The sequence below is a fragment of the Devosia sp. MC1541 genome (assembly GCF_012847305.1).
Lineage (GTDB): Bacteria > Pseudomonadota > Alphaproteobacteria > Rhizobiales > Devosiaceae > Devosia.
In genome coordinates this window covers 57,672-105,221 of record NZ_JABBDZ010000013.1, presented here as the reverse complement: position 1 = coordinate 105,221, position 47,550 = coordinate 57,672, and the positions used below count along the sequence as shown (strand labels likewise).

Sequence of the window (47,550 nt, the reverse complement as noted above, 5' to 3'; positions counted from 1 at the left end):
AATCTGACCAATCTGTTTAGCAGTGCCATCTCCTATGGCGCTGACGGCGCTGGCTCCACCACCTATGCCCTCAGCCTCACCGGCTCCAATGTCGCCAGTGGCCTCTACGCCCATGGCACCAATGGCGCTCAGGGAGAGCAGATCGTTCTCAATCAAACGGGCAATGTCATCACCGGCTCAGCTGGTGGACAAAACTACTTCACCATCACGCTCAATGCCGATGGCACACTCAAGCTCGATCAGATCAAGGCCATCTGGCACGGCGACAAAACCAATCCAGATGACACGCAGACCCTCAACGCTGTGGCCAATGCCCTCAAGCTCGTTGCCACCGTCACCGACGCCGATGGTGATACCGCGTCCCACAGCCTCGATCTGAGCAAGGGCACTTTTGCCTTCAAGGATGACGGTCCAACCGCCAAAGACGACACCGGCACTCTTGAGATCGTCTATGACAAGCTTGGCGTGGGCGCGATTAATGCCGCATGGAAAATCACTGGCGGCGGTCAAAATCTCGTTTATACGGACCAGGATGGAGACGGGCTCAGTGACCACGTCACCTGGGGCGACAGCAGTGGTCGCTCGGGCTATGGTTTTGTTGATGCCCCAGCGGCAGACCTCCAAAATCTGCTCACAAACCAGACTTTCTATCTGGGCGAGTTCACGCACAGGAACTTGCCTGTCACGTCTGGTACAGCCATCACTCAGGCTCAGCTGACAGTGAATTTCCAAGTCATCATCAATGGGCAGACCGTAAACGTCGGCCCTGTGGTGATAACGTTTACCCACAACGAGACGCCAAACTCTACCGACCCAGAGGCCAGCCGAGACATCATCTCGATTGCGACGTCAACCACGACCATTACCATTGCCGGCCAGAAGTACACCTTGGACGTCACCGGTTTCGTTGATGAGAATAATCAGATCGTCAACACTGTCCGGACCTATGAAGGACAGAGCAATACCTATCAGCTGGCCGTACGTTTGGTCTCATCTGACACCACCAACATTACGGCGAATGGCAATTTGCTCAGCAATGCGGACACTGCGGGCGCGGATGGTGGCCTGGCAGTCGTTGCCCTCATCGGCACCGGCGCGGCTGATACAACGCTCGAGAATGGCGTCTATCAGGTGCAAGGTCTATACGGCACGCTGACCGTCAATCGTGCGGGTGAATACAAATACACCCTCACCAAGGATGCGAGCGAAGTTCCGACAGGAGCCAAGGAGGTCTTTACCTATCGCATCACCGATGGTGACGGGGACACCGATGAAGCCACATTCACGCTCGACATCTCTAAGGTTGATAGCAACGGTCAGATCATCACTGCCGGTCAAACGATCAACGGCACGGCAGGGCCTGAAACGCTCACCGGTACCGTCGGCAATGACATCATCGATGGCAAAGCTGGTAGCGACACGATCAATGCTGGCGACGGCAACGACATCATAATTGCCGATAGTAACGACACCCTCATCGATGGTGGTTCAGGCATCGACACATTGCGCGTGTCGGGCACATTCCGGACCGCCAGCAATGCACAACTTGTCAACTTTGAACGGGTCGAACTCGCCGCGCCGACATCAGGCAACCGCACAATCGCGGATCTAACCAACCAAACTGAAAGCCTCCGCATCACCGGCTCCAGTGGCAACGACAAGATCCTTGGCGGCTCTGGCAATGATGTGATCATTGGCGGATCGGGCAATGACATCCTTGCTGGTGGAGCCGGTAACGATATCGTCACCGGCGGCACGGGAGCCGATCAGTTCCGGCTGTCGTCCAATTCAGGCACTGATGTCCTGCGAGATTTTAATCGTTTCCAAAGCGACAAGATTGGCTTCTTGGATACAGGCACTAGTGCAAGTGGCAGTGTCAACTTTGCCAACACGACGGGCACATCTGCAGGGGCAGTGCTTAACAGCAATGACTTCGTCGCCAGATCGTCGATGGGCAATATCGACAACTCCGACGATCAAAGGGTCATCGTCATATCGACCGCCCAGTTTGAGGCCACGATCAAAACCGGCAACGTAGCGAGCGCAAACAACAGCTATGTCATTGTCTACAATAGCGACTCGCAGCACGGCGAGATTTGGTTCGCAACAAACTGGAGCGTCTCCTCAACCCGTACGCTGATTGCGACGCTCGAAAACGTTATTTCGGCTGCCGAAGTATCCGCCCTCAAAGCATCAGACTTCGTCGTCTACTCCGATGCAAACGACCCCATTATTCTCGATCTCGATGGCAATGGTGTTGGCTTTAGCAGCCTTTCCCATGGTGTCGTCTTCGACCTCAATGGTGACGGGGCCAAAGACAAACTGGCCTGGAACAACACCAGTGATGGCATTCTGGTTTATGACGGCAACGAAAACGGTATTGCCGACGATGGTACAGAGCTGTTCACACCTTGGTTCCAAGGCGGAAGTTTCGTCAGCGGGGCAGACGCTCTCGCCTCCCTCGATAGCAATGGCGATGGCATAATTTCGCCTGAAGATGAGGCCTTCTCCAAGCTACGCATCTGGCAAGACGATAATGGCGACGGGTTTACGGACGCCGGCGAGTTGAAGACGCTGGTTGAGCACGGCATCACCAGTATCGATGCGTCGACAAGCTCGACGGGCCAAGAGATCGATGGCCAAACCGTCGTTGGCACAGGAACGTTCACGCGCGACGACGGCACCACAGGCACCTATGTCGAAGTGGAACTCGATACCGAGTTTGGCGATGGCGACGCGGATGACTACACCCAGGCTGAAGATGATCTCGCTTCCAGCCTAGCCGCGACACAGGCGTGGACCGATGGTGAGAAAGCCGCCGAAGCACGCTCAGATATGGATGCGTCCGCGAGCCTCGACGAATACATGGCAGAGGACACTCTCGACATCACAGAGCTCCTCGATCGAGCCACTGGCCAGACTGAAGCCTCAAGCAGCGCTGATAACAATGGCACGATCATTGAGGTCAACAGTGCCGATTTGGACAAGCTCATAGATACTGGTCCAACCGTGACAGTGGTGATTGAAGGTCAGGAGTATGACGTCAACCTTCACAACCAGACGATCTAAGCAAAACTCATGATCAACGCGGCCCACTTCGGTGGGCCGTTTTTTTTTCGCCGTGGCGGTCGCTATCGGCTGAGCTTGGTTCCACCCTGCGACAGAAAAACGTCGCAAATTGAATAGACTACTGTGGAAAACTTTTTGCCTAATATCTCTATTTGACCCTGCATCAAATGACCACACCCGCATGGTTGCGGCATTTTCACGGCATCTGAATGCGCAAATTGTGGCCACGACGCTTATAGGCAAAGCTAAAGTCGATCATTGACTTAAGTTATAAGTGCGACGTAATGGCATACAAGTACACAGCGACAAAACACCTCGCCACGCGTACGCCTAGTCTTTCTGCACGGATCGGAGTGACGCCGAACTGAACATTTTGTCGCGCCAGTAATACATCACGAAAAGTGCTGCACCACTGCACCTCCACATCCTACGGACATGGAGAACGTTGTTTCTTTGCCTAACGGGTAGAGATCGGTCTACGGCGCAACTTTCGGTTAGCCGCTATGCACTTTGGAGAGGGCACGACTACCGGTTTGCGCTTTGGCAATTCCCTTTGAATATCAAGAAGGTCCTCCTCATGACCAGAACCAAAATTGTCGCAGTCGCAGGCCTAATCGCGGCACTCTCAACCTCTGCCGCACTGGCGGACACCGTTTACACCGTTGGCCCGAAGAACATCTTCGAAGGCGTCTACAGCGCCGACCAAGCCAGCCGTGGCAAGCAGATCTATATGGATAGCTGCGCGAACTGCCATGGTTCCAAGGGTGGTGGCGGCCCAGCTGCTCCTCCGCTGACCGGTAGCGCACTTGATTACAAGGCGGGCGGTACGCTTGCCGACGTCATGGACTTCATGATCATGGCGATGCCGCCTGAAGCTCCAGGCAAGCTGCGGAACAAGGAATACTCGGACGTTCTCGCTTTCATGCTTGAGTTGCATGGCGCACCAGCAGGCGAAACTGAGCTGCCGTACAAGATCAAGGAACTGGGTGACTTCGAAATCATCGAAACCCCAGCTGACCTCCCACCTCCAGCTCCTAAGGCTGAAGGCGAAGAGGAAGAAGAAGAGGTCAAGGTACCGTTTAACGACGGGCACTAAGCCACTCTCAAAACACCTATTTCGACATCGCTCCGCTGACGCATTCGCGCCAGCGGCAGGGATTTGTCGACCACGATTCTTCAAAAGAGGATGGTACCTATGAAGATCAATCGCCTACTGATGGCAACGGTCGCTTCGCTCGCTCTGGCGAGTGCTCCGGCATTTGCTGACAAACTCGCTGACCTGAAGCCGGTCACCGATGCCGACCTGCAGAACGTAGCTCCAGGCAACTGGCTCGCTTATGGTCGTGACGTATCCAACTTTGGTTACTCCCCTCTCGAACAGATCAATGCTGACAACGTTAAGTCCCTGACTCAGGTTTGGGCACGCGGCATTGAATCCGGCCAGACCCAGACTGCACCACTGGTGTATGACGGCGTTATGTTCATCGCGACCCCAGGCGAAGTCATGCAGGCGCTCGACGCCGTGACCGGCGACCTGCTGTGGGAATACCGCCACCGTATGGAAGCTGAGCCAGAAGAGCTCAACTCCATCACCCGTGACCGTAAGCGCGGCATCGCCATCTATGGCGAGAACGTTTACTACGCCACTTGGGACAACCACCTCGTCGCTCTCGACATGCGTACTGGTCAGGTTGCATTCGACATCGACCGTGGCCAGGGCGATGAAGGCATCTCCAACTCCTCCGGTCCAATCATCGCTAACGGCGTGATCGTTCTCGGTTCTTCCTGCCAGTACTCGGGCTTTGGTTGCTACGTAACCGGCCACGATGCGAAGACCGGTGAAGAACTGTGGCGCAACTACTTCATCCCGAAGCCAGGTGAAGAAGGCGACGACACCTGGGGTGGTTCGGCTTACGAATCCCGCTGGATGACCGGCGCTTGGGGCCAGATGACCTATGATCCGGTCAACGACCTCGTTTACTACGGCTCGACCTCGACCGGCCCTGCGTCTGAAGTTCAGCGCGGCACCATCGGCGGCACCCAGTACGGCACCAACACCCGCTTTGCTGTTAAGCCATCGACCGGTGAAATCGTTTGGCGTCACCAGACCCTGCCCCGCGACAACTGGGATCAGGAATGCACCTTCGAGATGGTCGTTGATACCCTCAACGTCAATCCAAGCGCAGACATGGAAACCCTCCAGGCGATCAACACCTCGGCTGCAACCGGCGAACGCCGCGTGCTGACCGGCGTGCCATGTAAGACTGGTACCGTTTGGCAGTTCGACGCAGTCACCGGCGAGTTCATCTACGCTCGTGACACCGCGTTCCAGAACATGATCGACAACATCGACGAAACCGGTCTCGTGACCGTCAACGAAGACGTCGTTCACAAGGAAGGTGGCGACTCCGTTTACCACTGCCCAACCTTCCTCGGTGGCCGTGACCAGCCGCGTACTGCGTACAACCCAACCTCTAAGGTTATGTTCGTACCGCTGACCAACGCGTGCCAGACCATGACCCCACGTCCGGATGCTCCAATTCCGGTCAACTCGTACAACCAGACTTCGACCTACTCCCTGCCAGAAGGCATGGACAAGGCTGGCCGTATCGACGCGATCAACATGGAAACCGGTGAAACTGTTTGGCGCTACGAGCAGGATTCGGTGAACTACGCATCGCTCCTGACCACTGCTGGCGACCTGCTCTTCTCCGGTGGCGCTGACCGCTACCTGAAGGCCATCAGCCAGACCACTGGTGATCTGGTTTGGAAGACCCGTCTCGCTGCTTCGGCAATGGGCGTTCCAGTCTCCTACGAAGTCGACGGCAAGCAGTATGTTGCAATCGTCACCGGCAACCCGGCTTACGGTTCGACCCTCGAAACCCGTCTGAACGAAAAGCCAACTGACATGAGTGCACTCGGCGCTTCGATCCACGTCTTCGCTCTTCCGCAGGAATAATCCTCCCAGATCGGCGCGGCTCACCCCGCGCCGATCGCCCTCAAGAACGTTCGGCCTAATGCACTATTTTTCTCTATCGCTGCGGTCTGCTCGCAAGTTTGCCAGCCGTTGCATCTGCTTGGCCGCCGTAATCAGCAGCGCATTCCTCGCAACCAGCGCTCCGTCCCTTGCCCAACTCGATATTGTCTCGCGTGATCTCTACACCGAGCGTACGCGCAACGAGGGCAATCTCATCTCCTTCTGCCTGCGCCCCTTTGGCCCCATCGCAGCCTTCGAAGCCGAGCTCGCCGAGCAGATCGGCAAGATGCTCCTCACCGAAGTGCGCACCTATACACTCAACCCGCGCAGCTTCCCGGTTCGCCCCTCGATTTTCGATTATTATTTCGGCCTCACCGACGATCAGATGTTCATCATGATGGCGCAGAATTGCGACGTCGTTCTGGGCATGCACCTGTCCGCGGCCTCGCCGGAATGGCTGCGTCTGTCGCGCCCCTACATCTCTGCCAATGTTATCGGCATCACGCGCGATCCCGCGCTAAAGTCGCTCGAAGACCTCGGTCCCAACATTCGCTTGGGCGTGCACGGTCAAGCTTCAGGCGACGCTGCCCTTGTGAGCTACTTCAACACGCAAGCGAAGGGCACGACGCCAGAACGCGTCAGCTTCCGCTCCAATCAGGATCTCTTCGCGGCGCTCAGTTCCGATCAAGTCGACGCCGCCCTGATATGGGAAGGCGCGCTTATGGCCGGCACCGACGGCAACCCCGAGGGCTATTATCCCATGGCCCGCCTGCCCTTCCCAGTTGATCCCATCGGCGTCAGCGCCGCCGTTCGCATTGAAGATCGTTTTCTGGGTGTCCTCATCGATGAAGCGCTGAACGCGCTCGACGAGAACGGTACGCTGGTGGAAATGGGCCTCCGTCACAAAGTTCTCTGGAGCGAAGCGCGATGATCTCGCTCCTATGGGAACTCCACCCGACCCGCATACTCTACGACGCCAGTGCTGGTGTCGTCGTCCTCGCCCTGCATGGCCTGTTCTTGGCGCTGGCAGCCAAGTGGCTGGGCGATCGTGGACCGAGCTACGATGGGCGCCTCACTGCTGATCCGAGCGTTCATATCGACATTTACGCCTTGGTTGGTGTGGTCGTGACCGGCTTTGGCTGGGTCAAGCCCATGGACATTCGGCCCAATGACATCAAAGGCCGCCTCTTCGGCATTGCGGCCGCTGCGCTATTCGCCATTGCCGCAACCTTCGCACTCGGCCGACTGGCCATGGCCAATCGCGGCACCCTCATTGCCATCACCCCGCCCGATTTACTGCAGTTTGCGGAAGCCTGGCTTTTCTCCTTCACCCGCCTCTCAGATCGCATCGCTGGTTTTAATCTCCTGCCGCTCTTCGCTCTGACCGCTGCGCACATCGTGCAGCCCTATCTGCCCGCCCGCCTGCGTCTGCCCACCACCTCGCTTTCCGCACTGACGCTCGCTCTGGCCTTTGCGATCAAACTTTGGGTGTGGCGATGAACGCGTCAGCCGACCCAATTCTCCAGCCCCTCGTCCAAGGTCGGTCGAGGCTCAAGCTGCGCTTGTTTGCAGCGGCCTGCATTGGTGCAACCTCTGCAATGTCGATCGTTTTGGCGGTCGATACGGGTCTACGCCTGCTCGGTCAGCAAGGCCTGTCGCCGCTCAACCAATTCATGAGCGCAGCAGCCTTTGCTGGTATAGGCCTCGGCGTTGTTCTGTCGTCCGATTGGCGCCGCCTCGCCAACCCGCAGCACCTCGCTCTCGCCATCGACCGCAAAAGCGATATGCGCCTGGGGTACGCCACAGCGCTCGAAGCCTATTCGCGCGATGAGTCGAGTTCAGTCGCTAAGGCATTGATTGATAACGCCAGAGCTGCATCATCTGGTTTGGACCAAGCCAAGCTCTGGCCCTATTTCACCAAGACCGTTCAGGTGTTTTTGGCCGTAAATTTGCTCGTCGGCGGTCTTGCATTAGCCCTTCAAAACACCGTCCTCACGCCGTCCCTCCAGCCTGTTGTCGAGACGTCCGAGCGTTCTGCCGACGACATTCGCGACAGCGCGCAGTCCCTTGCTGATCAGCTCAAGCGCGAAGCCATTGGCCGAAATGAACCCATTCTCGAAGCGCTCGCCCGCGCCATCGAAGAGCGTGTTGCCAATGCCAGCGAGGAGACCTCCAGCGAAGAGCTTGAGGCTGAGCTTGACGCCTTGATCGATCAAGCAAAGTCCGCTTTCGGTGACACGCCACCGAGTTGGCTCAACAACAATCGTATCACGGGCAAACCGCAAGACGGCACAGCAGGCGCGACCATCACCGGTGGCCCGCGCAATGCGCCCGAGCAGGCTGGCGACGATACTTTCGCGATCAATCTGGATGATCTCGAAAGCGCCCGCCGCCAGCGCCAGCTCAACATTATGGAAGCCAATGGCGAACAGTTGGACGAAACCGAAGCTTTTGGCGAGATCACCGAAGGCGACAACAAGCCGATGAGCGGCGCTATGTCGATGCAAAAGCTTGAACCCAAGCAGTTGCAGATCGCGGCTCGTGAAGCGGTCGGCGCATCGGCGGATTCTGGCAAGGGACCAGCCGATCAAGCCGGTGGTGGCAGCAGCGATCTGTTGGGCGAAAGCTTTGCCCTTGGCGCCAACGGAGCAGAAGATTTCTCCCTGCCCCAGTCGACACAGGAAACAGGCCGTCGCATTCGTATCAGCCTGCCCCCTTCTGAGTCAGAACAAGGACTTGCAGGTGCCGGTTCAGGTGAAGCCGGAGCGACAGTCAGCGCCCATGCGCCTGTCCCGGTCACCCGGTCAACCATCAGCGCCAGCCACCGATCTACCTTGTCGCGTTATTTCGAGAAGGTGTCGGAATGAACTCTCTCCCTAGACTATCCGGGACCATTACGTCGTGACCCCAGGCATTCTCGCTCCCGCGATGCTCCTCCTTCTCGCGCTTGGCGCACTGATCATATGGCTGCACAGCACCCAGCCTGTGCGTCGCATCGTGCCCAGCATGCAAATTTGGCTCTCCCTGCCAGACATGGCGGGCGTGTCCAAGCGTCGCCGCCGCCTGCCCAAGCCTTCGGCCCTGCTGTTCTTGCAACTGGCAGCCTTCGCCGCACTCGTCCTGGCGCTCGCGCAGCCTTTCCTCGGCGCGCGTCCGGCTGACCATTTAGTGGTCGTTCTCGATGGCTCCGCCGAGATGAATGTCTCGACCGATGGCGTGCGCACATTCGACAAGGCCCGTGCCGATCTAGAGTCGAGCTTACGTGCGCGCAACGGCGCAGCGCCTCAGCGTGTCTCCATCATTCTCTCGGGTCCCGCGCCGCAATTGCTGGCGGCACGCCATCCTTATGAACCCGAAATGGCAGCGCCCCTCGTCGCTGCCACCTTGCCAAGTGATGGTCCCGCAAACACCGCGCAAGTTCTGGACCTCATTCGCCAAACCCTCCTCCCCAATGAGACGGTGGAAGGCCTCTATATCGGTGCGCACCTGCCCCAGGCGCTTCGTTCGGATGAAGCCTTGCCAAGCTTTGAGCACACGCCAATCACGCTTCCAGCCCTCGCGCCGCGTCTTGATCTGCGTCTATCGCCCACACCAGACGGTAAGTGGCGCATTCAGGGCGGCGCAACCGCGGCAGCCACAGTAGAAGAAGCGCGCCTCGAAATTGGCTTCACCAGCCTCGTTGACATTGGCGAACATCAACCCCTTCCGTGGACCAGTTTCCGTCTCAAGTTTGTCGATGGCGTTTCGTCAATCGACGAAACCATCACCCTCAAGGATCTGGGCCTGATCACCGTCAGCGTCTCAGCCGAAGATACACAACCTTGGGCGGGCTCGACCCACTACACGCTAACCACGAGCTCAGTGCCGCAGCGTGTTCTCTATGTTGCCGAGCCGACCAGCGCCGATCAGCCGCTCATTCGCGCATTGCTGGCGCAAGACAATGTTGAGGTTTTCAAAACCTCAGAGCTGCCGTCGGGCCTCAGCGAGTTTGCTCTCGTCGTGGTCGATAATCTCACACTTCCAAATGCGCCCGCCGCGCACACAATCTGGCTTGGCTCTGCCGGAGTTGCTGAAATCAGCGACGCCACTGCCGCAGCACATGACGCTGATTACTGGCACCCGGTACATCCCCTCACCCGTGGGCTGGATTGGCATATTCCCGACTATGCTCAGGTGTCCACGCGTTCGCTCCCGGCTGGTGCCGAAGTCTTGGTTGCCGGCAATACCCTTCCGCTCCTCGCAACAATCGAGCGAGAAACCTATCGCGATCTCTTCGTCCGTTTTGACCCGCGCACAGTTGACTGGAAGGGCTCAGATGTTCTGCCGCTCCTTTCGGGCCAGATCACCGATTGGCTTGGCCTCGCCGGCATGCCGCTGCTCAACTGTCAGGTCGGTTTGACCTGTGGCGCACAGCTTGGGTCGTACACCTCCGTAACGGGCGCGGAGCCGTTCTCGGTCTCAGCCGCTGCATTCATCCCAAGCAACGCTGGCGTCTTCACCTCCGAGACTGGCCAGTTCATTGCCATAAACGCCGCTCCGAGCCGCGCACCAGCAGTTTCCGCTGAAAATGTTGACCCAAATTCTGGGTCGGCTCCCTTGGCATTGATGCCTTGGCTGATCCTACTCGCCTTGGCCCTCATGGCTGCCGATGCAGCCCTCCGCTATCGCAAAAGCGGCCGACGCTCGCTGACCGCTCTCATACCCATGGCTCTGCTGGGTGCTGCAGTGATCGGCGTCGCTTTGCCTTTGCCATTCGTGCGCAGTGTTGCTGTGACCATCGCTCCTCAGGGCGCGGCGTCAGTGCCGGGCACCACGACAATTGCTGCCGGGCCAGTTCCGCGCTTAGCGTCATCAGATACCTCCGCACAGCCCGCCACGCGCGTAACTCATTTGGGCCCTGCTCTCGCCCTCGCTGAAGCGCTCGTTCCGCCCCATCAACACGCAGCGATCACCATCAGCGCACCGATCCGCACCGAGATGTCGGCAAGCAACAGCTCTGCCTTATCCGGTCGGACCGCCATCACCCACACTGATGCCTCAGTGCCAGAAACACAGCAGCCTGAACTCGTAGCGATCGCCGTCCCCGCCGACGCCAAGCCCGGCGATCGCATTGTGCTAACGGCTCTCGTCAGCACTCCCGTGGAACTCCCCGCGGAAGTTTCCTTCCATGCCAACGGCACCCAGCTTGCCGCAGAAAACATCGCCCTCTTGCCGGGCATGAACCGGATTGAGACTGAACTCCCTCCGCTGGCATTGGGCGAAACTCTCTTTACGGTCAACGTCTCCACCGAGCGCGGCTTCGCCAGCAAAATGTCGGCGATCACCACGGCCCGTGCCGGTCGCCCTATTCTTGTCCTCGCGCCTGCCCTCTCGCACGGCGAGGCCTTTGCCGAAATGGCGCTGCCCGGCCACACGGAAGCGGACGTCGCCGTACTCGACCCGGCTTCAGCACCGGACTATCTGCGCGGTTGGCTGAACTATGACGCCGTGGTTCTCGTGAACATGCCTGCGCGCGCGATTACCTCCCGCGAAGCTGGTCTGGTTGAAACAGCAGTCTCCGAACACGGCCTTGGCCTCATCGCCCTAGGCGGCAACAAGGCCTTTGGACCCGGCGGCTATTACGCCACGCCATTTGAGAACCTCTCCCCTCTTTCGGCCCGCGTCCCCCGCGAAGCGCCAGAGGTGACAATGGTGTTTGTGCTCGACCGTTCAGGCAGCATGAACCAGACCGTTGGTAGTGGCACGCGCCTTGAACTCGCACGGCAGGCGACAGCTGGCGCAATTGAGCTGCTCAATCCGGCCAGCCAGGTCGGCATTGTGGTCTTCGACACCGAAGCCCGGGTCATTCTCCCGCTCACTGCTGCAAGCGAGAGCGATGCCATTCGCGCAGCCCTCGCCGAGGTCGATACCGGCGGCGGCACTGCCATCGTGCCCGGTCTCGAAGCTGGCTGGGGTCTGCTTCAAAATTCCGAAGCGCAAGCGCGCCACATGATTGTCATGTCCGATGGTCTTAGCCTTCCCGGCGATTTCGCTGGGATCGCTGGCCAAATGCGCGACCAAGGCATTACCGTGTCGGCCGTCGCTGTCGGCACCGAAGCCGATACCCGTGCCGTCATCGAAATCGCGCAAGCGGGTGGCGGTTCGGTCCACGCCTCCGACGACTTCGCAAGTTTACCCTCCATCCTCTCGCAAGAGGCTATGCTGCTGTCCTCGCCCGTACGTGAGGGCGTTGAACAGCCGCGCGTTAAACAGCTCAGCGCCGATCTGATGCGCGGCTTGTCCGCGACCCCGCCGAGTATCTCTGGCTTGGTGCTCACCACCGAAAAGCCGGAAGCACTCGTCAGCATGACCTCGACCAATGCCGAGGGCGAAGAAGCGCCCCTCATGGCCAGTTGGCGTTATGGCAATGGTTCCGTTCTCGCTTTTGCCAGTGACGCCACCGGTGAATGGACCCGGAACTGGCGAAATGACGCCACCATAGGCCCCTTCTGGGCCCATGTTTTGCGCCAGATACGCCCAATAGTGCCGGCCAGCGGCCCATTTTTGGCCATTCGAGGCCAAGGCGAAACCATTGCGCTTACGCTCGACGTTTTGGACGATGAAGGCGCGCCACGATTTGGTCTCGCCCCCATCGCCGAAGTGACCTTCGCCGATGGAGCGGTCCAACACATCGCTTTGCAAGAAACTGCGCCCGGCACCTATACGGCCAATATTCTCACCGAGAAAACCGGCCGCATTCACGCCCGCGTCGCTATCGCCCCGCCGAAGCGTCTCGGCGCGGCCGCACGCGATGCCTCTGATTTAATTGCAGAATCTGCCACCTTCATCAATCGAGCCTACTGGGCAGAGCCAATTTCAGACGTCGCGCCACGCTTTGTTGGCGGCATCGAAAAAGCCCCCGAAGGCATGGCCCTGCGCCTTGTCCCCGGCCTCACGACGCCTTGGACTGCCCTGGCGCTCCTCGCCTTCCTCATCACCCTATTCTTCTACATGCGTCCCCCGCGCCCCCGCGCCAAGGCCGGTATGCAAGCCCCCACCAATCAAGGACTGGCATCGTGACCGCTCACGCCCCAATTGCTTCAGATATTGAAACGCTCCGCACTGCCCTCAGCGCTGCACGCAGTGAGATTGCCAAGGCCGTGCGCGGTCAGGACGAGACCATTTTGCTAACCCTGATCGGCATTATCTCAGGCGGCCACGTTCTCCTTGAAGGTCCTCCGGGAACCGGGAAAACTCTTCTCGTTCAAAGCCTTCACGCTGCAACCGGGCTCGATTTCGCGCGCATTCAGTTCACACCTGACCTTATGCCCGCCGACATCACTGGCGGCATGACACTGGTTGAAGACGAGACCGGCCGCCCCCGCGTCGACTACCAGAAGGGCCCGATTTTCACCCAGCTCCTGTTGGCCGACGAAATCAACCGCGCCACCCCACGCACCCAGTCCGCCTTGCTCGAAGCGATGCAGGACGGGGCCATTTCTCACAATGGCCGAACCGAACAGCTGCCGCAGCCATTCACAGTTCTCGCGACCCAAAACCCGATTGAAATGGAAGGGACTTACACCCTCCCCGAGGCGCAGGTTGACCGCTTCATGCTGCGCATTGAGGTCAAATACCCGAGCCCGGAAAGTCTCGCTGAAATCCTCATTGCCACCACCGGCACCGAGAAGCCAAAGCTACAAGCTGTTCTAACGCCTGAGCAAATTCTTATCCTGCGTGCGCTGGTCCGCGACATGCCAGTTCACTCCTCCATCCCGCTGGCCGTCGCCAAACTCGCGACAGCAACCCAGCCGGGCAGCCCCGATAGCGATGCCGAAGCCAATCGCATTCTGCGCTATGGCATCAGCCCACGTGGGGCCCAGTCAATGCTCCTCGGGGCGAAGGCCCACGCTTTCCTCGCCGGTCGCAACCACGTTGCCGTAGAGGACCTCCGTGCTGTCATGGGCCCGACCGTGCTCCATCGCCTCCACGCTCGCTTTGAAGCCAAGGCAGATCCGCTGGCCGTGACCAAGCTGCTCAACCGCCTCTTTGACAAACATCTCGGTTCGATTTCATGAGCTTAGAGGCAAATCAAGCGCAGGCGGCACTCACGCCTGCATTGATGGATCAGCTTTCAGCAATGCACATCGTAGCGGGCTCTTCACGGGCCACGCGCGGTGTTGGCGAGCGTCAATCAAAAACGAGCGGCGCGGGCATGGAGTTTGCCGAATACCGCGCCTATCGCGCTGGTGATGATCTGCGCCATGTTGATCCGCGCAGCCTAGCCCTTGGCGCGCCGCTGACCCGTAGCTATGTGCAACGTCGTCAGCTCCTTGTTACCATTGTTCTCGACCTAACCCCTTCTATGGTCAGCGTTCCTGCGAAGGCTCGCCTTGCCTCAGCCCTGGCATCAGCCCTCGGTTTTGTCGCGCTAGTCGGTCAAGATCGCGTTCAAATACTCGTCTTAGAGGGCGACAATTCGATCCGTCGCTCCCCCGTTTGGCAGGGCCGCAGCCGAGCACCAGAGCTGTTCGCATTCGCGCAAACAGACCTAAGGCCAGTCCACGACCGTGAAGTCGGCGAACCAAGGCCAGCGCTGTCTAGCCTTGCCCAAAGCATTGAATCTCTTCGTGCAACAGCCGATGCAGGCTCGGTCTGCATCGTGCTTTCAGATTTCTGGGAACCCGGCGCGGCGCAGAGTTTGGGCAGTTTGGCAGCCACTCCAGCGAGTATAGCCGCCCTTCAAATACTTAGCGCTGTCGAGCGTGATCCCGGTGCCTATGGCGAAGGCGTTCACCGCTTTGTCGACGCAGAAACGGGGCATGAGCGCGACATAACCATCGACGAAACAATGCTTAGCCAATACAGGCAAGCCCTTGATACATTGCAGCTATCGCTCCGCACCGCGGTAAACCCACGCAATATTTTCCTCACTCTGCATGCCGAGGACAGTCTCAGCACACTGTGTTTTGAGACCTTGCCTCAAGCAGGAGTCATCGCATGACCCAATCTTCGTCAGCGCCCGTCAGTGATAACGCCGCTATTGTTGTGGACGGCATCTCCCAGCGCTATGGCCGCACCCTGGCTTTGGACAATGTCAGCCTCACCGTTCCTAACGGTAGCCTCTTTGCCCTGATCGGCCCCAATGGCGCAGGCAAGTCGACGCTCATCGATATTGTCTCGACCATTCGCAAGCCAGTTGCCGGGCGTGCTGTCGTCGCGGGGATCGACGTGGCACGGCACCCGCGCGACGTGCGTCGCCGGATTGGCGTTATATTTCAGAACTCTACGCTGGACACACGACTGTCGGTTTTCGACAACCTCGACTTTCACGCGCGCGTTCACGCCATGGGGCGTTCCGAACGCAATCGCCGCATTGATGAAATGCTCGAACTCGTCCGCTTGGAAGAATGGCGCAAAGCGCCCGTACGCGCCCTTTCCGCGGGTATGAAGCGCCGCCTCGAGATCGCTCGCGGCCTGCTCCACGACCCAGAAATTCTCTTTATGGATGAACCCACTGTTGGTCTCGACCCCCAGTCCCGCGCCAATATCTGGCAGCACCTCACGGACTTGCGTGAGCAGACCGGACTGACGGTTGTCGTCACCACGCACTACATCGACGAAGTGGCAGAAGCCGACGACGTCTGTGTCATCGACCGTGGCAAAATCCTCGTTGAGGGCACGCCGGCAGATCTAAAAGCCAAGCATGGCACGACGCTCTTGCGGTTGCAGCCGGAAGGCAGCGCTGGCCGCCAAGCTATTGTTTCTGCTCACCCCGACGCCATGACAATGCCCGACGGCCAGATGCTCGTACGCTTCGCCTCTCTACCTGAAGCTGAGGCTGCGCTTGCCGCCCTGCGTGGCAAAGTTGCGCTGGCTACCCTTGAACCGCCAAGCCTCGAAAGTGTCTTCCTCAGCCTCACCGGCCGCGCTTTGCGCGAAGAAGCACCGAACTCTGGACGCGGCAAGCCCGCTGGCAAAGGAGCTCGCAAATGAGCCAGAAAACCCCAACTCCGCGCGCGCGCCGTCAGTACAATCCTTCGGCCTTGCGCAATATGTGGGACATCGCTTGCGGTGTGCAGGTCATTTGGTGGCGCGAAGTAAAGCGCTCACTCACCGATCGCGGACAGCTGATCGGTGGCGTCTCTCGGCCGCTCCTCTGGGTGCTTATTCTCGGCGTTGGCCTCAACCCGTTCTTCCGGGGCGAAGTCATGGGCGACGTTAAGTTCATCGTCCCCTTCACCTATTTGCAGTACATCTTTCCCGGCGTGATCGTCCTCAACATCCTCTACACCTCCATCCAATCGGCGGTTTCGTTAATCTGGGATCGTGAGTTTGGCTTCCTGCGTGAAGTTCTCGTCTCGCCGCTGCCGCGCAATTTCATCCTTTTGGGCAAAGTCTTAGGCGGAGCCACCACAGCTGTGGTTCACGGCATGCTGGTTTTGGCCGTAGCGCGCTTTGCCAATATCCACATCAGCTTGGAGGACTTCATTGCCGCCTTGGGACTGATGTTCGTCATCTCCTTTGGCATGACATCGCTTGGCATCGTCATTGCCAACCATGTGAAAGGGTTTGAGGGCTTTGGCGTGTTTTCAAACGCGCTCGTGCTCCCGCTCTACTTCACCTCGTCCTCGGTGTTTCCGCTTGATCCGGCTCTTACTCGTGCTCAGACGTTGGTCGTCTATCCGCGCTGGCTCGTGGCGCTGGTTGAAGCCAATCCGATTACGTATGCTGTCGATAGCTTACGCGGCATCCTCATCGGCTTTCACTCCTTCCCCCTTATGCTGGGCTGGCAGGTCGCGGGCGGCATGGCTATCGTTCTCTTTCTCGTCGCCATGTACGAATTCCGCAAGGTATAGGCGATGATCTCTCTTCGCCCCCTCGTACCGCTCACAGTGTCTTTCGCCATTCTGTTCGGCGTTAGCTTTCTGCCGTCCGACGAGTCTTGGTCTGAAATTCATCAGGCTGAACGCCTCACCGTTTGCGCCCCGCGTGAGATGGGCCCCCTTGTCACGCGCGACCGCGAGAAGCCGGGCTTTGAGATCGAGCTGCTCCGGGAAGCGGCCAATCGGATGGGTCTCACCATCACGGTGACACAGAACGCGGCGATGAACCGGGAATACAATCCGACCAACTGGCGGATTTCGCGCGCCAACTGCCGCGTTATTGTTGGCGGCATCCGCGATAATGTTTGGAGCAGAAGCCTTTTAGAGCTAACCGCCCCTTACCTTTTGAGCGAATGGACATGGGTTCACAAAGGCGAGGCAGCGTGGCCACCCGAGAGCGTTGCTTTCGCACCGGGCACCTTCGCGCTGGATCGCGTCGCGCTGGCTCAAAGCCTTATTCGGGACGGTGTCGACGCTCTGCCAATGCAAAACGTCGAGGACTTAGTCGAAGCTTTCACCCAAGGCGAAATCAGCTCTGCAATCACCGAAAGCACGATCGCGGCCGCCCATTTTGACACGAGCGAGTTCAGCCTCAGCCCCGTCCCAAACGGTCCCGCGGCCACAGGGCTGAGCTTCGGTTTCTGGAAGGGTGACACAACCCTACGCCGTCAAATGGACGCAACACTTGCTGACCTCAAGGCAGATGGCACGGTTGCAAAACTGGCGGAGAACTACGGTCTGACAGTCCGATAACGGACGAACGGAATACGTTACCTACACCGTCAAAGGGGTTAGTCGCCATTTGACGGATTGGCCAGGCTCACGACCGAGTCACGATCGACAGAGCCACGGCCAAAAACCTGCGTTATCAGTTTTCTGAGGGACACAAAGGGTAGGTAATAGCTGGCCATCCTCACCGAAGTATGGCCGCGCAGAAGGGACGTGCGTCTGGAGCGGCGCGCGTCTCTTTTGTTTTAGCGGCAAGCCCGCGCCAGAGTTGCCAGCCAATACGTATCAGTCTATCTGATATACATTCGCCGATCTGGGCCACGAGGACCTGATGAGCCGCAATTTTCTAGTGGTTGACCCGGAAGAAGGCCAAGACATCATCAGAGGCTTAGCCTCCCCTATTCGCGTCAAAATCTTGAAACTTTTGCGGACCGAAGGCCCACTCAATGGCAACGACATTGCCGACCACTTGGGCCTACCGCAATCGACCGTCTCCACAAATGTGCAAATCTTAGAGGCCGCAGGCCTCTTGCGGCTCGAAACGCAAAAGGCACGGAAGGGCAATCAAAAGATCTGCCACTCCACTTTTGACGAGATCCTCGTCATGTTCAACGAGGACAAAAGTGACAAGCGTGACAGCGTCATAGAAGTGTCCATGCCCTTGGGGCTTTACACCAGTTGTGAGGTCACGGCGCCATGCGGATTGTGTTCTACGGAAAGCATCATTGGGCTCTTGGACGTGCCAGACACATTCCTCGACCCCGACCGCATGAAGGCCGGACTGATATGGTTCACGCGCGGCTATCTAGAATACCAATTTCCCAATAATGCCCGCCTCTCCAAAACAACCGTAGAAACCCTAGAGTTCGCAATCGAGCTTAGCTCCGAGGTGCCAGGCACATCCGCCGATTGGCCAAGCGACATTACCCTTTCGATCAATGGCATCGAAATCGGCACTTGGATGTCGACTGGCGACTATGGCGACAAACGAGGCGTCTACACGCCCGACTGGTGGAAGCTTAAGGGCAGCCAATATGGCAAGCTGAAAAGCTGGCGCGTGACAGCCGCCGGCACTTACGTTGACGGGATGAAAATCTCGCCGGTGTCGATGGCCGACCTTGATTTGGACACGCACCACTCGATCCGCTTACGCATCGCGGTCAAAGACGACGCCAAGCATCCCGGCGGCATCAATATTTTTGGCAAGGGTTTTGGCAATTACGATCAGGACATTGTGCTCAGATTGCACGTCGCCTCGTAACTCCACCACCGGCCCAAGAAACACCATTACCTGTCGCGGTAGACAAGTCGTCCAGCACGCGTGACCGACGCACCACTTTGGCCAAAGCTCATTTTGCCATTCACCATGACCAGTTCGATGCCAACCGATTGTTGGACTGGCTTTTCGTATGTCGCCAAATCCGCAATGGCGTCCGGGCGGAATGCGACGAGGTCGGCAAAGCAACCGGCTTTGAGCTGACCGCGCCGCGTCAGCCCGAAGACCTTTGCAGTCTTGCCCGTCATCTTGTGGACCGCAGTCTCCAGATCGAACAAATTCTCGTCTCGTGCATAGTGCCCCAGTACGCGCGGGAATGTTCCCCACAAACGCGGATGCGGATGGACGTCATGCGGTAAACCGTCCGAACCGATCATCGAGAGCGGCGAGGCGAGGACACGCCGCACATCGGCTTCATCCATCTGAAAGTAAATCGCACCTGCAGGTTGCAGCTTCGCGGCAGCGGAACTCAGGTCGAGGCCCCACTCTGCGGCAATGTCGATAAGGTAACGACCCGTCATTTCCGGATGCGGCCCGGACCACGAGATCATGATCGGATATGTATCGGTGATCAGATCCGCGCGCAGATTGGTCGAGCCAGCCGCATAGGGGTAAACGTCGATATTAATCGTCTGATCTTGGGCCAATCGCGTAATCTTGGGCAGTGTCTGCTGCGATCGCCCCCAGTTCTCGACCCCCGCACATTTATGATGCGAGATGACCAATGCTGTACCCGCCGCTTTAGCGGTGTCAGCAGACTCATCGATGCTCTCTAGAACATGCTCGAATTCGTCGCGCATGTGGGTCGCGTAGACACCGCTGTGTCGCGCAACATAGCGCCCCAACCGGGATACCTCGTCAGCATCTGCTGCTGCATTTGTGGGATAGAACAGGCCTGTCGACCACCCCACTGCCCCATTTTCCATTGCCTCGGATAGCAATGCACCCATGCGCTCGATCTCGCTGTCGCTCGCCTTCGCGTTAACGTCAGCCATCACCGCCAATCGCAGGGCTGAATGGCCGACCAGTGCAGCGACGTTTACAGCGGGTACAACCTCGGCCACCGCCCGCGCGTAAGAGGCGAAGGTGACGAATTCATAGGAACGATTGCCACCCAAAAGGTTCATCGGCGGTGGAGGATCGCCCTTAAAAGTCACGGGAGCGAGGGAAACACCACAGTTTCCAACGACAACGGTGGTCACACCTTGGCTGATTTTTGGCAGCATTTCCGGCGCATCGAGCACGATGCGGTCATCATGGGTATGAGAGTCGATAAAACCAGGTGCGAGTGCTAGCCCTTCCAGATCGACTTCATTGCGTCCCGTCTGGCTAATTGACCCGACCGGCCCCACTGCAGAAATCGTGTCGCCAACGATTGCCAACTCCCCGTGATAGGACGCTCCTCCCTTGCCATCGATGATGCGCGCGTTCCGGAACACCCAATCGGGCGTATTGTTGCTGGCCAAGGTCATGGGATCACTCGTGCGGTTTGATGGTCTTCATCAAGATCGTTGGGTCAGTGGATGGCGCGGGAATGGCTATGCCAATGCTGGCGACCGTGTATCGAACGCGCCGCAAGATTTCGCGCGCCTGAGCGCCTCGCTCTGAGGCGACACCTGCGGCAATCGTATCGATCACCATCATGTGGGCGTATCTGGAAGGCGTTGGCGCGAGGACGTTTTCGTCCTCTGCGATAACGATTGGAATGAGGATCGTGGCGCCCTCTGCCACGGGCGTATCAGGTCGGGTCAACGCAATTGTCGTCGCGCCGAAAGACGACGCAATTTGAACGGCTTCTGCCACCGCTTTCGACCGCCCGCTGTTCGAAATGGCGATTACCACATCACCCTTGCTCAGGGTCGCTGCCGACATGCGTTGCTGATGCCCGTCGATATAGGCCGACACAGGCAAGCCAATACGGAACAGCCGCAGTTTTGCGTCCTCGACCAGGCTCGCCGAGCCCCCGCCTTGCCCGTAAATATCCACGCGACGCGCATTGGATAGTGCTGCGATAGCGCGGGTTACGGCGTCAGTATCGAGCCCATTCAGCGCATCTCGCATGGCGTTGATCGCACGCGACATGATCGATTGCGCAAGCTGCCCTGCATCATCGTCAAACTGGCGGTCTGGCTGCAAATAGGCGGCGGCGACGGTCAAGGTCGTGGCGAGGTTGATCTTAAAATCGGCAAAGGAAGCGCTACCGATAGACCGGCAGAAACGCGTCACGGTAGGCTGACTGACATCCGCCGCTTTGGCGAGTTCAGCGATGGTCATTCGCGTCGTGGCTTCGAAGTCGACGCGCACGGCTTTAAGAACCTGCTGCTCGGCTGGGGACAGCTCGCCCTCCACGCGCTGCATGCGCGAGACGATATCAATGACATCCGACTGAACAACATTCGCCGACTTAGCAGTCATACGGCCAAACACCTCTTCACTGTTATGAAATTGAATTACAGCCTTCCGACTTTTAAGCAAGAAATTTTTGAAACAGGAAGCTTGAGTGGTCAGAGCCATCACTAACACGCTTGAGAAATTTCAACATTTTCGGTTTCAGACAGCCGATTTAGCCCGAAAATCGCCACTATGATGCGACTAAAGTATAATACGCTGGATCATGAAATTCTGTTTCAGTCAGGTCAGGAGAACGTGTGCTCTGCCAGAGGAGGCGAGCATGCTTTACACGACAGCTTGCTGAGGGAGGACGCTGCGTGACTAATGCAGCAGGGGCGATATCTGACGCCCATATGCCAGCCAAAATGAGAATATCGCAGGCAACGAAAATCTATCAAACGAAGTCAGGGGGCGTACATGCCCTGGACAATGTTTCGATAGACGTTCGAGAAGGGGAATTCCTGTGTCTGCTCGGACCGTCGGGCTGCGGCAAGTCTACCTTGCTCTGGTCCATGGCCGGCTTGCACGGCCTCACCAGCGGCGAGATCCGCCTCGGCTCTGACGTTATTACCAAGCCTCATCCTGAAATCGCTATGATCTTTCAAGAAGCCAATTTGCTGCCTTGGCGCAATTTGGGCAGCAATATCGAATTGCCCTTTGAGATCAAAAAGCAGCCCCCCAATCGGGAGCTGATTAAAAAGCTACTCAAGCGTGTTGGCCTCGAAGGTTTTGAGAACAAATATCCGCGCGAACTCTCCGGCGGCATGCAACAGCGTGCATCAATCGTTCGCAGCTTGGCCGTCGACCCATCAGTCCTCTTAATGGACGAACCATTCGGCGCACTCGATGCCTTCACGCGCGACGAGATGAACCTTCTCATTCAAGAGATTTGGATGGAGACGGGCAAGACGATCATTTTCATTACCCACTCCATCGCTGAAGCGGTTTTCCTGGCGGACCGGATCGTTGTCATGTCCGCCCGCCCAGGGCGCATCTCCAATATTGTTGATGTCGACTTGCCGCGCCCTCGCCCGGTGAAGCTCCAGACAACCCCCGAATTTCTCGAACGGGTCGAAGCCATCAAGGGCATGATCGACCACCGTCCGGCCACCTGAGCGCGCAAGGAGATTGAAATGAGTGACGCCTTGCACGACAAAATCCCAAGCTTTGGGAACAAGGGGCAGAAGACTGAGGCAGGGTTAGCCGGAGGCGCAGGCGCGCTCTTAGGCAACTCAAACCGCACCGCATTCGAAACTGCAATTATCGCGCTGGTCGCTGTTGTCATCATTGGCGGCGCGGAACTGCTGATACGCCTGTTTGAAGTTCCGCTCTACATTCTGCCACCGCCGAGCGCGATCGGATCGGCTTTGATTACGGAATGGCCATTCCTGTGGCCACATCTCGTCACCACTATTTGCGAGCTGCTCATTGGGTTTTCAATCGGGGCATCCATAGGGTTCATTCTCGCGGCGGTGATCACTCAGTTCCCGTTCGCTGAAAAGATCATCACGCCCTACATCTTGCTTCTGGTCACAACGCCCATGCTGGCGCTCGTCCCACTCTTGGTGCTGCGGTTCGGCTTTGGGTGGGAACCACGCATTATCGCTGTGGCGCTCGCATCTGGCCCCATGGTGATGATTAACTCGGCGACGGGTTTCCGTCGTGTCGACCTAGCGAAAATCGCACTGGCAAAGTCCTTCGGTGCATCGACCTTCCAAATCTTTACGAAGATCCGCATTCCGATGGCCATGCCGATGATCATGGTTGGCCTGATGATCGGCTCGATCTTTGGCCTCCTGACAACCGTCGGCGCCGAAATGGTCGGCGGCGCGGAAGGCCTCGGGAACCGTCTCAACTACTATTCGTCGATGATCCGCATGCCGCAGTTCTTCGCTGTGATCGTGCTTCTCGCGACCATCGGCATCAGCATCTACGTCATCTTCTTCCAGATCGGGAAGAAATGGACCAGCTGGGAGTCCTGATGGGCCCAGCGTGACAACCGAACACGGGCGTCAACCGGACATATGGGAGGAAATCTATGTCCAATCTGCTGACTACAACTACGTTAAACCGTCGCCGAATGCTTCAAATCTCCGCCGCAGGCGTTGCCTTGTCGGCGATCGGAATGAACACTCGCGCCTTCGCGCAAAGCGGTCCAGTCCGTTGGGTTTCGCCACGCGGCTCTTTGGAAGTCGTCGACGACTTCGCCTATTGGGTGGCAAAGCGCATGGGTTACTTCGGCGACCTCGACACGTCCGTTGAAGCTGGCCCGCCAGATGCAACAGCGGCAATCAAGTTGGTTGACCAGAACCAGTCCGATTTCGGTTACCCATCACCCGGCGTGCTTTCTCTGGGCCTAGAACAGCGCATGAAGCTCAAGTCCGTCTTCCACATCATGGCTGGCGACGTGTTCGACTTTGCGTTCCAAAAGGGCAAGGCCCCTGCCGACCTCAAGGGCATGGAAGGCATGACCATCGTTCTGGGTTCTGCTGGCTGGCAGTCTATCGCCGACCCAATGTTGGCGGCAGCCGGTGTCGACCTCTCCACGATCAAGTATGTGGAAGTGGCCGGTTGGGGACAGTCGCTCGCCCAAGGCCAGGCGGACGCAGCTCTGACTTGGGAAGGCTTGCGCGCCCAGTGGCGTGGACAAGGCTTCGACTTCGACTATCTGCTCGGCAAGAACGCTTCGGTTTTCCCTGCCAACAGCTTCGTTATTCGCGCGAAAGACCTCGACGACCCAGCGCTAGTCGAGACCTATACGAAGTATCTGCGTGGCTGGTCGATGGGCCTTGAGTTTGGCTGGTTGAACCCTGCCGCAGCGACCCAGATCGCAATGGATGAGTTCCCTGGTTTGGCAACTCAGATGGATCCTGCAACCGCCGTCGAGTCCCTTATGCAGCAGAGTGGCTTGATGCACGCTCACTGGGACAAGCGCGGCAAGTGGGGTCTCCACCTCGAGGACAGCTGGCAGTCGTATTTCGACGCCATCCACAAGATCGGTCAGATATCGCAGCCATTGAAGGCCGGTGATGTCGTGACCAATGCGTTGATCGACGGCGCTAATGACTTTGACCACGCCAAGGTCAAAGCCGATGCCGAAGGTTTTGAGCTGCGCGACGAGTACAAAGCCGTCGACATCGCAGCGATTGAAGCCACCCTCTGATCAAGCCTGAGGGCGGGGTCACTCCCCGCCCCTTCTAAACCGACGAGGCATCGCTGTGTTCGAATTTGACCATGTTGGCATCACAACAACCACAAAACAGCCGAAAGAAGACTGGGTCGAGCAATCGCGCTTGTGGGTGACAAACCCGCGCAATCACCCGGAACATATCGAGTTTCTGCGCTACGAGCCGGATAGCCCAACCCCAGAGATTGTCAAAAACAATCCTCATGTTGCCTATCGGATCGACGATATGGAGAAACGTCTCGCTGAGGCTGACGAAGTGCTGATCCCGCCTTTCGTCGTCGGGGACTTTCTTCAAGTCGCTTTCGTGCTCAAGCACGGAATGGTCTTTGAATATATGCGTTACCTCAAGGACGGCTGGTTCGGACAATGAGCTACAAAGCCATTCTGACCTATGCTTGGGATTTTGCGGACCACGGTGTCACCGAGTCCAACTCTGCGTTCAAAAATATGGGTCTCAACACGATCTCGATCGCAGGCACCTACCACGCTGGGAAGTTTCTGCGACCAGAGGGCAAATCGGGAAAGGTCTATTTCCCTGAAGACGGAACTGCTTACTTCCGCCACGACGATGATTGCTATAGTGAGATTAAGCCTCTGCCTAACTCCCTTTTGGCCGAGCGAGACATTCTTCAAGAGCTTTGTGACGACGGCAGACTGGACATCAACGTCTGGATGGTGCTGCTGCACAATACGACCTTGGGCATGAAGCACCCGAATGCAGTGGTCCGGAACGCCTTCGGCGACCGCTATTTCTACAATCTCTGCCCAAGCGCCCCAGAGGCCCGAGCCTATGCCGTTGGCCTTTGCGTCGATGTGACAGAAAACTACTCTGTTACCGGTCTCTCCCTCGAGGCGCCCGGCTTTACGCCCTATGCCCATGGCTATCACCACGAGATGAGCTTCGTGCGTCAGGATCCTATGTTTGAGGGTCTGATGGGCCTGTGCTTTTGCGATCACTGCGTGAGCGCTGCGTCCAAACAGGGTTTTGATGCGCACCGCTTAAAAGCCTATGTCGCAAACCGCATCGATAGCTTTTTGCAGAGCGACGTCGATATTCCCGACGATATGGGCCGAGCCTTCTGGTTGGCGGAAATCGCAACCAATAAAGATCTTCGCACCTATCTCGATTTTCGCGCCGGCCAGGTCACCAGCCTTATCGCGGAGATACGCGAGGCGGTTCGGCAGGACGTCGATGTTGCCATCATCCCATCTGTCGCTCGCCCCACGGGTGGGGCGTGGTACGAAGGGACCGATCTCAAGGCCATTGGCGAAACGACAGGCATTATCGAAGCGTGCTTTTACGAGCCCAATGCTGCTCGGATAGCCACTGACCTGTTCGACCTGAAACATAGAGTTCCAACGAACACGACGATCCGCGGCATTCTTCGCCCGAGCTATCCGGACATTGAAAGCAAAGCGGAATTCCTTTCGGCCGTCGATATTCTGGTTGCCGGTGGAGTGACCGACATCGCCTTTTACAATTGGGGCCACCAGCGCCGCCGCAACCTTGAGTGGATCGGCGAAGCTTTGGCGCGGGTTCCGTGATGGCTGAGTTTTCGAACAAAACTGTCGTGATCACTGGAGCGGCTGGCGGGATAGGCCTTTGCCTTGCCCACTGGTTCGGGGCCCGAGGTGCCGAGGTTGTGGGGATCGACAAATCCATAACCTCGGGCGGCGCCATGAGTTCACTCGAGGATGCCGGAGCGAAAGCCCGCTTTCTGCGGCTCGACATTGGCGATGCAGAGGCTGTGGAGACGGCCTTCAGCGAAATCCCGCAGGTCGACGTGCTGATCAACAATGCGGGCTATTCCAATCATCACGTTTTACGGCTCACAAACCCAGAGAGCTGGATCGAAGAGATCAACGGAAATCTCAACGGCGCTTTCTTTTGCGCCCACGCCGCGGCAGAGCGGATGAAGCGGCAGAAGTCCGGCGTTATTATCAACGTTGCCTCGGTCAACGGCCAAAGTGCTCTCGGCGACCCGGCGTATTCCGCCGCCAAGGCGGGCATGATCTCGATGACCCGGACGCTTGCGCAGGAGTTGGGCAAGTTCGGCATCCGCTCCAACTGCGTCATGCCAGGGACAGTTCGCACGCCTCTGTGGCGGGAACGAGCGCAAAAGGACCCTGATGTCCTCAAGACCCTAGAGCGTTGGTATCCCTTGGGACGGATTGTCGAACCCGAAGAGGTCGCTTCTGTGGTGGGCTTTTTGGCGTCGGATGCAGCGAGCGCCGTTTCAGGTGCCGTCATCCCGGTCGATTGCGGCCTCAGTTCAGGAAATATCGTGATGACCCGCGAGCTTACGCTCGAGGATCTTTGAGGGGAGAAGAACAATGTCACAATTACGAATTGGCATCATTGGGCTGGGCTGGTTTGGGGAGATCCACGCCGAAACGATCATGGGCATCCCCAACCTAAAGCTCGACGCGCTCTGCACGCGCACGCCGGATCGATTGGCTGAACTGGGCAAAAAGTTTGGCGTTAGCAAGCTCTACGCTGACTACAACGACATGCTCGCCGACCCAGACATCGACGCGGTCTCAATCTGCACGATGTGGGACCAACATACCGAACCTGCAATCGCGGCACTCAAGGCTGGCAAGCACGTCTTCCTGGAAAAGCCGATCGCTTCAAACGTCGAAGACGCACAGAAAATCGCGGAAGCGTCCAAAACGTCCAAGGGCATTTTGTTCATTGGCCACGTGGTTCGGTTCAATCCACGCTATCGTATGGCCAAGCGAGCGATCGATGAGGGGCGCATTGGTAAGATCATTGCCCTTTCCTCACGCCGCAATATTCCGGCCTCCTGGACGCCGACAATCTTGCAGAAAATCGGTCCCATCGTTGGCGATGCGATCCATGACACAGACATCATGCTTTGGCTGACGGGCGACAAGATCGTCTCCGCCTATGCCCAAACGACCTCGCTGCGCAATCTCAAGCACCCAGATATCGGCCAGACGATGTTCCGCTTTGCAGGCGGCGCGACGGCAACACTGGAAACCGTGTGGTGCATGCCGGAAAAGACTCCCTTCGACATCGACGAGCGCATGTCGATTATCGGCACGGAAGGCATCATCCATATTCAGGATACCTTCCCCAATCTGGCGATAGTCGATAACAACAAATTGCACAGCCCGGACACGACCTATTGGCCGATGTTCGACGGCGTTCGAGGAGGAGCGCTGCGAGACGAGTTCGACTACTTCACTCGGAAAGCGCTTGCTGGCGAACAACCTGATGTTGGTCGACCAGAGGACGCCGCCGGTGCATTGCAAGCCTGTCTGGCGGCCGAGGAGTCCGCCCGAACAGGAACTATTATTCATATTCGTTGAGGAGGCTAACCATGAGCGCTTTGCGTGTTCTGGTTGTAGGATTAGGCAATATGGGCATGAGCCATGCTCTCGCCTACACGCGTATTGATGGCTTTGAGGTGGCTGGCGTTTGCACGCGACATATTGAAAGCCTGTCACTCCCTGACGCGCTGTCAGGTGCGGCACGCTACAATGATTTTGAGACCGCGCTGGCGGAACTCAAACCAGATGTTGTTTCGATCAACACCCTGCCCGACACCCATGCTCCTTATGCCATCAAAGCCATGCAGGCCGGTGCCCATGTCTTTGTCGAAAAGCCGATGGCGCTCACCGTGGCTGACGCAGAAAAGGTGGTCGAGGTCGCACGACAGACCGGCAAGAAACTCGTCATCGGTTATATTCTCCGCCAGCACCCGAGTTGGACGAAGTTCATTGAAATCGCGCGCGAATTGGGCACGCCGCTGGTTTTCCGCATGAACCTCAACCAACAGTCGAATGGCGAAACCTGGTCATGGCACAAGCGGCTCATGGACAGCTTCCCGCCCATCGTTGACTGCGGCGTGCACTATGTTGACGTCATGTGTCAGATGACCGACGCCAAGCCGGTGAAAGTTCACGCCATTGGCGCTCGTCTGACCGACGAAGTGGCCAAGCAAAACTACGGCATGCTGCAGGTGCAGTTCGATGATGGGTCCGTTGGCTGGTACGAAGCTGGCTGGGGCCCGATGGTCAGCGAGACTGCATTCTTTGTGAAAGACGTGTTCGGGCCAAAGGGTTCGGTCTCCATCGTCATGGCAGAGAATGCGTCGGGCGTGAAATCGGACGACATCAACGCCCACACTAAGACCAACCAAATCCTGCGCCACTATGCCGACATGACCCGCCCAGACGAGCGGATCGACATGACCGATGAACCAGATCACGATGACCTGTGTGAACGCGAGCAGCGTTATCTGCTCAAGGCCATCACCGAAGATTTGGACTTGAGCGCGCATATGAACGACGGGGTGAATAGCCTGCGCATCGTTCTGGCTGCAGATGAGTCAATCCATACTGGCGAAGTCGTACGCCTCTAAACACTAAAGGCCCGGGTCAACCGGGCCTCCTCGTTTTGGGAAGAGAAAATTGAACAACATTGATCTTAACGGCCAAGTCGCCGTGATCACCGGCGGGGCGCAAGGGCTCGGCTTTGCCATGGCCCAACGCATTCTGGCCTCTGGCGCTAAGGTGAGCCTGTGGGACCGCGATGCGGCGCTTCTCGACAAGGCAGTCGCAGCGCTCGGCGCTGGCGCGTCGAGTAAGGTCGTCGACATCACTGACCTTGCGGGCCTGATGAAGGTTCATGCGGAAGTCGAAAGCGAAGTCGGTCCCGTTTCGATCCTCGTCAATTCCGCAGGCATTGCCGGAAACAACGCACCATTGGAGGACTATGATCCCGATGAATGGCGGCGGGTGGTCGAGATCAACCTCAATGGCACCTTCTACGTCAACAAGGTCGTCATACCCTCGATGAAAGCGCGGAATTACGGGCGTATCGTCAACATTTCCTCCGTCGCCGGAAAGGAAGGCAACCCCAATCTGTCCGCCTATTCTGCGGCCAAGGCAGGGGTCATTGGCTTGACCAAGTCACTCGGCAAGGAACTGGCGAAGTACGACATTGCAGTGAACTGCATTACCCCTGCGACAGCCAAAACCCGCATCCTCGAAACGCTGACCGAGGAGTTTATCAACTACATGCTGGTGCGTATTCCGCGTGGGCGGTTCCTTGAAGTCGATGAAGCGGCCGCCATGGTCGCTTGGCTCGTTTCGAAGGACAATAGCTTTACGACGGCGTCGGTGTTCGACCTCTCCGGTGGTCGCTGCACCTATTAGAAGTCGCGTCCTAAACGCGCTTGTACCATTTGCCGTGGACTGATCACCTCAGCCACGGCATCCCGTCAGCGGCCATCACACGTATTGATCATGCAACGCGGCCATACGCACCCTTGGCGGGTGGCGCGAGATTTGGTATTCGCGGCGAACATCATTTCAATCAAGCCGACTGGAATCCACCCGTGAGTACAATTCTTAAAAACCTGCCCAAGGGTGAGAAAGTTGGTATCGCTTTCTCCGGTGGTCTGGACACCAGCGCTGCCCTGCTTTGGATGAAGCAAAAGGGCGCGAAGGTTTACGCCTATACAGCGAACCTCGGCCAGCCAGACGAAGCCGACTATGACGAGATTCCGCGCAAGGCCATGGAATTTGGCGCCGAGGAAGCACGCCTCGTTGATTGCCGTACCCAGCTCGTTCACGAAGGCATCGCGGCCATTCAGGCTAACGCGTTCCACGTTTCGACCGGCGGCGTTACCTATTTCAACACCACCCCGCTTGGCCGCGCCGTAACCGGCACCATGCTGGTGTCGGCGATGAAGGAAGATGGCGTCAACATCTGGGGCGACGGCTCGACCTTCAAGGGCAACGACATTGAGCGTTTCTATCGCTATGGCCTGCTGACCAACCCGAACCTGCGCATCTACAAGCCTTGGCTGGATCAGCAATTCATCGACGAGCTCGGCGGTCGCGCTGAAATGTCGGCGTTCATGACATCCAGCGGCTTTGCTTACAAGATGAGCGCCGAGAAGGCCTATTCGACCGACAGCAATCTGCTGGGCGCCACCCACGAAGCCAAGGATCTCGAAAGCCTCGATAGCGGCATCAAGATCGTTAGCCCGATCATGGGCGTGCCGTTCTGGAAGGACGAAGAGCCCGTCAAGGCCGAGAAGGTTGTGGTCCGCTTCGTTGAAGGCCAGCCTGTTGCGCTTAATGGTCAGACCTTTACCGATCCAGTCGCCCTCTTCTACGAAGCCAATGCCATCGGTGGCCGTCACGGCCTCGGCATGAGCGACCAGATCGAAAACCGCATCATCGAAGCCAAGAGCCGCGGCATCTACGAAGCACCAGGCATGGCGCTGCTGCACATTGCTTACGAACGCCTCGTCACCGGTATTCACAACGAAGACACCATTGAGCAGTATCGCATCAATGGGCTGCGTCTCGGTCGCCTGCTCTATCAGGGCCGTTGGTTTGACTCGCAGGCCCTCATGCTGCGCGAAACCGCTCAGCGCTGGGTTGCACAGGCGATTACTGGTGAAGTGACGCTCGAACTGCGTCGTGGCAACGACTATTCGATCCTCAACACCGAGAGCCCGAACCTGACCTATGCTCCAGAACGCCTGAGCATGGAAAAGGTCGAAGACGCGCCGTTCTCACCTGCGGACCGTATCGGTCAGTTGACCATGCGCAATCTCGACATCGTCGACACCCGCGCCAAGCTGGACCTCTACTCTAAGACTGGCCTGCTGTCGTCGCGCGAAGGCGACAAGATGTTCCGCCTCGAGAACGACAACGACTGAGACCTCGTCTCTGACTAAATGACTTTAACGGTGCCCGGCAACACACTGGGCACCGTCACCATTCGGCTCCGCCAAAGAGTGCGTCGAGCGCCCCCTTCCCCTTCACATTGAAGACTTCATCACGACGGAGACTGACAAGGTCGGTCGCGTGAGCCCATTGAGTTGGCTGGAAATAGGTATGGGGAATGAGCAGAATTCCTGAAAGCATGTATGGCAGAGCCGAGCGCTGCTGATACGATGCCTTAGGGATCGCGCTGTGGCCAGGCCGCGGCGCGGGAGGAACGAGACGCATGAGCGAACATACTGAAGATGGCGAGCAGAAGCTGCCATTGGCCCAACTGAAATCAGATACAAGTTCTGGCGGAGCGCAAGCTATACACCGCGCGCTGCATATCGTCCGAGTCCTATCGGCAGGACCGCGTAACGGTATGAAACTGATCGATATTGCTGAGGCTACTGGCCTGTCGCACCCGACGGCCTATCGCATTTTGCGCGCCTTAGAAGAGCAAGGGCTGGTGGAGCGCAGCGCAGATTCTCGGCGCTATGTGATTGGTGTCGAGATGGTGTGGCTCGGGCTACGTGCCGCGCAACGCTTCCCGCTTCTCTCGCTTGTCGCGCCAGCACTAAGCACCATCGCCAATGGGGTCGGCGATACCGTCATCATGAGTGTGCGCAGTGGCATCTATTCCGTTTGTGTCGAGCGTCGGAATGGCAAGCTGCCAATCCGTGTTACGTCTGCCGCTGTGGGGGCGAGAATGCCCTTACAAGCCACCCCCGCGGGCCTAACAATGCTCGCTTATATGCCGGACCGTCTGGTTGAACCCATTATCGCGGCCGCGGACGCGGACGAGCAAAATGGGCTCCGCCATCAAATCGCTTCGGTGCGGGAGCGAGGCCATTTGGTGAGCGAAGGGCTGACCGTCCGCGATACGCGCGCGATCACAGCGCCCGTAAGAGATATGGCGGGCAATGCCATCGCCGCGATTAGCGTGATCGGGACGCGGTCGCGCCTCGACGATGGCCGCCTTCCTCACATTATTGACGCGCTGAATGCCGGGTCTCGTGAGGCCTCTGAGGCGATCTGGCGGAATGCGGCCATGCAAGCTCGCGATAGGAGCTAAGTCATTGAAAAGACGAAGGATGCGACCACCAAGATGGCCGCATCCTTAAGTGCGCTTCGCTGTTTTGGTAGCGCTACCCGTGACCACCCGTGAACGATGGCAACCACAGCACAAGAGCTGGGAACGCGATCAGGATAAGGACACGGACCGTGTCAGCCGCGATAAAGGCATACATGCCGCGCCACAATGCGCTCAGAGGCACATTTGGCAAGACGGAACGCAGCACGAAGACGTTCAGCCCAACCGGTGGCGAGATCAAGCTCAGCTCAACCAAGATGACGGTGATCACACCCCACCAGATAAGGTCGAAGCCCAGTTCCTGAACCACCGGCACAATGACTGGCACGGTCAGCAGGATCATCGCGTAGCCGTCCATAAGCGTGCCCAGCACTATATAGAAGACCACGAGACCGAGGATAACTTGCCAAGGCTCAAGATTGAGCGACTGGATGAAATTCACCGTATCGCCGGAGATTCCGGAGATATTGATGAACTGGTTCAACACCATAGCACCGGCAGCCACGAGGAAGATCATGGTCGAGATTTTAGCGGTATCCGCTAGAGCATCGACAAAGCTGGCCCAGTTGAGCTTCCGGCGCGCCAAGGCGAAGATCAGTGCGCCACCGGCACCAATGCCACCGGCCTCGGTTGGCGAGAACCAGCCTGCCATCAGACCGCCCATGATGAGCAGGAACAGAGCCGCGATACCCCAAACCTTGCTGAGAGCGCGCATTCTTTCCTTCCAGCTCACGCGGGTGTCGGCTGGAGCCCAAGATGGCACGATATAGGCGAACAGCAGCATAACGACGAGATAGAAGGCAAGCTGCAGCAAGCCCGGGATCAGCGACGCGATGTAAAGCTTGGTGATGCTTTCTTCGGTCACGAGGCCATAAACGATTAGTGCACCCGATGGCGGGATGAGCAGCGTACCGCCCGCAGCAACAGCACCTGCCGCAAGGCCAGTGTTGTACTTGGCCTTGATCATCGCCGGGATCGAGATATGCCCCATGGTTGCGGCACCGGCAGTTGACGATGTCGAGATGGCCGAGAAGCCACCACAAGCAACAATCGTGGCCATGCCCAAGCCACCACGATAGTGACCAAGCCAAGCTCTTGCTGCGTCGAACATTTCGTCGGCGAGCCCTGCCTTGACCACGAAAATGCCCATAAGAATGAACAGCGGCAGAACCGAGAAGTTATAGTTGAGGGCCAAATCCATGATCTGCTGTTCGGCGACGGCAAGGCCAGCGCCCACACCGCGTGGGTGCATGGCAGCGATACCCGCTGCACCGCAGAACATCATAATAAAGCCGAGCGGAATTCGCGTGAACACCATGAGCCCAAGCAGGCTGCCGATCACGAGAATTTCGATAATCAGGGAATCCCCCACGTCAAATCTCCTCACCGGGCTGCAGGTGCCTGACCGGTGCTTCACCGATCGTGCGCCAACGACCCAAATTCAATATTGCAAACCACACCCCAACCAGTGTCATGACAGCGCCGAGGAAAACCCAAGGCCCCATGGGGAAGTGGAAGAAGGACGAAACCGTGCCGAAGCGGTTCAAACGGCTGGCTTGGTCAAAAATCATCCATGACAGACCCGCCATTGCGATCACCTCGACGACAAGCGTGATGCGCCCTTCGATCTTAGCTGCCAGCGGCTTGTACAGCTCGGCCATCAGACCAACACGGATCTGGGAGTCGTCGCGAACAACGAGCCCGATCGACGCGAAGAAGAAGAGCATTAGGGCGAGCTTGACGAACTCGTAGGCGCCCAGAATGGGCATGTGCAATTGGCGTCCACCAGCGTCAACGAAGGCGATCAGAGCCATGAAAACGATGGCACTGCCTGACACCACTTTCAGCAGGATGATCAGCCAGTGATTGATCTTGTCAATCATAACGGTATTTCCTTAGAGACCAGGCCCTTTCGCGCGTTTGCAACGTGAAATGGTCTGGAATGGACACAACGCTTGGTGCTTGTGCCGGGGGGCAGCCCCTCAGGTTTAAGGCCTGAGGAGCCGAGTGGAGTACGTGATGCTTATTCGCCTGCTTCACGCTTTAGGACGCTCTGGTAGAAGTCGATTGCCGCCTGTGGGTCAGCAAGGCCAGCAGCCTCAGCGCGCTGGAACCACAGCGATTCCTGCTGGTCGAGAACTTCGTGGAACGCAGCAAGTGCCTCGCCTTCAACTTCCGTCGTCGGGACGTTGGCATAGGCTGGAGCGGTTTCGATTTCTTCGACGTCATTGGCCTGACCAAGACGACGTGGCAGGCCTTCGGCGGTAGCCAAAATGATTTCCTGCTGCGCCGGGGTCATCTCGTTCCAACGCTCTTCGGCGATGATGACCGCGAAGGAGCCGGTACCGATACCGCCAGGGATCTTGGTGAGATGGGTTACGCTTGGACGGACGCCGGCGCCATCAGCAGAGCCTGGCGTGATAAACAGCACGTCCAAGTTACCGCGTTCGACGTTTTCCTGCAGTTCTGGGTAGGCTGTATCCATTGGCACGCCGCCAAAGGCCTGGGCGATCACGGCCAAGGTTGCCGATGTGGCCCAAGTGCGAGCGCCGCGCATGCCCTCTGGGGTATCTGGAACAAATTCACTAACGGACAGGATCTGGCGACCCGGCAGAACGTGGGTCGAGAGGACCTTGACGCCGTCCCATTCACCAACGCCTTCGAAGAACTTTTGGTAGGTTTCCCAAAGGGCTACGGAGCCTGCTTCGGAGGTCGGCGCAAAGCCTGGCAGTTCACCAATGCCGTTGAGCACAACGTGCTGGGTGACCGCGCTCACGTCGATCAGGGCCATATCAACGATACCATCACGGACGGCTTCGTACTGGCGGTCCACTGGCGCAAGCTGCGCATCTGGGATGGTGACCTTGATTTCGCCGCCGGAGGCTTCGTTGATGGCTGCTGCAAAATCGCGAATGCCGACCTGATAGGTCTCATTGAACGGCGGCAGCGTGTTGTTGTAAATCAGCTCGATCGCCTGACCAAAAGCCACGGCTGGGGTCAGACTGAAGATGGATGCAAGAGCGATCTTGCGAATGTATAACATGGTACTTCCTCCCGTTAGTGCCTGTCAGATTTATAAAAAACACAGACCGGCAATTTGAATAGTGTTAATTGGCCGCGTCCACCGCAATCGGCGCGCGACCAAAATTTCACAATGCGGAATTGGTGTTTTCTCGCTTAGGCCTTTTCGGCGACGACAGGGTTTTCGATCGTGCCAAGTCCTTCAATCTCAAGGCGCATAACATCGCCTGGTTGAAGGAAAATTCCCTTTGGAGCGCCAATGCCGGACGGCGTGCCGGTGGCGATGATGTCGCCCGGCTCAAGGGTCATGACTTGGGTGAGATAAGCGATCTGATCCCAGATGTTGTAGATCATGTCGTTGGTGCGATGGTTCTGGCGTAACTCGTTGTTAATCCAGAGTTTCATCTCAAGGTTGAGCGGATCTTCGATTTCATCATCGGTGGTGATCCACGGGCCGATTGGGCCATGGGTGTCCCAGGATTTGCCGAGGGTGAAGGTCGGGGATTTCGGCAGCCAATCGCGGGCGGAAACGTCGTTGGAGACCATGTAACCAGCGACGACGGAACGTGCGTCTTCGCGCTTAACCTGATGACATTTCTTGCCAATTACGACTGCGAGTTCGATTTCGTAATCGCATTTCTCGACGGCGTTCCACTTCACCACCGGGGCGAAGGGACCGTTGATGCAGGAGACCTGCTTGTTGAACCACATCTGGCTGGTGGGAATGGTGATCCCCGCAGCGCGGGCTTCCTCGGCATGTTCCTTATAATTCATGCCGATAGCGAGGTATTTTTGTGGATCGTTGATGGGCGCTTCAAGCGTCACATCAGAGAGTTTGAGGATGGGCGTTTTGATGGCATCTAGCTGGCCTTTAAGGGCCTCCAGATTGGCAATCACGTGGCGCATCGAGGCATTCACACCCAGAAGTGCCGAGAGGTCGATGATGGTATCACCTTCGACCCGACCGATGCGGACCCCGTCGACCGACCCTTGTGAGAAGCGAGCGAGTTTCATGTTTATTCCTTGCTAATGAGCTGTGCGGGGAGCGGGGCTATTTGCCCTGCGGTCCGGCGCGAAATGGCGTGAGTTGTGAAAGCACGATCTGCCAGCCCTTCGGCCCGCGGCGCAGAATTTGGGTCGCAAAGCCTTCGAGCGTGACCGGTTCTCTGGTGTCGGGCTTGGTGACGCCATTGATGGTCGAGCCGGTGACGATGGCGATGTCGCCTTCGACGCGAATGTCGAGGGGCCCGCGCTCAATGGAGCGGAAGCCGCCCATGCGATTAAGGTGAGCCATGAACTCGGGCTTGGTGTGGACCTGACCCGAGGAATGGACATGAACGAGATCGTCAGCGAGGAGCCATTCGAGCGCGCCTTGATCGTTTTTCACGAGCGCGTGCTGGCGCGCTTCTTCGGTTTCGAGGACGTCGGCCAGGTCTTTTTCGAGCGTGTTCATTAGATCAACCCGTCGTAAGAGCCGCCGTCGAGCTGCAGGTTCTGACCAGAAATAAAGCTGGCCTGAGCGCTGCAGAGATAGGCGCAGGCATCGCCAAACTCTTCGGGGCGACCAAAGCGCTTGGCAGCGATTTCGGAGACCGAGCGGGCGCGCGCTTCTTCCCTGGTGATGCCATGCATCTTGGAGAGCTTTTCGGCCATGAACTCCTGACGCGGCGTATCGATACGCTCGGGCAGGATGTTGTTGATGGTGACGTTGTCGACCACAATTTCACGGCTGATGGCTTTGGAAATGGCGGTGAGGCCTGCGCGGGCTGAGGTGGAGAGGCCCATCATGTAGTGGGGCGACTTCACCATGGCGGAGGTGATGTTGATGATGCGGCCAAACTTGCGCTCGCGCATGCCCGGCACATAGGCGCGGATGAGTTGCACAGCGGGGAGCATGTTGGCGTTGATGGTGCCGAGGATGGCCTCTTCGGACCAATCGGCCAAAGCGCCAGGCGCGGGGCCAGCGTTGTTATTGACCAGAATATCGACCTGCGGCAGGGCAGATAGGATCGCGGCCCGGCCTTCAGTGGTGGTGAGGTCGGCGGTGATAAAATCAACCACAGCACCCGGCACTTCGGCGCGGAGCTTTTCAGCTGCGGCGGCAAGTTTTTCGGCGTTGCGACCATTGAGAGTAACGGCCACACCTTCACGCGCGAGCGAGGTGGCGCAGGCAAAGCCTAACCCCTGCGAAGACGCACAAACCAGGGCCTTACGCCCAGCAATACCAAGATCCATTGTGCTATCCTTAGTGGGCGAAAAGATCGGCGAGGAAGGCGCTCATAGCCGACCACGACCGACGGTCTGCGATGGCATTGTAAGCGGCGAAGGGTGGGCGGGGACCGCGATCCGGCTCGGTAAACCCGTGCTTGGTGTTGGCGTAGACATTGGTTTCCCAATTGAGGCCGACAGCACTCATCCCGGCTTCAATGCGCGCAAGATCACCTGCAGAGGCGAGCGGATCTTGAGAGCCGGTCAGGATGAGAACGCGGGCATCTGAACCGGCTTTGGTGAAATCATCGCCGACATTGTCGAGACCGCCGTGGAAGCTCACTGCGCCAGCAATTGGCGCTCCTGAGCGCACGAATTCGATGGATGACGAGCCACCAAAGCAATAGCCCATGACAGCGATACGCTTGGCATCGACATTGCCCGAAGCGATCAGCGCCTGACGCGCAGCTTCGATACGCCCCATCCACATGTCGGGATTGGCATTAAACGCGCCCAGCATGGGGCCGATTTCGGCCGGATTGGTGATCTGCTTGCGCTCACCCCAAAGATCGATGGCGAGAACCGCATAGCCTAAAGCGGCGACACGTTCGGCGCAGCCGAGAACCTGTTCACCGAGGCCATGAGCGGCGTGAATGACCAATACGCCCGGCACATCCCCTGCCCCAACAGGGCCAAAGCGGCGGCCAATCATGCGTGTGCCATCAAAACTATATTCGAGATCGCTGGCGATCGTCTGGGCCATACGAACCCCTCCCATGCGGTAAGCCGTATTTTAGAAACGACTTTTTCCGTGAGGGCGGCTTGCTCGCAACTTGCGCTTGGGGCTTTGTTCACATTGCGAAAACAAAGCCACCAACGACACAAAAAAGGGCGACCCGAAGGCCGCCCTGTGGAATTTTTATAAGCCTATCAGGCGGCTATCGACCGCTTGACGAGCGACTGAGAAATCTCGGCCGCGGCTTGCTTGAGGATAGGCACGATGGAGGGAATACGCCCCTCTGGCAGACGGTGGATCGGCGCAATGACGCTGAGCGCGGCCACAGGGTTTCCGGCCATATTCAGCACGGGAACCGAGAGGGCGCGGCGATCTTTGGCGGTGACACTATCGGCCCAGAGATAGCCAGCATTGCGCGCTTCCCGAACACTGGCGCTGACGGTTTCGGCAGTCATGCGATAGGGTTCGTAGCGGGCGCTGTTTTGGGCGAGAACCGCCTCGATCTTGCGATCCCCCATAAAGGCCATCATGGCGCGACCGGCAACGCTGATGCCGAGCGGGCGACGCGCACCAACGGCAAGAGTGGTCACCTGCACCGGATAAGAGCCGGTGCGACGGTCGGCATAGACCGAGTCATTGATGCTGGGAACGGCAAGAAACACGGTATCCTTGATGGAGGCCGAAAGCCCATCGAGAACAGGAGCGGCGACCGAGGTGATCGGGAAGCGCTCATTGGCGGCAAGGCCAAGCCAAGCGGCTTCGGTGCCAACGGTGTAGCGGCGCGAACCTTGAACGCGCTCGACAACGCCTTCTTCTTCGAGGGCTTTGAGAATGCGATGCGCCGTGGGGTGCGAAAGATCGAGCATCGAAGCGATGTCGACCAGCTTGAGCCCCTCGCGCGGGCTAGACGCCAAAAGACGCATGACGCCAATGGAGCGGTGAATGCACTGCGTACCGGATTCATCCCGACGTGCGCGGGGCTTGGTAACGGTCTCCTCAGACATAGTCGCCTCCCTGTTATGCTGCTGATGCAGCGTTTTTTTTCGTTACGTCTTCAGCTTCGTCTAAATAGCGTGCGCCATAAGTGATCAGCGTCTGAGCGGTTCTGTTCAGGTGCTCGGTGAGCGCGGCGCAGGCGCCGTCGGCGTCACGCGCCAGACAGAGTTCGATCAATTGGCGGTGTTCGGCATCGACATCGCGGCCACCCCGACGATGGGGTTGGATCATCCGACGATAGCGCTCAGCTTGCGTAAACAATTGCGAACGCAACCGCAGCCACCACACGGAATCACAAGCGGAAATCAGATCGTCGTGGAATTTCTGGTGGAGACGCGACCATTCGATATTGGGCTCGCCGCCGATGAGGGGCGTGGTGCGAGACAGCTGATGCCATGTGCCCAGCATCTGACCTTCCCACTCCAAAGTGCCCAGCTCAATCGACCGGCGCAGGCAGCGGGTTTCAATGTCGGTTCTGACAGCGGTGAGGTCGAGCATGTCGGCCACCGACACCTTGGCGACGAGAAACCCCTTTTGCGGTTGCGAGGTGACCAAATGATCGGAAGTGAGACGCGAGAGCGCTTCGCGAACCGCGCCGATGTTTACCCCAAAGCGCGCGGCCAACTGGTCAATCGCCAGCTTTTGGCCAGGCGTATGCATGCCGTCGAGCAGCTCGGTTTTGAGGGTTTCATAAACAGCAGCGGTTTTGCTTTGCGCCATAGGCAGTCTCCATTGGGTCTATTTGTTCCTCTAAAATGGGATCAGATGCAAGCAAAACTATTTTGCATAAAAAATCGATTTTGTATAAGACCATCGATTAGATGCAGAGATTGGGAGGAAAACCATGGCGAGCAACAACTTCCGCGACTACATGCTGGCGCTGGATACGCCTCGAATTGCCAATGCGCGCGGGCTGGACCCGTTCGTTTACGCACAGCCGATTCTGAAAACGGAACGCGCGATTGCGCTCAATGCCGAATGGCAGAGCCGCTACAACCAGCCGTTCAAAGGCGTGACATCCGACGGCACGGTCATTGAAGATTTGTTTGCGCTGGAAGATCAGGGGTTCGATCCGGCCCCTGCTGTGGCGGCTATGGAAAAGATGCTGGCAGCGCTATCGCCCGAGCATCAGGTCGGAATTGCGCACAAGAGCGACGATGACAAATGGCGCGGCTGGTATAATCCGGAAATCCCATTCAACGACCATGGGGTCCGGCTTGAATATATGCCGGAGGCGGCGCGCGATGCTTTCCTAGAGCTGCTTAAGGCCTGCACGAGTGAAGTAGGCTTTACCAAGGTGCAGAACCTGCTCTCGGCCAATCGCTATCTGGGCGAGATTTATGACCTGCTCAACATCATGAACGAGTGGAGCTTCCACTTCCTGATGTTTGGCACGCCGTCGCTTACCGCGCCTTGGGGCTGGAATATTTATGGCCACCACGTTGCCTTCAACTGTCTGATCGTGGGCAATCAGATGGTGATTTCACCGACGTTCATGGGCGTTGAGCCCAATGTGATCGATCGCGGCAATGGCAATTGCTTTGCGCTGTTCACCGAAGAAGAGCGGCAGGGCCTAGCGCTGATGCAATCGCTGAGCGCCGAGCAGAAGCAGCGCGCGACGATTTTTGAGCTGATGGAAGACCCAAAGATGGGGCCGGATCGGTTCAACTTCGCCGACCAACGCCACCTTGGCGGGGCGTTTCAGGACAACCGCGTGATCCCCTATGAGGGGGTGAGGGCCAGTGAGTTCTCAGCAGAACAACAGGCCGCACTGCTCAAGCTGATCGAGACCTTTATTGAGCATGTTCCGGATGCGGCGCGTCAGGCGCAGATGGCACTGATTGCCAGGCATTTGGATGAAACCTATTGGAGCTGGATCGGCGGACACGGGGACGAAGACCCGTTCTATTTCCGTATCCAGAGCCCGGTGATCATGCTGGAATTTGACCATCACTCCGGCATGTGGCTGACCAATGAACAGCCAGCCAAGTTCCATATCCACCACATCACCCGTATTCCGAACGGGAATGATTATGGACGGGCGCTGCTGCGGGCTTGGGAAGCGAAACAGGGGTAGTCGTTTTGGGGGGATTTTATCCCCCACCCTTAATCCCTCCCCTCAAGGGGGAGGGAGACGAAGGAGCGCTGGGCTGGTGACGAATTTTTGTCGTCACGAGGAGAGTTCTGTTGGGGGGATTTACCCCCACCCTTAGTCCCTCCCCTCAAAGGGGAGGGAGACGAAGGAACGAGGGGCTGGTGAGAAATGCTCAGGCAGGGCTGACTTTTCGGGTATATTCGGTTGCGAGCTCTCGTCATCACTGGGCTTGTCCCGGTGATCCAGTGCGGCGCTAAGTTTGACTGGATTGTCGGGACAAGCCCGGCAATGACGGTGGGGGAAGTAGTCATTTCAACAAAGAAAAAGGCCTCCCGTTGGAGGCCTTTTGCATTTGGAGTGCTCGCCTTAGCCGTAAGGGTCTTTGGAGCCTGCGGAGACGATGGGCGCTCCGGCTTTGAACTCGCTGAGCAGCTTTGAGGCGGCGGTCGAGAACAGGGTGACGTCATTGCCGATGGCAACGAATGTAGCGCCGAGTTCGAGATAGCGGCGGGCGAGAGCCTGATCGCCGATGAGAATGCCCGCTGGCTTGCCGAGTTTCACGAGGCGCAGAATTGCGGCTTCGACCACGGCTTGCACTTCCGGCGCGCCGGGTTTGCCTAAAAAGCCCATGTCAGCGGCGAGATCAGACGGGCCGATGAAAACGCCATCGACGCCGTCGACAGCCGCGATTTCATCGAGCGCGGCGATGCCCTTTTGGCTTTCGAGCTGGACGAGAAGGCAGACCTGATCATTGGCAGTCTGCAGATAATCGGGGATGCGATTGAAATTGGATGCGCGGGCCAAGGCCGCGCCAACGCCACGCACGCCAAAGGGTGGGTAGCGCATGGCGCGGGCCAGTTCAGCGGTCTGGGCAGCGCTCTCGACCATGGGCAGGAGCAGGGTCTGCGCGCCAATATCGAGAAGCTGCTTGATGACCCAGGTTTCCCCGATCGGTGGGCGAATAATGGCGTGGCTGGGCGATGCGCTCAGAGCCTGCAATTGCGCCATAAGAACCGGCAGATCGTTGGGCGCGTGCTCGGCATCCAAGAGCAACCAATCATAGCCAGCACCGCCGAGGATTTCGGTGGTGTAGGGATTGGCGAGAGCGGCCCAGAGGCCGATCTGCGGATTGCCTAAGCGGATGTTCTGCTTAAATTTATTGATGGGTGCTGGCATGGCGCGCCTTATTTGAAGTGGCAGCTGACGGTGCCAAATGGACCGTAATCGCTGGTGATGGTGTCGCCGTGGCGCGCTTCGACGGGGCGAATGAAGGAGCCTGCGAGCACGATCTCGCCGGCGGAAATTCTGTCGCCATATTGGTGCAGGCGATTGGCCAGCCAGGCGATGCCGCGCGCGGGGTGATTGAGAACCCCTGCCCCAAGGCCGGTTTCTTCGACCTCGGCATTGCGCGAGACAATCGCACCCATCCAGCGCATATCGACCTCATTGGGACGCATGGCGCGGCCGCCGAGAACGATACCCGCGTTGGCGGCATTGTCGGAAATGGTATCGACAATGGTACGGGTTTTCTTGGTCTGCGGATCGACGCGCAGAATGCGGGTGTCGAGGATTTCGAGCGCCGGGGTAATGTAATCGGTGGCGTTGAGAACGTCGAAGGTCGAGACATTGGGGCCGGACAAATCGGACTTCATGATGAAGGCGATTTCGGCTTCGATGCGCGGCTGGATGAAACGATCTGGCGGGATGGTCGCGCCGTCTTCAAAGAGCATATCGTCGAACAGCACGCCGGAATCCGGGATGTCGATGTTCAGCGCGTATTGCATGGCCTTTGAGGTGAGGCCGATCTTCCAGCCAATCACCTTGCGGCCAGCGGCGATCTTTTGCTTCACCCATTCGGCCTGGACGGCATAGGCGTCGTCCATGGTCATGTCGGGGTATTTTAGGGACAAAAGGCCGATCTGCTGGCGGGACTTTTCGGCCCCATCAAGCGACTGAGCGGCGTCGATGACGTCTGCCGTGTTCATCATGGAAATACCTCATCGGCAACTGTGTTGCGGAGCAGGCCGATGCCTTCGGCTTCGACCTCGATAGTGTCGCCGGGCTTGAGCCAGATCGGGGGATCAAAGCGTGCGCCGGCGCCAGTGGGCGTGCCGCAGACGATGATGTCGCCGGGTACGAGTGTGGTGAAGGTCGAGATGTAGGCGATGATCTTGCGGAAGGTGAAGATCATGCGGCTGGTGCGATCTTCCTGACGGAGTTCGCCATTGACCTTGGTGGTCAGGCGAACGTCTGCAAGCTGGTCGGCGTTCTCGAAGGGGACAAGCCATGGGCCGATAGCGCCGGAATTGTCAAAGTTCTTGCCTTGGGTGACGTTGAACTTGGCGTGGCGGACCCAATCGCGCAGCGTACCTTCGTTGCAAAGGGTTAGTGCGGCGATGTGATCGTAAGCGTCTGCCTCAGCGATACGGCGGCCCGCTTTGCCAATGATGATAGCGATTTCGCCTTCGTAATCGAGCTGAACACTTTCGGGCGGGCGGATGAGCGGCTGGCCGTGCCCCGTAAAGCTGCGCGGGAAGCGGATGAACAGCGACGGGTTGGGCTTACTGTCCTGCCCATCTTTGTACTCTTCGTTGCGATCTGGGAAATTGACGCCGACGCAGATGATCTTTTCCGGATCGGCGAGCGGGATGGAATAGGTGATAGCGTCGAGCGCGTGGTCGACAGGCGTATCGGCATATTGGGTTGCGAGGGAGGACAGAGCTCCCGCCTCGACAACGGCTTTGAGCGAAGCATAGCGCTGGTCACGACGACCAATATCGACGACACCGTCATCTCTGACGAGGCCGAAAGACGCCCCCTCTGGTGTTACAAAGCTGGCAAATTTCGGCCTCATCGGGTCCCCCCTGGGAAGTATAGGCTTAGGCGATGCCGCCCAAGCAGACGTATTTAATCTCAACAAAGTCATCGATGCCGTAGCGCGAGCCTTCGCGGCCAAGGCCGGATGCCTTAACCCCGCCAAAGGGCGCTTCGGCGGTGGAGACAAGGCCGGTGTTAACCCCGACCATGCCGTATTCGAGCGCTTCAGCGACGCGGAAGACGCGCGAGAGATCGCGGGCGTAGAAATAGGACGCCAGACCAAACTCGGTGTCATTGGCCTGATGGATGACATCGGCCTCGTCGGTGAAGCGGAAGATCGGGGCCAGTGGTCCAAAAGTTTCTTCGCGGGCAACGGCCATGTCCTGCGTCACATCGGCGATGACGGTGGGTTCATAGAAGGTGCCGCCAAGCTTATGGGCCTTGCCGCCCTGGAGGAGGCGAGCGCCCTTGCTGACCGCGTCAGAGACGTGTTCATCGACCTTGGCCATGGCTTTTTCGTCAATCAGCGGGCCAAGATTGACGCCTTCGTCAAAGCCATTGCCGACCTTGAGACCACCCACCGCCTTGGCGAGCTTTTCGGCGAATTCTTCGTAGACACCATCCTGCACATAGATGCGGTTGGCGCAGACGCAGGTTTGTCCGTTGTTACGGAATTTAGCGATCAATGCGCCTTCGATGGCGGCGTCCACATCAGCATCGTCAAAGACGATGAAGGGAGCATTGCCGCCCAGCTCGAGGCCGAGCTTTTTAATCGTCGGGGCGCTTTGCTTATAGAGTTCAGCGCCGACTTCGGTGGAGCCGGTGAAGGTGAGCTTGCGCACGATGGGGCTGCCGGTGAGTTCGCCGCCAATTTCGCGCGAGGAGCCGGTGATGACCGAGAATAGGCCAGATGGCAGCCCTGCCCGCTCAGCCAAAACGGCGAGTGCAATGGCGGAGAATGGGGTTTGGGCTGCGGGCTTGAGCACCATAGCGCAGCCAGCGGCCAATGCCGGACCCGCCTTGCGGGTGATCATGGCATTGGGGAAATTCCATGGGGTAATGGCAGCGACCACGCCGATAGGCTGCTTCATCACCATGATGCGCGCATCGGGACGGTGGCCGGGAATGAGATCGCCATAGACGCGGCGCGCCTCTTCGGCGAACCATTCAATAAAGCTTGCGCCATAGGTGATTTCGCCAATGGCTTCAGCAAGCGGCTTGCCCTGCTCCATGGTCAGGATCGCCCCGAGATCTTCCTTATTGGCGATCATCAGGTCGAACCACTTGCGCAATATGTTCGACCGGTCTTTGGCGGTGCGTGCGGCCCAAGCCTTCTGCGCCTTTTCGGCGGCAAGAATAGCCTCGCGCGTTTCGGCAACGCCCAGCTTTGGCGTGTAGCCAATGATTTCCCCGGTGGCGGGGTTATTTACCGGAGAGCCGTTTTCGGCTGTGCCTTCAATCCAACGGTCGCCAACAAGGGCAGCCTGACGGAAAAGGCTCGGATCTTTCAGGGTCATATCCCGCTCCTTTGGGAGGTGTTTCGTGTTTCCAAAGGAAAACATAACGCCGACGCCCGCCCAAAAGCAGGCGTCGGCTGTATTTTTATCAGATATTGAAGAGCTTCTTGGCGTTGCCCGACAGAACCTTGGTCTTGATCTCGTCAGAAACGTTCAGACCATTGACGGTTGGAACGCCGTCGAAGAACCAGTCCTTACGGATCGGGTAGGAACCGCCGTACAGAATGTTGTCTTCGCCAAGCACTTCGATAGCGCATTCAAGCTGGGCCTTGCCCCACTGCGGTGCACCCGAGATATCGAAGAAGAGGTTCTTGCGCAGCTGGGCGCGCAGATCGGAACGACCGGTGTCGAAACGATCAACAGCATCGCCATAGGTGTGCTTTGGCTTTGGTACCAGCATGTCGACGAAAGCGAAGAAACCACCGCCGAGCATGGAGTGCGACAGGCGCAGCTCTGGGAAGCGATCGAACAGACCCGAGAAGAGTTCGCGACCGATAGCGGTGCCCTGTGCGATCGAACGACCGTACTGGCGACGCATGTTGTTGAAGGTCAGGATCGAGCCGTGATCGACTGGCAGCGGGGTGTGGTGCACAACTGCTGGCAGCTTACGGTCGTTGAGGAATTCGAAGTATGGGAAGAAGGCTTCGTCATCGAGGTAGATGTTGCCATACTTACAAGCGAGCTGAACGCCCTTGAAGCCGAGATCGTCGACGCAACGTTCGACTTCGCGGATCATGTCCTTGGAACCCCAAGGTGGGCAAACCGCCAGCGCGGTGAAGCGGCCATTGGAGCGCGAGATGTATTCGGCAAGGCCATCGTTGAGGCGCTTGGAGGCTTCAAGGTTCAGCCATTCCTGCCACACTGGAATACGGAACACAGCCTGGTCGATGCCAGCCTTGTCCATGTCCGCCAGCTGGCTTTCAATGTTGTACTGACCTTCAGCGTAGTTGATGTTCACTACGCCCTTTGGCTCTTCGATGATGATCTGGCGAATGTCCTTGCCTTCGACTGGCACCATCGAAACGTGGATGCCGTGCTGGCGTGGAATGCAGCTCATCATCAGATCACGCAGGCTCTCATCGGTGAAGAGCGTGTCTGGCAGCCAGTGCATATTGGCGTCGATAACGGTCATGGGTAGTCCTTTCAAATCTCTACGGCGGGAGGGCGCGCGTTAAGCGCGCGCCGAGCCCTTGGCGCCAGCGATGTCGTTTTCGACAGCGGCCTTCTTGGCGCGATCCTCGTTGAAGAAGCCCTCGTCACGGAAGCCGAGCGGGCCAGCGTCGTCGGGACGCTGCATGCCGGCCATGCGGTGGTATTCGAGGAAGATTTTCTCGCATTCGGCGATGGGGAAAATGTCCTCGATATTGTCGAAGGGCTTGCCGCCAGAGCGTTCTTCGACAATGCGACGGACGACCTCGGGGCCTTCCCCGCGGTTGGCAATGACGAGACGGTTGGCGAATTCCCGGCGAACGCCTTCATAGGCCTTGAAGGCTTCAGCGGGATTGTCGATCTCAGCGAGCTTTTCAGCCAGAACGCGGGCATCAACCAGCGCCTGACACAGGCCATTGCCACCACGCGGATACATGGCGTGGGCGGCGTCGCCGATGAGGGTGACGCGATCAAACGACCATTGGTCGAGAGGATCGCGGTCGATCAACGGATACAGATAGACTTCGCGCGCATTGCGGATGATCTCACCCACGTTGACGAAATCGAGTTTGCACTCGTCGAAATTGTGGGCGATTTCGCCCTGATCCATGCGCTGGTTCCAGTCTTCCAGCGACTTTGGCTGGCCGTTCTGTTCGACCACCCAGTTGACG

Annotated in this window: 42 protein-coding genes (1 of these 42 cut by a window edge); 25 read left to right on the top strand and 17 right to left on the bottom strand. The window is 58.0% G+C overall.

Annotation, left to right across the window (positions count from 1 at the left end; translation table 11 throughout):
- The 13 genes from HKD40_RS13580 to HKD40_RS13520 form a co-directional block, all read left to right on the top strand.
- A partial coding sequence (locus tag HKD40_RS13580; protein WP_210257113.1) for a DUF5801 repeats-in-toxin domain-containing protein occupies positions 1-3,069 on the top strand: 3,069 nt, incomplete at its 5' end.
- Positions 3,070-3,646: 577 nt separating this feature from the next.
- Positions 3,647-4,165: a cytochrome c gene (locus tag HKD40_RS13575; protein WP_169196316.1), complete on the top strand. Its 519-nt coding sequence runs from the start codon at positions 3,647-3,649 to the stop codon at positions 4,163-4,165.
- A 99-nt stretch (positions 4,166-4,264) separates the two neighbouring features.
- Positions 4,265-6,028, top strand: coding sequence for a PQQ-binding-like beta-propeller repeat protein (locus tag HKD40_RS13570; protein ID WP_169196315.1), 1,764 nt, complete (start codon positions 4,265-4,267; stop codon positions 6,026-6,028).
- A gap of 58 nt (positions 6,029-6,086) precedes the next feature.
- Entirely contained in the window at positions 6,087-6,977 is an 891-nt protein-coding gene (locus tag HKD40_RS13565; RefSeq protein WP_169196314.1) for a transporter substrate-binding domain-containing protein, read from the top strand.
- A complete protein-coding gene (locus HKD40_RS13560; protein WP_169196313.1) occupies positions 6,974-7,546 on the top strand; it encodes a hypothetical protein in 573 nt (190 codons plus the stop codon). The genes HKD40_RS13565 and HKD40_RS13560 overlap by 4 nt, the downstream gene beginning before the upstream one ends.
- A complete protein-coding gene (locus HKD40_RS13555) occupies positions 7,543-8,913 on the top strand; it encodes a hypothetical protein (RefSeq protein ID WP_169196312.1) in 1,371 nt (456 codons plus the stop codon). The genes HKD40_RS13560 and HKD40_RS13555 overlap by 4 nt, the downstream gene beginning before the upstream one ends.
- Before the next feature lie 34 nt (positions 8,914-8,947).
- Positions 8,948-13,105, top strand: a complete 4,158-nt coding sequence (locus HKD40_RS13550) for a VWA domain-containing protein (RefSeq protein ID WP_169196311.1) — start codon at positions 8,948-8,950, stop codon at positions 13,103-13,105.
- Complete coding sequence (locus HKD40_RS13545) at positions 13,102-14,103, top strand: MoxR family ATPase (protein ID WP_248306569.1); 1,002 nt, start codon at positions 13,102-13,104, stop codon at positions 14,101-14,103. The genes HKD40_RS13550 and HKD40_RS13545 overlap by 4 nt, the downstream gene beginning before the upstream one ends.
- Positions 14,100-15,029, top strand: a complete 930-nt coding sequence (locus HKD40_RS13540) for a DUF58 domain-containing protein (protein WP_169196310.1) — start codon at positions 14,100-14,102, stop codon at positions 15,027-15,029. The genes HKD40_RS13545 and HKD40_RS13540 overlap by 4 nt, the downstream gene beginning before the upstream one ends.
- Positions 15,026-16,021, top strand: coding sequence for an ABC transporter ATP-binding protein (locus tag HKD40_RS13535; RefSeq protein WP_169196309.1), 996 nt, complete (start codon positions 15,026-15,028; stop codon positions 16,019-16,021). The genes HKD40_RS13540 and HKD40_RS13535 overlap by 4 nt, the downstream gene beginning before the upstream one ends.
- The gene (locus tag HKD40_RS13530; protein WP_248306066.1) at positions 16,018-16,884 is read left to right on the top strand and encodes an ABC transporter permease; all 867 of its coding nucleotides are present in this window, start codon (positions 16,018-16,020) and stop codon (positions 16,882-16,884) included. Before HKD40_RS13535 ends, HKD40_RS13530 begins: the two co-directional genes overlap by 4 nt.
- Positions 16,885-16,887: 3 nt before the next feature.
- Entirely contained in the window at positions 16,888-17,664 is a 777-nt protein-coding gene (locus tag HKD40_RS13525) for a transporter substrate-binding domain-containing protein (protein WP_169196308.1), read from the top strand.
- 307 nt (positions 17,665-17,971) lie between these two features.
- The gene (locus HKD40_RS13520; protein ID WP_169196307.1) at positions 17,972-18,901 is read left to right on the top strand and encodes a helix-turn-helix domain-containing protein; all 930 of its coding nucleotides are present in this window, start codon (positions 17,972-17,974) and stop codon (positions 18,899-18,901) included.
- A 26-nt stretch (positions 18,902-18,927) separates the two neighbouring features.
- Here HKD40_RS13520 and HKD40_RS13515 read toward each other — a convergent pair whose 3' ends face one another.
- Positions 18,928-20,388 carry a D-aminoacylase gene (locus HKD40_RS13515; RefSeq protein WP_169196306.1) on the bottom strand — a complete coding sequence of 487 codons (1,461 nt, stop codon included), beginning with the start codon at positions 20,386-20,388 and terminating at the stop codon, positions 18,928-18,930.
- 4 nt (positions 20,389-20,392) lie between these two features.
- The gene (locus HKD40_RS13510) at positions 20,393-21,331 is read right to left on the bottom strand and encodes a MurR/RpiR family transcriptional regulator (protein ID WP_169196305.1); all 939 of its coding nucleotides are present in this window, start codon (positions 21,329-21,331) and stop codon (positions 20,393-20,395) included.
- 293 nt (positions 21,332-21,624) lie between these two features.
- Here HKD40_RS13510 and HKD40_RS13505 point away from each other — a divergent pair, with 293 nt between their 5' ends.
- The 11 genes from HKD40_RS13505 to HKD40_RS13455 all read left to right on the top strand — a co-directional run bounded on the left by HKD40_RS13505 (position 21,625) and on the right by HKD40_RS13455 (position 32,322).
- The gene (locus tag HKD40_RS13505) at positions 21,625-22,422 is read left to right on the top strand and encodes an ABC transporter ATP-binding protein (RefSeq protein ID WP_248306568.1); all 798 of its coding nucleotides are present in this window, start codon (positions 21,625-21,627) and stop codon (positions 22,420-22,422) included.
- Positions 22,423-22,440: 18 nt separating this feature from the next.
- Entirely contained in the window at positions 22,441-23,289 is an 849-nt protein-coding gene (locus HKD40_RS13500) for an ABC transporter permease (protein ID WP_169196304.1), read from the top strand.
- 143 nt (positions 23,290-23,432) lie between these two features.
- Positions 23,433-24,470: an ABC transporter substrate-binding protein gene (locus HKD40_RS13495; protein WP_248306065.1), complete on the top strand. Its 1,038-nt coding sequence runs from the start codon at positions 23,433-23,435 to the stop codon at positions 24,468-24,470.
- A gap of 55 nt (positions 24,471-24,525) precedes the next feature.
- Positions 24,526-24,864 (top strand): hypothetical protein, encoded by a 339-nt coding sequence (locus tag HKD40_RS13490; protein WP_169196302.1) that lies wholly within the window; start codon positions 24,526-24,528, stop codon positions 24,862-24,864.
- The gene (locus HKD40_RS13485) at positions 24,861-26,039 is read left to right on the top strand and encodes a hypothetical protein (protein WP_169196301.1); all 1,179 of its coding nucleotides are present in this window, start codon (positions 24,861-24,863) and stop codon (positions 26,037-26,039) included. Before HKD40_RS13490 ends, HKD40_RS13485 begins: the two co-directional genes overlap by 4 nt.
- A complete protein-coding gene (locus tag HKD40_RS13480; protein ID WP_169196300.1) occupies positions 26,039-26,815 on the top strand; it encodes an SDR family oxidoreductase in 777 nt (258 codons plus the stop codon). Before HKD40_RS13485 ends, HKD40_RS13480 begins: the two co-directional genes overlap by 1 nt.
- A 13-nt stretch (positions 26,816-26,828) precedes the next feature.
- Positions 26,829-27,830: a Gfo/Idh/MocA family oxidoreductase gene (locus HKD40_RS13475; protein WP_169196299.1), complete on the top strand. Its 1,002-nt coding sequence runs from the start codon at positions 26,829-26,831 to the stop codon at positions 27,828-27,830.
- A gap of 11 nt (positions 27,831-27,841) precedes the next feature.
- Entirely contained in the window at positions 27,842-28,885 is a 1,044-nt protein-coding gene (locus HKD40_RS13470; protein ID WP_169196298.1) for a Gfo/Idh/MocA family oxidoreductase, read from the top strand.
- A gap of 49 nt (positions 28,886-28,934) precedes the next feature.
- Complete coding sequence (locus tag HKD40_RS13465) at positions 28,935-29,681, top strand: SDR family NAD(P)-dependent oxidoreductase (RefSeq protein ID WP_169196297.1); 747 nt, start codon at positions 28,935-28,937, stop codon at positions 29,679-29,681.
- A gap of 182 nt (positions 29,682-29,863) precedes the next feature.
- Entirely contained in the window at positions 29,864-31,201 is a 1,338-nt protein-coding gene (gene argG, locus HKD40_RS13460) for an argininosuccinate synthase (RefSeq protein ID WP_169196296.1), read from the top strand.
- A gap of 290 nt (positions 31,202-31,491) precedes the next feature.
- A complete protein-coding gene (locus tag HKD40_RS13455) occupies positions 31,492-32,322 on the top strand; it encodes an IclR family transcriptional regulator (protein WP_169196295.1) in 831 nt (276 codons plus the stop codon).
- Between the two features lie 73 nt (positions 32,323-32,395).
- Here the strand turns inward: HKD40_RS13455 and HKD40_RS13450 are convergent, their stop codons facing one another.
- From HKD40_RS13450 to HKD40_RS13410, 9 genes are all read right to left on the bottom strand, one after another.
- Positions 32,396-33,712, bottom strand: coding sequence for a TRAP transporter large permease (locus HKD40_RS13450; RefSeq protein ID WP_169196294.1), 1,317 nt, complete (start codon positions 33,710-33,712; stop codon positions 32,396-32,398).
- Between the two features lies 1 nt (position 33,713).
- Complete coding sequence (locus HKD40_RS13445) at positions 33,714-34,223, bottom strand: TRAP transporter small permease subunit (RefSeq protein ID WP_169196293.1); 510 nt, start codon at positions 34,221-34,223, stop codon at positions 33,714-33,716.
- Positions 34,224-34,363: 140 nt separating this feature from the next.
- On the bottom strand, positions 34,364-35,383 hold the full coding sequence (locus tag HKD40_RS13440; protein ID WP_169196292.1) for a hypothetical protein: 1,020 nt from the start codon (positions 35,381-35,383) through the stop codon (positions 34,364-34,366).
- 134 nt (positions 35,384-35,517) lie between these two features.
- On the bottom strand, positions 35,518-36,375 hold the full coding sequence (locus tag HKD40_RS13435; protein ID WP_169196291.1) for a fumarylacetoacetate hydrolase family protein: 858 nt from the start codon (positions 36,373-36,375) through the stop codon (positions 35,518-35,520).
- 37 nt (positions 36,376-36,412) lie between these two features.
- Positions 36,413-36,814 (bottom strand): nuclear transport factor 2 family protein, encoded by a 402-nt coding sequence (locus HKD40_RS13430; RefSeq protein WP_169196290.1) that lies wholly within the window; start codon positions 36,812-36,814, stop codon positions 36,413-36,415.
- Positions 36,814-37,596, bottom strand: a complete 783-nt coding sequence (locus tag HKD40_RS13425; protein WP_169196289.1) for an SDR family oxidoreductase — start codon at positions 37,594-37,596, stop codon at positions 36,814-36,816. The genes HKD40_RS13430 and HKD40_RS13425 overlap by 1 nt, the downstream gene beginning before the upstream one ends.
- Positions 37,597-37,606: 10 nt before the next feature.
- Positions 37,607-38,332 (bottom strand): dienelactone hydrolase family protein, encoded by a 726-nt coding sequence (locus tag HKD40_RS13420; protein WP_169196288.1) that lies wholly within the window; start codon positions 38,330-38,332, stop codon positions 37,607-37,609.
- A 167-nt stretch (positions 38,333-38,499) separates the two neighbouring features.
- The gene (locus HKD40_RS13415) at positions 38,500-39,309 is read right to left on the bottom strand and encodes an IclR family transcriptional regulator (RefSeq protein WP_169196287.1); all 810 of its coding nucleotides are present in this window, start codon (positions 39,307-39,309) and stop codon (positions 38,500-38,502) included.
- Positions 39,310-39,322: 13 nt separating this feature from the next.
- The gene (locus HKD40_RS13410) at positions 39,323-40,021 is read right to left on the bottom strand and encodes an FCD domain-containing protein (RefSeq protein WP_169196286.1); all 699 of its coding nucleotides are present in this window, start codon (positions 40,019-40,021) and stop codon (positions 39,323-39,325) included.
- A gap of 124 nt (positions 40,022-40,145) precedes the next feature.
- Between HKD40_RS13410 and HKD40_RS13405 the strand changes: the two genes are divergently transcribed.
- Positions 40,146-41,378, top strand: coding sequence for a DUF3500 domain-containing protein (locus HKD40_RS13405; RefSeq protein ID WP_169196285.1), 1,233 nt, complete (start codon positions 40,146-40,148; stop codon positions 41,376-41,378).
- A gap of 384 nt (positions 41,379-41,762) precedes the next feature.
- Here HKD40_RS13405 and hpaI read toward each other — a convergent pair whose 3' ends face one another.
- The 6 genes from hpaI to HKD40_RS13375 all read right to left on the bottom strand — a co-directional run.
- Complete coding sequence (hpaI, locus tag HKD40_RS13400; RefSeq protein WP_169196284.1) at positions 41,763-42,572, bottom strand: 4-hydroxy-2-oxoheptanedioate aldolase; 810 nt, start codon at positions 42,570-42,572, stop codon at positions 41,763-41,765.
- Positions 42,573-42,580: 8 nt separating this feature from the next.
- A complete protein-coding gene (gene hpaH, locus HKD40_RS13395) occupies positions 42,581-43,381 on the bottom strand; it encodes a 2-oxo-hept-4-ene-1,7-dioate hydratase (protein WP_182395950.1) in 801 nt (266 codons plus the stop codon).
- Positions 43,381-44,250 (bottom strand): fumarylacetoacetate hydrolase family protein, encoded by an 870-nt coding sequence (locus HKD40_RS13390; RefSeq protein WP_169196282.1) that lies wholly within the window; start codon positions 44,248-44,250, stop codon positions 43,381-43,383. The genes hpaH and HKD40_RS13390 overlap by 1 nt, the downstream gene beginning before the upstream one ends.
- Before the next feature lie 25 nt (positions 44,251-44,275).
- The gene (gene gabD / locus HKD40_RS13385; RefSeq protein WP_169196281.1) at positions 44,276-45,730 is read right to left on the bottom strand and encodes an NADP-dependent succinate-semialdehyde dehydrogenase; all 1,455 of its coding nucleotides are present in this window, start codon (positions 45,728-45,730) and stop codon (positions 44,276-44,278) included.
- A gap of 88 nt (positions 45,731-45,818) precedes the next feature.
- A complete protein-coding gene (locus HKD40_RS13380; RefSeq protein ID WP_169196280.1) occupies positions 45,819-46,862 on the bottom strand; it encodes an amidohydrolase family protein in 1,044 nt (347 codons plus the stop codon).
- 39 nt (positions 46,863-46,901) lie between these two features.
- On the bottom strand, positions 46,902-47,550 hold the 3' portion of the coding sequence (locus tag HKD40_RS13375; RefSeq protein ID WP_169196279.1) for an FAD-dependent monooxygenase. It continues 686 nt past the right edge of the window; the window shows 649 of its 1,335 coding nt (coding positions 687-1,335); the start codon falls outside the window, past its right edge — the gene reads right to left on this strand; its stop codon occupies positions 46,902-46,904.

What these genes read in the sequence shown, in the direction of transcription:
- HKD40_RS13415 (WP_169196287.1), bottom strand. Translation starts at nt 39,309, where the DNA reads ATGTCTGAGGAGACCGTTACCAAGCCCCGCGCACGTCGGGATGAATCC.
- HKD40_RS13495 (WP_248306065.1), top strand. Translation starts at nt 23,433, where the DNA reads ATGAACACTCGCGCCTTCGCGCAAAGCGGTCCAGTCCGTTGGGTTTCG.
- HKD40_RS13475 (WP_169196299.1), top strand. Translation starts at nt 26,829, where the DNA reads ATGTCACAATTACGAATTGGCATCATTGGGCTGGGCTGGTTTGGGGAG.
- hpaI (WP_169196284.1), bottom strand. Translation starts at nt 42,572, where the DNA reads ATGCCAGCACCCATCAATAAATTTAAGCAGAACATCCGCTTAGGCAAT.
- HKD40_RS13380 (WP_169196280.1), bottom strand. Translation starts at nt 46,862, where the DNA reads ATGACCGTTATCGACGCCAATATGCACTGGCTGCCAGACACGCTCTTC.
- HKD40_RS13510 (WP_169196305.1), bottom strand. Translation starts at nt 21,331, where the DNA reads ATGACTGCTAAGTCGGCGAATGTTGTTCAGTCGGATGTCATTGATATC.
- HKD40_RS13565 (WP_169196314.1), top strand. Translation starts at nt 6,087, where the DNA reads ATGCACTATTTTTCTCTATCGCTGCGGTCTGCTCGCAAGTTTGCCAGC.
- HKD40_RS13430 (WP_169196290.1), bottom strand. Translation starts at nt 36,814, where the DNA reads ATGAACACGCTCGAAAAAGACCTGGCCGACGTCCTCGAAACCGAAGAA.
- HKD40_RS13440 (WP_169196292.1), bottom strand. Translation starts at nt 35,383, where the DNA reads ATGTTATACATTCGCAAGATCGCTCTTGCATCCATCTTCAGTCTGACC.
- HKD40_RS13445 (WP_169196293.1), bottom strand. Translation starts at nt 34,223, where the DNA reads ATGATTGACAAGATCAATCACTGGCTGATCATCCTGCTGAAAGTGGTG.
- HKD40_RS13570 (WP_169196315.1), top strand. Translation starts at nt 4,265, where the DNA reads ATGAAGATCAATCGCCTACTGATGGCAACGGTCGCTTCGCTCGCTCTG.
- HKD40_RS13420 (WP_169196288.1), bottom strand. Translation starts at nt 38,332, where the DNA reads ATGGCCCAGACGATCGCCAGCGATCTCGAATATAGTTTTGATGGCACA.
- HKD40_RS13560 (WP_169196313.1), top strand. Translation starts at nt 6,974, where the DNA reads ATGATCTCGCTCCTATGGGAACTCCACCCGACCCGCATACTCTACGAC.
- hpaH (WP_182395950.1), bottom strand. Translation starts at nt 43,381, where the DNA reads ATGAACACGGCAGACGTCATCGACGCCGCTCAGTCGCTTGATGGGGCC.
- HKD40_RS13425 (WP_169196289.1), bottom strand. Translation starts at nt 37,596, where the DNA reads ATGGATCTTGGTATTGCTGGGCGTAAGGCCCTGGTTTGTGCGTCTTCG.
- HKD40_RS13555 (WP_169196312.1), top strand. Translation starts at nt 7,543, where the DNA reads ATGAACGCGTCAGCCGACCCAATTCTCCAGCCCCTCGTCCAAGGTCGG.
- HKD40_RS13485 (WP_169196301.1), top strand. Translation starts at nt 24,861, where the DNA reads ATGAGCTACAAAGCCATTCTGACCTATGCTTGGGATTTTGCGGACCAC.
- HKD40_RS13575 (WP_169196316.1), top strand. Translation starts at nt 3,647, where the DNA reads ATGACCAGAACCAAAATTGTCGCAGTCGCAGGCCTAATCGCGGCACTC.
- HKD40_RS13405 (WP_169196285.1), top strand. Translation starts at nt 40,146, where the DNA reads ATGGCGAGCAACAACTTCCGCGACTACATGCTGGCGCTGGATACGCCT.
- HKD40_RS13520 (WP_169196307.1), top strand. Translation starts at nt 17,972, where the DNA reads ATGAGCCGCAATTTTCTAGTGGTTGACCCGGAAGAAGGCCAAGACATC.
- HKD40_RS13515 (WP_169196306.1), bottom strand. Translation starts at nt 20,388, where the DNA reads ATGACCTTGGCCAGCAACAATACGCCCGATTGGGTGTTCCGGAACGCG.
- HKD40_RS13455 (WP_169196295.1), top strand. Translation starts at nt 31,492, where the DNA reads ATGAGCGAACATACTGAAGATGGCGAGCAGAAGCTGCCATTGGCCCAA.
- HKD40_RS13480 (WP_169196300.1), top strand. Translation starts at nt 26,039, where the DNA reads ATGGCTGAGTTTTCGAACAAAACTGTCGTGATCACTGGAGCGGCTGGC.
- gabD (WP_169196281.1), bottom strand. Translation starts at nt 45,730, where the DNA reads ATGACCCTGAAAGATCCGAGCCTTTTCCGTCAGGCTGCCCTTGTTGGC.
- HKD40_RS13530 (WP_248306066.1), top strand. Translation starts at nt 16,018, where the DNA reads ATGAGCCAGAAAACCCCAACTCCGCGCGCGCGCCGTCAGTACAATCCT.
- HKD40_RS13525 (WP_169196308.1), top strand. Translation starts at nt 16,888, where the DNA reads ATGATCTCTCTTCGCCCCCTCGTACCGCTCACAGTGTCTTTCGCCATT.
- HKD40_RS13435 (WP_169196291.1), bottom strand. Translation starts at nt 36,375, where the DNA reads ATGAAACTCGCTCGCTTCTCACAAGGGTCGGTCGACGGGGTCCGCATC.
- HKD40_RS13540 (WP_169196310.1), top strand. Translation starts at nt 14,100, where the DNA reads ATGAGCTTAGAGGCAAATCAAGCGCAGGCGGCACTCACGCCTGCATTG.
- HKD40_RS13535 (WP_169196309.1), top strand. Translation starts at nt 15,026, where the DNA reads ATGACCCAATCTTCGTCAGCGCCCGTCAGTGATAACGCCGCTATTGTT.
- HKD40_RS13390 (WP_169196282.1), bottom strand. Translation starts at nt 44,250, where the DNA reads ATGAGGCCGAAATTTGCCAGCTTTGTAACACCAGAGGGGGCGTCTTTC.
- HKD40_RS13470 (WP_169196298.1), top strand. Translation starts at nt 27,842, where the DNA reads ATGAGCGCTTTGCGTGTTCTGGTTGTAGGATTAGGCAATATGGGCATG.
- HKD40_RS13500 (WP_169196304.1), top strand. Translation starts at nt 22,441, where the DNA reads ATGAGTGACGCCTTGCACGACAAAATCCCAAGCTTTGGGAACAAGGGG.
- HKD40_RS13410 (WP_169196286.1), bottom strand. Translation starts at nt 40,021, where the DNA reads ATGGCGCAAAGCAAAACCGCTGCTGTTTATGAAACCCTCAAAACCGAG.